General features: G+C 57.6%; 49 protein-coding genes and 4 pseudogenes (2 of these 53 running past the window's edge). 17 read left to right on the top strand and 36 right to left on the bottom strand.

Annotated features, from left to right (window positions below; translation table 11 throughout):
• The 3 genes from HMI59_RS01060 to HMI59_RS01050 all read right to left on the bottom strand — a co-directional run.
• Positions 1 to 201, bottom strand: the 5' end (the start) of a protein-coding gene (locus tag HMI59_RS01060; RefSeq protein WP_016359423.1) for an NADPH-dependent FMN reductase. 414 nt of this gene lie to the left of the window's left edge; the window shows 201 of its 615 coding nt (coding positions 1–201); its start codon is at positions 199 to 201; the stop codon falls past the left edge of the window.
• A 381-nt stretch (positions 202 to 582) separates the two neighbouring features.
• A complete protein-coding gene (locus HMI59_RS01055) occupies positions 583 to 927 on the bottom strand; it encodes a cupin domain-containing protein (RefSeq protein ID WP_082038920.1) in 345 nt (114 codons plus the stop codon).
• On the bottom strand, positions 924 to 2,189 hold the full coding sequence (locus HMI59_RS01050) for an NAD(P)/FAD-dependent oxidoreductase (protein WP_071416795.1): 1,266 nt from the start codon (positions 2,187 to 2,189) through the stop codon (positions 924 to 926). The genes HMI59_RS01055 and HMI59_RS01050 overlap by 4 nt, the downstream gene beginning before the upstream one ends.
• A gap of 926 nt (positions 2,190 to 3,115) precedes the next feature.
• Here HMI59_RS01050 and HMI59_RS01045 point away from each other — a divergent pair.
• Both HMI59_RS01045 and HMI59_RS01040 read left to right on the top strand, forming a co-directional pair.
• Complete coding sequence (locus HMI59_RS01045) at positions 3,116 to 4,621, top strand: NAD-dependent succinate-semialdehyde dehydrogenase (protein ID WP_017200533.1); 1,506 nt, start codon at positions 3,116 to 3,118, stop codon at positions 4,619 to 4,621.
• Between the two features lie 41 nt (positions 4,622 to 4,662).
• Positions 4,663 to 5,400, top strand: a complete 738-nt coding sequence (locus HMI59_RS01040) for a fumarylacetoacetate hydrolase family protein (RefSeq protein ID WP_031217301.1) — start codon at positions 4,663 to 4,665, stop codon at positions 5,398 to 5,400.
• 199 nt (positions 5,401 to 5,599) lie between these two features.
• Here the strand turns inward: HMI59_RS01040 and HMI59_RS26055 are convergent, their stop codons facing one another.
• The 6 genes from HMI59_RS26055 to HMI59_RS01010 all read right to left on the bottom strand — a co-directional run bounded on the left by HMI59_RS26055 (position 5,600) and on the right by HMI59_RS01010 (position 13,212).
• Positions 5,600 to 6,100 carry a multidrug efflux SMR transporter gene (locus HMI59_RS26055; protein WP_016359429.1) on the bottom strand — a complete coding sequence of 167 codons (501 nt, stop codon included), beginning with the start codon at positions 6,098 to 6,100 and terminating at the stop codon, positions 5,600 to 5,602.
• 50 nt (positions 6,101 to 6,150) lie between these two features.
• Complete coding sequence (locus HMI59_RS01030) at positions 6,151 to 6,501, bottom strand: multidrug efflux SMR transporter (RefSeq protein ID WP_016359430.1); 351 nt, start codon at positions 6,499 to 6,501, stop codon at positions 6,151 to 6,153.
• Positions 6,502 to 6,528: 27 nt separating this feature from the next.
• The gene (locus tag HMI59_RS01025) at positions 6,529 to 7,455 is read right to left on the bottom strand and encodes a bifunctional methylenetetrahydrofolate dehydrogenase/methenyltetrahydrofolate cyclohydrolase (RefSeq protein WP_193592527.1); all 927 of its coding nucleotides are present in this window, start codon (positions 7,453 to 7,455) and stop codon (positions 6,529 to 6,531) included.
• Positions 7,456 to 7,551: 96 nt separating this feature from the next.
• Positions 7,552 to 10,026 (bottom strand): FAD-dependent oxidoreductase, encoded by a 2,475-nt coding sequence (locus HMI59_RS01020; RefSeq protein ID WP_016359432.1) that lies wholly within the window; start codon positions 10,024 to 10,026, stop codon positions 7,552 to 7,554.
• Positions 10,027 to 10,081: 55 nt separating this feature from the next.
• Positions 10,082 to 10,945 (bottom strand): formyltetrahydrofolate deformylase, encoded by an 864-nt coding sequence (gene purU, locus HMI59_RS01015; RefSeq protein WP_016359433.1) that lies wholly within the window; start codon positions 10,943 to 10,945, stop codon positions 10,082 to 10,084.
• Between the two features lie 821 nt (positions 10,946 to 11,766).
• Positions 11,767 to 13,212, bottom strand: coding sequence for an APC family permease (locus tag HMI59_RS01010; protein WP_225740119.1), 1,446 nt, complete (start codon positions 13,210 to 13,212; stop codon positions 11,767 to 11,769).
• Positions 13,213 to 13,693: 481 nt separating this feature from the next.
• On the opposite strand from HMI59_RS01010, the gene pmfR reads away from it, so the two are divergent.
• From pmfR to HMI59_RS00995, 3 genes and pseudogenes are all read left to right on the top strand, one after another.
• On the top strand, positions 13,694 to 15,106 hold the full coding sequence (pmfR, locus tag HMI59_RS01005) for a transcciptional activator PmfR (protein ID WP_020372852.1): 1,413 nt from the start codon (positions 13,694 to 13,696) through the stop codon (positions 15,104 to 15,106).
• A gap of 1,243 nt (positions 15,107 to 16,349) precedes the next feature.
• Positions 16,350 to 17,036 (top strand): hypothetical protein, encoded by a 687-nt coding sequence (locus tag HMI59_RS01000; RefSeq protein ID WP_193592526.1) that lies wholly within the window; start codon positions 16,350 to 16,352, stop codon positions 17,034 to 17,036.
• A 167-nt stretch (positions 17,037 to 17,203) separates the two neighbouring features.
• Positions 17,204 to 17,407: pseudogene (locus tag HMI59_RS00995) on the top strand (DUF4193 domain-containing protein); the annotation flags it as partial.
• 807 nt (positions 17,408 to 18,214) lie between these two features.
• On the opposite strand, the gene nboR reads toward HMI59_RS00995, so the two are convergent.
• The 11 genes from nboR to kdhC form a co-directional block, all read right to left on the bottom strand.
• Positions 18,215 to 18,829 (bottom strand): nicotine blue oxidoreductase, encoded by a 615-nt coding sequence (nboR, locus tag HMI59_RS00990; protein ID WP_017200526.1) that lies wholly within the window; start codon positions 18,827 to 18,829, stop codon positions 18,215 to 18,217.
• A complete protein-coding gene (locus HMI59_RS00985; protein WP_016359442.1) occupies positions 18,822 to 19,175 on the bottom strand; it encodes a hypothetical protein in 354 nt (117 codons plus the stop codon). The genes nboR and HMI59_RS00985 overlap by 8 nt, the downstream gene beginning before the upstream one ends.
• A gap of 27 nt (positions 19,176 to 19,202) precedes the next feature.
• Positions 19,203 to 20,336, bottom strand: a complete 1,134-nt coding sequence (locus HMI59_RS00980; protein WP_193592525.1) for an XdhC family protein — start codon at positions 20,334 to 20,336, stop codon at positions 19,203 to 19,205.
• Positions 20,329 to 21,420, bottom strand: coding sequence for a VWA domain-containing protein (locus HMI59_RS00975; protein ID WP_193592524.1), 1,092 nt, complete (start codon positions 21,418 to 21,420; stop codon positions 20,329 to 20,331). The genes HMI59_RS00980 and HMI59_RS00975 overlap by 8 nt, the downstream gene beginning before the upstream one ends.
• 17 nt (positions 21,421 to 21,437) lie before the next feature.
• Positions 21,438 to 22,331: a MoxR family ATPase gene (locus HMI59_RS00970; protein ID WP_016359445.1), complete on the bottom strand. Its 894-nt coding sequence runs from the start codon at positions 22,329 to 22,331 to the stop codon at positions 21,438 to 21,440.
• Between the two features lie 202 nt (positions 22,332 to 22,533).
• On the bottom strand, positions 22,534 to 23,409 hold the full coding sequence (locus tag HMI59_RS00965) for a carbon-nitrogen family hydrolase (protein WP_021474599.1): 876 nt from the start codon (positions 23,407 to 23,409) through the stop codon (positions 22,534 to 22,536).
• A 5-nt stretch (positions 23,410 to 23,414) separates the two neighbouring features.
• Positions 23,415 to 24,122 (bottom strand): SRPBCC family protein, encoded by a 708-nt coding sequence (locus tag HMI59_RS00960; protein ID WP_016359447.1) that lies wholly within the window; start codon positions 24,120 to 24,122, stop codon positions 23,415 to 23,417.
• A 15-nt stretch (positions 24,123 to 24,137) separates the two neighbouring features.
• Complete coding sequence (dhpH, locus tag HMI59_RS00955) at positions 24,138 to 25,331, bottom strand: 2,6-dihydroxypyridine 3-monooxygenase (protein ID WP_016359448.1); 1,194 nt, start codon at positions 25,329 to 25,331, stop codon at positions 24,138 to 24,140.
• Positions 25,328 to 26,260 (bottom strand): cyclase family protein, encoded by a 933-nt coding sequence (locus tag HMI59_RS00950; RefSeq protein ID WP_193592523.1) that lies wholly within the window; start codon positions 26,258 to 26,260, stop codon positions 25,328 to 25,330. Before HMI59_RS00950 ends, dhpH begins: the two co-directional genes overlap by 4 nt.
• Complete coding sequence (locus HMI59_RS00945; RefSeq protein WP_017200523.1) at positions 26,260 to 26,565, bottom strand: Dabb family protein; 306 nt, start codon at positions 26,563 to 26,565, stop codon at positions 26,260 to 26,262. Before HMI59_RS00945 ends, HMI59_RS00950 begins: the two co-directional genes overlap by 1 nt.
• Before the next feature lie 97 nt (positions 26,566 to 26,662).
• Positions 26,663 to 29,047 carry a 6-hydroxypseudooxynicotine dehydrogenase complex subunit gamma gene (gene kdhC / locus HMI59_RS00940; RefSeq protein ID WP_017200522.1) on the bottom strand — a complete coding sequence of 795 codons (2,385 nt, stop codon included), beginning with the start codon at positions 29,045 to 29,047 and terminating at the stop codon, positions 26,663 to 26,665.
• A gap of 167 nt (positions 29,048 to 29,214) precedes the next feature.
• On the opposite strand from kdhC, the gene HMI59_RS00935 reads away from it, so the two are divergent.
• On the top strand, positions 29,215 to 30,318 hold the full coding sequence (locus HMI59_RS00935; protein WP_193592522.1) for a 2,6-dihydropseudooxynicotine hydrolase: 1,104 nt from the start codon (positions 29,215 to 29,217) through the stop codon (positions 30,316 to 30,318).
• Entirely contained in the window at positions 30,311 to 30,661 is a 351-nt protein-coding gene (locus HMI59_RS00930) for a cupin domain-containing protein (RefSeq protein ID WP_016359453.1), read from the top strand. Before HMI59_RS00935 ends, HMI59_RS00930 begins: the two co-directional genes overlap by 8 nt.
• A 34-nt stretch (positions 30,662 to 30,695) precedes the next feature.
• On the opposite strand, the gene HMI59_RS00925 is transcribed toward HMI59_RS00930, so the two are convergent.
• Positions 30,696 to 31,919 carry a CdaR family transcriptional regulator gene (locus HMI59_RS00925; RefSeq protein WP_016359454.1) on the bottom strand — a complete coding sequence of 408 codons (1,224 nt, stop codon included), beginning with the start codon at positions 31,917 to 31,919 and terminating at the stop codon, positions 30,696 to 30,698.
• Positions 31,920 to 31,982: 63 nt separating this feature from the next.
• Between HMI59_RS00925 and HMI59_RS00920 the strand changes: the two genes are divergently transcribed.
• The 3 genes from HMI59_RS00920 to kdhB all read left to right on the top strand — a co-directional run bounded on the left by HMI59_RS00920 (position 31,983) and on the right by kdhB (position 34,688).
• Complete coding sequence (locus tag HMI59_RS00920) at positions 31,983 to 33,167, top strand: CdaR family transcriptional regulator (RefSeq protein ID WP_166842587.1); 1,185 nt, start codon at positions 31,983 to 31,985, stop codon at positions 33,165 to 33,167.
• Between the two features lie 148 nt (positions 33,168 to 33,315).
• Complete coding sequence (gene kdhA / locus HMI59_RS00915) at positions 33,316 to 34,206, top strand: 6-hydroxypseudooxynicotine dehydrogenase complex subunit alpha (protein WP_016359456.1); 891 nt, start codon at positions 33,316 to 33,318, stop codon at positions 34,204 to 34,206.
• On the top strand, positions 34,206 to 34,688 hold the full coding sequence (kdhB, locus tag HMI59_RS00910; RefSeq protein ID WP_016359457.1) for a 6-hydroxypseudooxynicotine dehydrogenase complex subunit beta: 483 nt from the start codon (positions 34,206 to 34,208) through the stop codon (positions 34,686 to 34,688). The genes kdhA and kdhB overlap by 1 nt, the downstream gene beginning before the upstream one ends.
• A 1,367-nt stretch (positions 34,689 to 36,055) precedes the next feature.
• Here kdhB and HMI59_RS25590 read toward each other — a convergent pair.
• The 10 genes and pseudogenes from HMI59_RS25590 to moaA all read right to left on the bottom strand — a co-directional run bounded on the left by HMI59_RS25590 (position 36,056) and on the right by moaA (position 44,815).
• Positions 36,056 to 36,292, bottom strand: a complete 237-nt coding sequence (locus HMI59_RS25590; RefSeq protein WP_016359460.1) for a hypothetical protein — start codon at positions 36,290 to 36,292, stop codon at positions 36,056 to 36,058.
• Positions 36,293 to 36,307: 15 nt separating this feature from the next.
• Positions 36,308 to 36,682 (bottom strand): DUF948 domain-containing protein, encoded by a 375-nt coding sequence (locus HMI59_RS00905; protein WP_166842586.1) that lies wholly within the window; start codon positions 36,680 to 36,682, stop codon positions 36,308 to 36,310.
• Between the two features lie 553 nt (positions 36,683 to 37,235).
• Positions 37,236 to 38,513 (bottom strand): (S)-6-hydroxynicotine oxidase, encoded by a 1,278-nt coding sequence (locus HMI59_RS00900; RefSeq protein ID WP_193592521.1) that lies wholly within the window; start codon positions 38,511 to 38,513, stop codon positions 37,236 to 37,238.
• Positions 38,514 to 38,580: 67 nt separating this feature from the next.
• Positions 38,581 to 41,031, bottom strand: a complete 2,451-nt coding sequence (ndhC, locus tag HMI59_RS00895) for a 2,6-dihydroxypyridine 3-hydroxylase subunit NdhC (RefSeq protein ID WP_071416792.1) — start codon at positions 41,029 to 41,031, stop codon at positions 38,581 to 38,583.
• Positions 41,024 to 41,521: a 2,6-dihydroxypyridine 3-hydroxylase subunit NdhB gene (ndhB, locus tag HMI59_RS00890; RefSeq protein WP_026005772.1), complete on the bottom strand. Its 498-nt coding sequence runs from the start codon at positions 41,519 to 41,521 to the stop codon at positions 41,024 to 41,026. The genes ndhC and ndhB overlap by 8 nt, the downstream gene beginning before the upstream one ends.
• Complete coding sequence (ndhA, locus tag HMI59_RS00885; RefSeq protein ID WP_016359465.1) at positions 41,518 to 42,369, bottom strand: 2,6-dihydroxypyridine 3-hydroxylase subunit NdhA; 852 nt, start codon at positions 42,367 to 42,369, stop codon at positions 41,518 to 41,520. Before ndhA ends, ndhB begins: the two co-directional genes overlap by 4 nt.
• 443 nt (positions 42,370 to 42,812) lie before the next feature.
• A pseudogene (locus tag HMI59_RS00880) lies at positions 42,813 to 42,986 on the bottom strand (integrase core domain-containing protein); the annotation flags it as partial.
• Positions 42,973 to 43,146, bottom strand: a pseudogene (locus HMI59_RS00875) (leucine zipper domain-containing protein); the annotation flags it as partial. The pseudogenes HMI59_RS00880 and HMI59_RS00875, both read right to left, overlap by 14 nt.
• A gap of 277 nt (positions 43,147 to 43,423) precedes the next feature.
• Positions 43,424 to 43,690, bottom strand: a complete 267-nt coding sequence (locus HMI59_RS00870) for a MoaD/ThiS family protein (RefSeq protein WP_017200510.1) — start codon at positions 43,688 to 43,690, stop codon at positions 43,424 to 43,426.
• A 6-nt stretch (positions 43,691 to 43,696) separates the two neighbouring features.
• Positions 43,697 to 44,815: pseudogene (moaA, locus tag HMI59_RS00865) on the bottom strand (GTP 3',8-cyclase MoaA).
• Between the two features lie 223 nt (positions 44,816 to 45,038).
• Here moaA and glp point away from each other — a divergent pair.
• The 6 genes from glp (at position 45,039) to HMI59_RS00835 (ending at position 50,160) form a co-directional block, all read left to right on the top strand.
• Positions 45,039 to 46,394, top strand: coding sequence for a gephyrin-like molybdotransferase Glp (gene glp, locus HMI59_RS00860; RefSeq protein WP_082038922.1), 1,356 nt, complete (start codon positions 45,039 to 45,041; stop codon positions 46,392 to 46,394).
• On the top strand, positions 46,391 to 46,897 hold the full coding sequence (gene moaC, locus HMI59_RS00855; protein ID WP_017200507.1) for a cyclic pyranopterin monophosphate synthase MoaC: 507 nt from the start codon (positions 46,391 to 46,393) through the stop codon (positions 46,895 to 46,897). The genes glp and moaC overlap by 4 nt, the downstream gene beginning before the upstream one ends.
• Positions 46,898 to 47,009: 112 nt before the next feature.
• Positions 47,010 to 47,477 carry a molybdenum cofactor biosynthesis protein MoaE gene (locus HMI59_RS00850; protein WP_017200506.1) on the top strand — a complete coding sequence of 156 codons (468 nt, stop codon included), beginning with the start codon at positions 47,010 to 47,012 and terminating at the stop codon, positions 47,475 to 47,477.
• Positions 47,458 to 48,276 (top strand): molybdate ABC transporter substrate-binding protein, encoded by an 819-nt coding sequence (gene modA / locus HMI59_RS00845; RefSeq protein WP_193592520.1) that lies wholly within the window; start codon positions 47,458 to 47,460, stop codon positions 48,274 to 48,276. Before HMI59_RS00850 ends, modA begins: the two co-directional genes overlap by 20 nt.
• The gene (locus HMI59_RS00840; RefSeq protein WP_017200504.1) at positions 48,251 to 49,114 is read left to right on the top strand and encodes an ABC transporter permease; all 864 of its coding nucleotides are present in this window, start codon (positions 48,251 to 48,253) and stop codon (positions 49,112 to 49,114) included. Before modA ends, HMI59_RS00840 begins: the two co-directional genes overlap by 26 nt.
• A complete protein-coding gene (locus HMI59_RS00835; protein ID WP_017200503.1) occupies positions 49,111 to 50,160 on the top strand; it encodes a sulfate/molybdate ABC transporter ATP-binding protein in 1,050 nt (349 codons plus the stop codon). The genes HMI59_RS00840 and HMI59_RS00835 overlap by 4 nt, the downstream gene beginning before the upstream one ends.
• A 1,145-nt stretch (positions 50,161 to 51,305) precedes the next feature.
• Here HMI59_RS00835 and HMI59_RS00830 read toward each other — a convergent pair.
• The 3 genes from HMI59_RS00830 to HMI59_RS00820 form a co-directional block, all read right to left on the bottom strand.
• Positions 51,306 to 51,605, bottom strand: coding sequence for a hypothetical protein (locus tag HMI59_RS00830; RefSeq protein ID WP_193592519.1), 300 nt, complete (start codon positions 51,603 to 51,605; stop codon positions 51,306 to 51,308).
• Positions 51,606 to 51,718: 113 nt separating this feature from the next.
• Entirely contained in the window at positions 51,719 to 53,470 is a 1,752-nt protein-coding gene (locus HMI59_RS00825) for a glycoside hydrolase family 3 protein (protein WP_193592518.1), read from the bottom strand.
• 11 nt (positions 53,471 to 53,481) lie between these two features.
• The gene (locus HMI59_RS00820; protein ID WP_193592517.1) at positions 53,482 to 54,756 is read right to left on the bottom strand and encodes an MFS transporter; all 1,275 of its coding nucleotides are present in this window, start codon (positions 54,754 to 54,756) and stop codon (positions 53,482 to 53,484) included.
• Positions 54,757 to 54,889: 133 nt separating this feature from the next.
• Between HMI59_RS00820 and HMI59_RS00815 the strand changes: the two genes are divergently transcribed.
• Positions 54,890 to 55,960, top strand: coding sequence for a LacI family DNA-binding transcriptional regulator (locus HMI59_RS00815; protein ID WP_017200498.1), 1,071 nt, complete (start codon positions 54,890 to 54,892; stop codon positions 55,958 to 55,960).
• 321 nt (positions 55,961 to 56,281) lie between these two features.
• On the opposite strand, the gene HMI59_RS00810 is transcribed toward HMI59_RS00815, so the two are convergent.
• Both HMI59_RS00810 and HMI59_RS00805 read right to left on the bottom strand, forming a co-directional pair.
• Entirely contained in the window at positions 56,282 to 56,587 is a 306-nt protein-coding gene (locus HMI59_RS00810) for an antibiotic biosynthesis monooxygenase (protein ID WP_017200497.1), read from the bottom strand.
• A gap of 265 nt (positions 56,588 to 56,852) precedes the next feature.
• On the bottom strand, positions 56,853 to 57,671 hold the 3' portion of the coding sequence (locus HMI59_RS00805) for an APC family permease (RefSeq protein WP_227471491.1). It continues 675 nt past the right edge of the window; the window shows 819 of its 1,494 coding nt (coding positions 676–1,494); its start codon lies beyond the right edge, outside the window — the gene reads right to left on this strand; the stop codon is at positions 56,853 to 56,855.

Here is a 57,671-nt window from a genome sequence, read left to right as displayed (position 1 = left end):
AATGGCACGCTTGAGCGCCCGGCCTTCCGGCGGGAAATCCGCGTCGTAGTCATAGCTATAAAGCGGGAGATCCCTAATCGGAATTTCGCTGAACTCGAGGTCCTCTGGTGCAAGATTTATCAAAGCTTGCGAGAGAACCCGGTTGATAGAGCCGGTTGCCAAGCTCCCCACGAAATATCCGATCCTGTATTTTGCTGCCAAAGTTTCAATCCTTTCTTTTCCGATTTACGGCGGCCGCAGGCTAACTTGTGCGTTGCTGCCGGTTTATGTGGTCAGCCAGCCGAGCCAGGGAAGAAGATCCTGTACTTCGGGATTGCGATTTTCAACGGGAGTCCTCAATGCCTGAGAAGGAAGGGCAGCCTTGCTAAATTTTTCGACGAACGTGCAGTTACCGAGTGGTGTCCGATCTTGGAGGTGGCGCGCACCATGGTTAGTTGACCGCACATGGCAAAAACCGGGGCGGAACAGGTGGAACGAGTGCTTGTTCACGTCTAGACCTTTTGTAGAGCTATGGATACAGCGACTTTCGCTACGATGAAGGGTAGAAAACTTTTACGGCACAGGTGCTTGTCCCGTTTCAGTTCAAAGGCGAACTATTGCGTAGGACTTAACGAGGGTGCTTTTGATACTCCACCGACCGCTCCAGCCGTTCTCAAGGATTAGGACTGTTCCGGGCTTGAGGGTGATGCGTGAGCCGTCATCATGAATCAGTTCACCTTCTCCTTCTAACACGCTAATAAATTCCTCGTATCCCTGATGGACTGTACTAAATTCACCAGGACTCACCCGCCACAGACCAAGCTCCGTTTTGCCGTCCGTAAAAAGCACGTGGGTACTCGCGGCGGGTGTGCCCTGAATGACTCGTTCGGAAGTAATCGAAACCGGTTTTGGCCAGTGTATGGAAGATGCGTGAAGTACGGTGCTCATGCTTTGCTTCTTTCAGAGTCAGAGTTACCAGACTTAGTTTCAAGGCGCTGCATTACACGTCCGGCGGCTCGCTCGCCGCTGCGTATAGCTCCTTCCATTAGGCCTACAAATTCGGGTTCGCTGTATTCGCCGGCCCAGAAAACATCTCCTACCGGCTTTTCCAAAAGAGCTGTCCCCGCTGCCGTTACGCCTGGGGCATGGGCGGCGTAAGCGCCACCTGCCAGTTGGTCCTCGGACCATACAGTGGTCAGCGCGGCAGCGTCCTGTGGGATGGCGAGATCCGTGCGAAGTGCTCGTGCTTTGGCAACCCATTCCGCTGGGCGCTGTTTAAGGCTGGCACGGGTAATGGCTGATGGTGAGCCCATGAAGGCGTTCAGCACCGGGGCCACGGCCCCGGATTCGTCCGTGGCTGTCCAGGTCCAGTAGCGGCCTTCGACGGACATGACAGCACTTGTGGCGGGCTGGGTTTCCAATGGGAGGTGTAGTTTTGCCGCATGTCCTTGAAGAACGTGCTTTAGGGCTGCGTCACGTGCCTCGGTTGTCGGAAGGTTCAGTTGCGAGTCACGGATTACAGCCAACGGAAGAGCAACAACGACGGTGTCGAAAACGGACGTGTCGGTGTCGGTGGTAACAAGAACACCGCCGTCACTAATGTTTTCAACCGCCCTCACGGTTTCGCCGTAACGAACAGCAGAACCAAGTGCAGCTGCCATCGCGTCGGGCAGCCGCTGATTGCCGCCAGCCACCCGCCAGCTGGGTTTGGGTTCGAACGAGGCGATATGTTGTAAGGATCTCGCCGTGACCTCTGATGCGCTCACAGCCGTAGAGATTTCGATTCGGGCACGAAGGGCGTCGACCAGTTCCGGTTCGTCGGGCAACTTGGCAAGCAACTCTTCGGCGGTCCCCTGAAGGCCACTGCCACTGGCTAATTCCAGTGCTTCCCGTCCGGTACGGATAATGTCATCACAAGTGATTCCAGTCGTGTCGCCGGGTTCCCGAACGTAATAGCTCATGCCAGTGTCAACCAAGCTAAGCCCAAACTGGGAAAGCAGCCGCCGCATGGAGGTGTAGCCATCTAGAACGAATTCTGCACCTCGTTCTATCACATAGCTGCCTTTTGGTGTGTCAAGCGTTTCGGACCACACACGACCACCGGGGCGGTTGCGGGCTTCGAATACCGTGACGTTTTCACCGGCTTCGGCGAGTTTTGTAGCAGCTGCAAGGCCAGCCAAGCCGGCACCAAGAATTCCTATGCGGCCCACACAGCCACCTCCGTTTCGTTTTGTTCAGGGGCGAAGACAGTAGAAGACGCTGTTCCCACCCCAGATTAGGTCGCTAGGAGTGCTAACAAAATCATACGAGTATGATAAATCTCTCCTCGTTTTTGTACTTCTGAATAGTCGTTGCGGTGTCTGCCGGGTGGCGCGTGGCCGAGTGGATTGTTGCCCTAAAAGCCTCGGCGAGGGAAAGTTCCGGATGTGCTTACCCCCAAGCGACAGGCCGCTGGAGACGTCCAGCCTGACCTCGTGGAGGATTTTCCCGGTTTCATAGCCGGGTTCGTTTTCGGACTCAAGTACGGAATTAGTACAGAAATCATCCTCTAGAACTGTTTGGGACCACCGCGGGGCGCTTCATACTGACTGCTTAGACGTGAGACCGTAACCGCCTTTGCGTTCGCTTCGAAGCAACAGAGCACTTTTATGTCTGAAACATAGCGCGGTAGAGACTCGCGCACCGCCTCGGAAGGAGCCACCGGCATGCCACAGCACACGGGCATATTTAGCAAGGTCATCACAGTTGATCACCGCTGCGAGGTGGATGAACGACTCACCGCCGTGGTCACCGAGGCAATGGCGCATGCGTTACGGACGTCAACCCATGGAATTGTTGTCACGCGTCACGACCAAAGAACGTTCAGTGTCCGCCTTTCGCCGGACATATCCCCAGGGACGACAGTGGAGCGCGATCTCTGGAGAAGCAATGTTGGATGTCGACCGAATATCTAATGTTGGACTCCGTGCTCCTAACATAAGAGTCAATTTCGCCGGCACTCATGCGACGCCTACCGTCACAACTTTGTCTCACCATGGTCCGCGTCTTGCGCTTTCCTTAGCGGAAACTTACTCACCCCCAATGTGCCCACCCACCACAATCAGTCGCTTACAAAACAATCTTCTGAGGACTACAAATGACAGTTGAATCGGCTGTGTTCCCCGCCGCTCCCCTAGAGCGCGAGGCCCCTCTGCTCGCGTCTGTGCCCACCGGCTTGCTTGTTGGCGGCCAGTGGCGGGATGCATCAGACGGCGGAACGTTTGATGTGCGTGATCCTGCTACGGGGGAGGTGCTCGCTACTCTAGCTTCGGCCACTAGCGAAGATGCCGTCGCCGCTCTGGAGGCTGCTTGCGCGGCGCAGACCTCGTGGGCGCGGACCGCTCCGCGGGTGCGAGCCGAGATTTTGCGCCGTGCCTTCGACCTGGTAACAGCGCGATCGGAGGACTTCGCGCTTTTGATGACGTTGGAGATGGGCAAGCCATTGGCTGAAGCCCGGGGCGAGGTTGCCTACGGCGCCGAGTTTCTGCGTTGGTTCTCGGAAGAAACTGTTCGGGACTACGGCCGATACCTCACCACCCCCGAAGGTAAGAACAAGATCCTGGTCCAGCACAAACCCGTAGGTCCCTGCCTGCTGATAACGCCGTGGAATTTCCCGTTGGCCATGGCTACTCGCAAGGTTGCTCCCGCGGTCGCCGCTGGTTGCACGATGGTTCTTAAACCAGCAAAGCTGACGCCGCTAACTTCGCAGCTATTTGCCCAAACGATGATGGAGGCCGGCCTTCCTGCAGGAGTTCTCAATGTCGTTTCTTCCTCCTCGGCGTCGGGGATATCCGGGCCACTCCTGAAAGATTCCCGGCTGCGTAAGGTTTCCTTCACAGGGTCCACTCCGGTCGGCAAGCGCCTGATGTCAGACGCTTCCCGACATGTCCTGCGGACTTCCATGGAATTGGGTGGAAATGCTCCGTTCGTCGTGTTCGAAGATGCAGACCTGGACAAAGCTGTAGAAGGGGCAATGGCGGCCAAGATGCGGAACATGGGCGAGGCCTGCACAGCAGCCAACCGGTTCCTCGTTCAAGAATCCGTGGCGCAGGAATTCACCCGGAAGTTCGCAGCCGCGATGGGTGCCCTCTCCACCGGCCGAGGTACGGACCCTGCCAGTCAGGTCGGCCCGCTGATCAATAACGGTGCTCGCGACGACATCCATGCCCTAGTCACTGCTGCGGTGGACGCCGGCGCTGTCGCTGTCACCGGCGGGGCCCCCGTGGACGGACCAGGCTACTTCTATCAGCCCACCGTCCTCGCCGACGTTCCCAACAATGCGGCGATCCTCGGCCAGGAAATCTTCGGACCCGTCGCTCCTGTCACCACCTTCACTACTGAACAGGACGCAATCAAACTGGCTAACGCCTCGGAATACGGGCTCGCGGCCTACCTTTACAGCCGCGACCTTAACCGGCTCCTGCGGGTGGCGGAGCAGATCGAGTTTGGCATGGTTGGCTTCAACGCGGGCATCATCTCCAACGCCGCCGCCCCCTTTGGTGGCGTTAAACAATCAGGGCTAGGCCGCGAAGGCGGGTCCGAAGGTATCGCCGAATACACCACCACCCAATACATCGGCATCGCCGATCCCTACGAGAACTGAACGACTGGTAGGGGCTTACATGCCGTCTGAACCAGTGAATAATGCGACTTGCTAGGATACAAACGAGCGCAGGCCCACGGCATGCAGTATTTCGGAACGGTGAGTGGCACCATCTGGAAGACCCCTTTGCCGAAGTCATATCCTTCACTGGGCAAGTCACACCGGCGGATGGTGCGAAGCTACTCGCCCCGGTACGTCCGTCCGTCCTCATAGGAATGAGCCATAACCGCCCTACCAATAAGCATCCGCTTCCCGTACAGGCATGGCACAAATCCGTACATACCCTGGCCAACCCGGGTGATCAGATAAAGACGGCTCGGGACGCTGGGGCAGTCCACGTGGAGGGCGAGTTGGCAGTTGTTATTCGTAAACGCGCTGCCGGTCTCACCACGGAAGAGGCGATGGACCATGTGCTGGGGTACACGATCGCGAATGATGTCACGAACGCCGACCAAGGACTTATCGACGAAAAACTCTTCCAAGCCAAAGCCGGTATCAATTACACACCTCTTGGACCTTGGATTGAGACCGACATTAGGGATCCTGAAAAGGTCAACATCACCGTGCGAGTGAACGGCGAGGTTAGGGCCAATTCCGGGACATTCAATCTACCCACGAGCGTCGTGGACTGCCTGGTGTATGTCACTCGCTGGACGACTCTGAAGCCTGGTGACATCGTGATGACGGGGGCGCCGGGTACCTTCGCAGCTGTTAACCCCGGAGACTGCGTACAAATCAGTCTCGAGGGAATTGGTACGTTGACCAGCACAGTCGTCTAAATACTGCAAATAAAGGACCCCTTCCGAGAGGGGTCAGGCACAATCCTTCGCAAGTCCATGATCTGACCCTTGGCGCCGTTCTTCAAGCGGCCCGGATAGTCCGATGTGCTTCGTCACCTAGCCCGACTTCCTTGAGTTCGCCGAGCGCCGGCTCTCCCGAGCTATGAGAAGACGCGGAACATCGGCTGTACCCAACCTCTTAGACGTCTTTGCGTCGTGCCGAGTGTTGGCGCGTGGTGGCAAGGTTCAATATAACGATGCCCCCGATCACTGCAGTAATGGCTGTTATCCTTCCCAAAGTGACTGCCTCTCCGTGGATAATCGCGCCAGCAAAGGCAACGGCTACTGTGCCTAGACCAGACCACGTAGCATAAGCGACGCTTAGTGGTACTGCCCTAAGCGCGCGGGTTAGCAGAAAGAAGGAAAAGGCGTATAGTGCCATGGCCGCGGTTGTCTGTGCCGGGAGTTGAAAGCCTTCGGAAAAGTCGAGAATTACTGTGCCAGTCACCTCGGTGGTTATGGCACTTCCAAGATACAACCAAGCATGAAGGCGATGTCTATGAAGTAACGGCGCACGTTTCTGCCCCCTGTTACCTTTGTCAGCCGCCACGCTTCCTGCCTCTCCTGTGATGATCTGCCGAATCGCTGTGCAAAAGTTCAAGACCGTCCTGACTGGAGTTCGTCGTGCATAGCTACTCATGCCCCCGATTATCAGCCTTCATGGTCTGAACTCGGGAGGCAGAGTTTGAGTCATTGACCGGCTTGGAGGTTGAGGGTGACCACGCCCGTGACCACAAGAGCCAGTCCGATGGCATGTTTCCAGCTGAAGCGTTCATTTCTGAACAGGACGCCAATAACTGCTACAGACGCAGTTCCCAGGCCGGCCCAAAGTGCGTAAGCAATTCCGATGTCGGTGAACTTGAGGATCTGAGCCAAGAGGGCGAAGGCAACCGTGTATAGGCAGGCGACTGCCACAGTCGGCTTGAGTTTCCTGAATCCGTTTGTTTGAGGGAGCAGACTGGTAGCTGCTACTTCCGCAGCGATCGCCAGTAAAAGAAGGGGCCAGATGGTTAATGCCCTCCTTCCATACCTGGTCTGCAAACGAAGGGTGGTCCTGGCGGGGCGTTTCTACGCATAAGAAAGATCCCGTTCGGCCGCCTCAACGACGTTTACAAGAAGCATCGCCCGGGTCATAGGACCAACACCGCCGGGGTTGGGTGAGATCCAGGCGGCGACCTGCATAGTGTCGGCATCGACGTCTCCTTGGAGGGCGGCTTTGCCGGTGCTGGCGTCAAGGATCCGTGACACTCCTACGTCTAAGACTATTGACCCCGGCTTCAGGTGTTTACCTTGCACGATCCCCGGTACACCGGCAGCGGCCACGACAACATCTGCGCGCTTTAGCAGCTTGGGGAGATCAGCCGAACCGGTATGCGCTGAAGTGACGGTTGCGTTGATAGCGCGCCGTGTAAGCAGTAGCCCCAGGGGCCGGCCCACTGTCACTCCTCGACCGATGACAAGCACTTCCAAACCGTTGAGAGCGATCCCGTGTCGGGATAAGAGCTCCACGATGGCGTTTGGAGTGCAGGGTAGAGGAGAGGTGAGGTCGCCGCTAACGTTGAGTGCAAGCTTTCCAAGGTTGATCGGATGTAGTCCGTCTGCATCCTTTTGAGGGGAAATTTTTTCCAAGACAGCATTTTGGTCGATATGTGGGGGCAGTGGTAGCTGAACTATGTAGCCTGTGGTTCTGGCATCTTTATTCAGCTCATCAAGAACGCTCTCTAATTCCCTCTGAGAGATTGTCGACGGTAAGTCCCGACGAATGGATTCAATCCCCACTTCCGCACAGTCTCTATGCTTCCCCGCTACATAGGAATGGCTTGCAGGATCATCACCAACGAGGATCGTTCCCAAGCCAACCGTCTTGCCATGGTCCTTCAATGCTGCAATTCGACCCGCGAGTTCGGTTTTCACGGCACGAGCGGTTGCCCTGCCGTCCAGGATGTTGCCGACGTTCTCCAACGAGTTCGGTTCGTGCATGACGTTCTTGGCCATAGGCCTTCCTTTGTAGTGGTCCCGTGAGGCTTTCATCTGTCCAGAGGCCGAACCATGCGATATCTGGGCCAAGGGGGGTCGAGGGGGATGTCGCTCCTAACCGCGGAGCCGTTCGCCCTTTGGATCGTAGAACGGCCGCCGGGAGACCTTCGCGGGGTAAAGCCGTCCCTTGCACTGGACCTCGAAGTCACCGGAGAGATCTGCATCAGGTTCAAGAGCGGCAATTCCGACTGCGCGTCCCAGCGTGTGGCCATAGCTGCCGCTCGTCATGCGTCCGACTGGAAGGCCGTTACAGTATACGGTCTCGTCATGTACGAACACCGGATCGGGGTCTTCCAGTGCTACATACACCGTTCGATGATCGGGCGCTGTGGGGTCGAGCTTGAGGAGGGCGTCTTTGCCTAGGAAGCCTCCCGGTTTGTCCATCGAGATAGTGAAACGAAGGCCTGCCGAATAGGGATCGTCAATGGGCCCGATGTCGTGACCCAGGTGCCTGAATCCCTTCTCGCTGCGCAGTGAATCCAAGGCGTGGTATCCGGCCAATTTGAGTCCAAGATCCTGCCCTGCTTCCCACAGCGCGTCCAGGACGTTGACTGCCATGTCGGCACTTGGGTACAACTCGTAGCCCAATTCGCCTACGAAGCTCACGCGCAAACTGTACGCATAGCCGTCTGCAATTTCTACCATGCGTCCGTGGGTGTATCTCTGTGCTTCGTCGGACCAGTCTTCCGGCGAAATCCTGCTAAGAAGTTCTCGGCTTTTCGGTCCCATGACTCCGATTGTGGCCAGAGCCGCCGTGCAGTCAAATACCGCGGCCGCTTTACCCCGAGCGATTCGTTTGAGGTATGCTGCCGTCTTTTGCTGGGTAAATGACGGGGTAACGACCAAGAACCGGTCAAGGCCAAGACGAGTGATGGTTCCGTCTAGTTCGATCCCCGCTCGGTCATTTAAGAAGAGGGTATAGACCGCTTTATCGGTCTCGACGTCGATGTCTGCTGTTGCGGCCATCTGACACACCTCAAGAGCATCAGGACCAGCAACTTCGAATTTTGCAAAAGGACTCAGATCGAAAAGGACCACGCCCTCACGCGCCGCTTTATGTTCTTCGGCGACACGGTCGAACCAGTTCGGGCGTCCATAGCTGTAGTCGTAGGTGGGAGAGGTTCCCGGGGCCCCGTACCAGTTTGCCCGCTCCCCACCGTTAACTTCACCAAAGCAGGCCCCGAGCTCAGCGAGGCGCGCGTGAAGGGGCGTTCGACGGACGTTGCGGCCAGTTTCCATCTGCAAGTTCGGCCAGTGCATTGCATAAAGTCGACCGAGGCCCTCCTTAGTTCGGGCCTTGAGATAGTTTCGGTTGTTTTGGTGTCCCGAAAAGCGCTGCACGTCCACCGCGGATGAGTCAAAACCGGGCGTACCTGAAATGACCCACTCCGCCAGCTCCTTACCTATGCCGGGAGCAAAGATAATCCCCTGAGAATTGAAGCCTGCTGCCACGAAGAGATTGGAAAGTTCGGAGGTTTCACCCACGGCAAAGTTGGCGTCTGGGGTGAAGCTTTCGGGAGCGTTCAGGAATCGGTCGAATCCCGCCGAAGCAAGTGCCGGCACTACCCCTTCGGCCTTCGCTCTGATCGGAGCGAAGTGTTCCCACTCCGGTCCGAACTCGGCGAAGCCGTTGGAGGGAATCTCCTCAACGGGGCGTGGAAGCCCGTCAGGCTCGAATGCGCCAACCAAGAGCCTCCCGGCCTCGTGACGGATGTAGTAGCTGTTGTCTAGATCCCTATATACGGGCAGCTCAGGGACAGCCCCGTCAATTTCTGCAGATCGGACGTGGATGTGTTCGGCGGCGTACAAGGGGACCTTCACCCCGGCGGTGGCCGCGAGATCACGAGTCCACAAACCGCACGCCAAAATCACCCGATCGCAGTGCACGATTCCTTGATCCGTGAGTACGCCGACGACGAGATCGCCCTGACGAAGTACCTTGTGTACGGCAACGTTTTCGCGTATTTGGGTCCCAAGGCTATGGGCGAGTTTAGCGAGAGCCACTGTTGCGTGACCCGGGTTGATGTGACCATCGTCAGGCAGCAGGAGCGCTCCGGCAACCCCTGAGTAGGTTGCGAGAGGCCACAATTCCTTGTATCGGTCCTCAGTTAGCCATTCAGTTCTTACGCCCTGCTGGTCGGCCACGTCCTTTGCATAAAGAAGCTCGTCAACGCGACCGGCGGTTCGCGCAACACTGAGGGACCCGCAACGCTGAAATGAGACGTCCAGCCCGGACATCTGCTCGAGCCGGCTATAAAAGTCCAAGCCGTACTTGGCCAGCTTTGTCATAGTCGTGGTCCCGCGCGCTCCAGTGACCAAGCCTGCGGCGTGCCAAGAGGTGCCGCTGCCCAGGACGTTGCTCTCCAAAAGTAGGGTGTCGTTCTCACCCGCAGCTGAAAGGTGGTAGGCAATGCTGGCACCGATAATGCCGCCACCGACCACGACTGTACGGACGTGGGTCGGCAACGGGTCATGGGAAGTAGCTGTAAACATGCTGGCGCTTATGTCGCGGTCGACAAGCCTGTCCATCAGGGTCTCATTTCTACTCAGGTCGATGTACGACTCTGGGCAAGGGTAGTTGTGCTTAGTTGAAGACGACGGTGCGGTGGCCGTTCAGCAGGATCCGCTGTTCCGCGTGCCATTGAACGGCACGGGACAGTGCAAGTCGCTCAGCATCCTGCCCTGCCACTGCGAGTTGAGCTGGACTGTAGTCATGTCCAACTCGAAGAACTTCCTGTTCGATGATTGGTCCTTCGTCCAGTTCGGCGGTGACGTAGTGTGCTGTCGCCCCAACGAGTTTCACCCCGCGGTCAAATGCTTGGTGGTAGGGTTTGGCGCCCTTAAACCCTGGAAGGAATGAGTGGTGGATATTGATGGCCTTGCCAGCAAGTTCGCGGCAAAGATTGTCGCTAAGGACCTGCATATACCGGGCTAGAACGGTCAGTTCCACTTCATGTTCTGCAAGGAGAGCCAGCAGATGTTCCTCTGCTTCCTGCTTGGTTTCCGGCGTTACCGGAATGTGAAAGAAGGGGATTCCATGGGCATCTGCAACTGGCTGAAGAGTCGCATGGTTCGAGGCGATGAATGGAAAATCCACTTTGAGTTGTCCTGAGCGCCAACGGAAGAGCAGGTCGTTGAGGCAATGCTCGGCTTTGGAAACCAGCAGTGCAACCTTGGGTCGATCAGAGGCGTCGACCAAGGTCCACTCCATCTCGTATGTGGAGGCCACCGCTAGAAACGCGCTTTTCAGATCGCCAATGGATACAGTTGCTGGGCAGGAGATGTGCACGCGCATGAAGAATCTGCGTTCCGCGGCATCGTCGAACTGCTGACTGGCAAGAATATTGCAGCCATGGGATACCAAGAAGCCTGAGACAGCGTGAACGATTCCAATCCTGTCTCTGCAGCTGAGTGAAAGAATTACTTGGCGGAATTGGGCGTTTTCCATGGGGCTCCTAGGGGGGAGGTTCGTACGTGGGGTGCCCTTGCGAGGAGGGACGGTTCGGGCAGTGCCTATAGATAGGCCTACGCCTGCCAGCTGCACCTGCATCGTGTGTTGACCATACGCGCCAGAACGGGCCCCTTCCATGCGGTGTTTGTCTGAAAAGACCATGGTTTTGGTACTAAGGTCTAAACTGCGACTTTGATACGTCACAGTGGTGGGGCGGCTTGCGTTGCAGCCTGCCGAGCGGAGCGTGGCCTGGGCTGGGGACGCAAAACCTTCGAGCGAGTCGTTTTGCCACTGCCCCTCACCTTCGCGCCAGCGCCGGAAGAAATGCATGAAGCCAGCGACCGGAGGTGGCATCGCTGGCAGCTATACCCAGGTGATCAGCTCGGCAAAAAGGAGGCCTGGCCTCAAGCTCATGGACCGCCTACATCGTGCTGGTCTTAGACCCTCAACCGCTGTCACATGGCTTGCTCAATCAGTACCTGTCGACGTGCTGCTGCTTCCCGGGCCCAAACTCAGCGGGTACCACCCACCTTCAACGGCCCGTTGGATTCAGCCCCGGTGAAGTTCCCAATTTCACAATGGGTCCTTGTTGGATGTTCCCCGCATCTGTTCGGACAGATGCGGGGAACGAAGCATGGCTCCCTTCAGCTCACTGTCCTCGTGGGTCTCTTTTAGAAGGTTCATTGTGGTAGCAGGAGGCTCCCGGCCGGGGTTGGACGGGAGCCTCCTAATTGCGCGCTATTTGGGAGCGGGCGCTACTCGCCGGTGCAGTTTATGCAACCTGCGCCTTGACTCCTAGGGAGATCATGCAATGCGCCCTAGGCGGAAATCGAGGTCCTCCTTTTGCTGCGGACAGATGCCACAAAGCCGACGAGGAACACCGCGACTGTTCCGATCATTACATAGGGTAATGCGCTCAGGGGCCCCGGCGCTGGGTACAAGATTCCGTTTACATAGAGCCACAGAACAGTTGCCGACGCCAGAGCAGCGCCTATGTTTACCAGAACCGATTTCCGCGGACTGAGGCGATTTAGCAACACCGCACCGCCGATGCAGATGAGGAAGTATGGAATTACCCAGAAGTAGACCAACAGGGTGGCAATGTATCCGTAAATTTCCAGGGGGGTGGATGATGTCAGCCAGAGCATTACAGGGGGGCCAACGAGCGAGGGAACTCCAAGGAAGGCAATGGCTGCCAGCGGACTCTTGTAACGCTTGCTGACTTTGGTTAAGGCAGAAGGCAGGAGGCCGTCAGAAGCCGCGCTGACAACGACTCGCGACCCGTAGTTGAAGAATCCAATCAGGCTGGCAAAGACGGCAGCAGCCAGAACCAGGTCGCTGATGTTCGATAGAAAACCTACCCCTGCTGCTTCAGCAAGCACCGCATTCGGTGAGACACCAAGGGCAAGCTGGTCAGCAGAATCGACAAGAGTCGGCACCTGGATAACTGTGGCAGCAAGGAAGGCCATACCGAGGACGACGGGGATCACCATGATTGCCCGAGGAATCGCGCGGGTAGGGTTTCTGGTTTCTGCGCCAAGGGCCGCGCTGCTTTCGAAACCGATGAAGAACGTCGAGCCTATTGCTAGACCTTGCAGGAAACTGTTGAAGGTGAAGTCGCTGAGACTAAGCTGGCTCGCCAGGTCAACATTTCCGCCGAATGCCGTTGCCACGGTAATGACCAACATAACGGGCACAGAAACGACCGTGAGGATGACGCTGGAACGGACTGATACGTCCAATCCTCGATAGGCGATCCCCATAGCTACCAGCGCCGCTAAGACGTAAATTACCAGTTGTATCTCTGGTCCTGCTGCGCTAGAAACGCCCACGGACATGAGGAAACTTCCGACATAGAGACCCAGTGAGACGACTAGGACCATGACTACAACGATGTAACCTGGGACCATCGCCGCCGCGATGACGAGCGGGCTCCACGAGCCAAACACGTGCCGAATATAGGAGTAGAGCGACCCAGTTCCTATAAACCGTCGGGCGAACGCAGTAACGAATAACCCAATGATGGTGAATGCCACAACGGAGGCAGCCATAGCCAGCCACGACGAACGCCCTGTGTAGGCGGCGAGGAAAGCGGGGACTGCTGAAAGACCGACGGCGGGAATAAAAGAAGATATTGAAAGCCCCATCACCTGCGGGCCGGTGAGGTGTCCCAACTGTAGATCTGCATGGGCTATATCTTGAGGAGGTGGTGCTTGGCCACCGTCCGCCGATGTTCCTGTGATATCAGAAGAAGAAGATTGCAAAGGTGTACGCCTTTCAGGTGAGTCGCGGTCACACGACCACGACGCTTAAGCGGCTTCTTCGAACCTGTCGAAGAAGTCGGTTGGGAAGATGCGCCCTTGCACCTACCAGATGGCGACTTGGGTTCGGATTGTGGTTGCGACCAATTCAGTCTTGTATGCTCACCGAGCCAGTTCGCCAGCAATGTTTTCGGCTGTTCAAGCTGTTTAGCCTTCTAACAGCGTTCGATACCAGCGGGAGGGGTTGAGTCGAGCTGGTCTCACAAATGACGGCCACGCTCCGATGCTGTGGGAATACTTGTGTGGCCGGTGTCAGGTCAGTGCACGGTGCCTACAAAGCTCCCTAAGGGTCATGGCTGCCTGCGTGTGACACACCTTACGCATCCGTTCCGTGAGCCAAAACTCGACAAAAGACCAAAGTTTGCGAAATATTCGTGTTGGCGTACTAGAGAGTTACCTCATACACGAGTACTAAGATGCCCGTATGGAACAGCAAGTGCTGACGGTCAGGGACCTCGTTACCGCTCAAAGCCTGGGTATGAAGGTACTTTCTGGCGCCGGCGGCCTTGACCGGCAGGTTCTATGGGCGCACAGCTGCGAGTTGAGTGATCCCGACCGCTGGCTTGGTCCGCACGAGTTACTCATGACAGTGGGCCTGTGTGTTCCGCATAGTGCCGTGGAACAACGGAACTTCATTGTCAAACTCGACGAGGCCGGCCTTTCCGGTGTTGCCTTGGGGGATCACAACAGCCTCCCCCCACTCACTCGGGAACTATACGAAGAAGCAGACAGACGTTCTTTTCCTGTACTTCTCACGAACCAGGCCACTCCCTTCGCAGCAATTGGGAGAACAGTTGCCGCTGCTACCGCAACCACCCAAACCATGCAAGTACTCAAGCTGAGCAAGCTCTATCAGTTGTCCACGTACGCCCGTACTGACCCGTTACGGATGATGAACGACTTACAGGCTCTTCTAAGGGCGGGTCTCAGCGTCTTCGATGTGCAAACCGGCCTAACGATTGTAGAAGGGGCACCGCTAGAATTTATGCCCACGTCCGTCCGGGAACGTACCTATGCGCTCCCGGGGGACAGCGACTCCAGGCTCATGATTTCCGAATATCCCGGCGAAGAGGTGAGCAGCTTCCTGCTAATCCATGTCCTGCAGGTGATAGATGTCGCGTTGAGCCAACTTCTACGGTCACTTCGCCGCCGTTCCGAACGGTCGACTCAAATGCTTGCGTCCATTTTTGAAGGGCGTAGCCCTGATGGGTTGGGGAGCATTCTGGGTCCGAGCGGTACTTCGTCAGGCTATCAATTCGTTGCAGTGGCATTGGAAGATAGCGAAAAGGTAGCCCGGGCCGCGTCCATCAAGTCACTGCCAGTTCTGGCCGGGCCCGGAAGCAGCTCGTTTTTTATCCTGATGCCTGAGCAGAGTCGAAATGACGTCCGGAACTTGCTCCACGGCCTCGACGTCCGGGCCGGGGTATCGTCAACCTACCTCGACTTGCGGGATGCTAAAGCTGCTGCGGATGAAGCCGCAAAGATCTTTTCATCTGGTGGGACGAACGGTCTATGGACGGACTTCACCGGGGTCCCGGTATCGCTACTAACCCGCTCTAGAAAGGAAGCCTCGGCCATAGTCCAACAGGTATTAGGTAGACTCGCGGGTACGGATCCTAAAATAGCTGTTCTGCGTGAAACGCTGTTTGCTTTCCTTGCCAATGACCGTCGCTGGAATGAAACGGCAGCCGCTCTTGGCATCCACCGGCAGACCTTGTCCTATAGACTCACCCGGATCAAAGAGATCACCGGGCGGGATATCGCGTCGTCAGCGGATCTGTCTGCCTTCTGGCTTGCGTTTCAAGCCTGGCCCTCCTTCTCGGACAGATCCGACTGAAGACTTCCGTCATTCACGAGTTCCTCGTTCCAGGCTGTCGTAGTGACGGACATTGTCAAGGGCACCGCTCATACACCCTGCGAAGGGCGTCTTCCAAAGAGCAGGTTCTACTTGCGATCCAAGGAATCAGACAAAAGGGTTTCTTGTTTTTGGCTTTCCCTATCATGACTGCCGCTTCCCGAACGTCTAATGTCGAAGAACAGGGCTTGTTGTTGAGTGCACCTGTGAGCAGCAAAATCGGCTGACGCGACTCGCCCCGGTTCCTGCTCCGGTTATCCCTGCTCTTACATAGGAGCCTTCCGTATCAGCAGTCGAGCTCCCTTTGTCCCTCAACACCCTCGTCCACCAACGCGTGGCCTCGAGGAACAGAAAGGTTACCCCATGATGACAGCCGCCGTTCCGGACGGGCACACTTTAGATCCCCGCTTACGCACCCTCACCCCAGGACAGCACCCGCGTCTTGCCCTTGAACCTGCCGGTTCTGGTTGCGAAGAGCACCCCTGCAGATTCTGCAACTTGCCGGAAACGGATTGAGCAGCCAACGAAAGCAAGTTAGCGGTGCTGCTGTCACGGACAATGGCTTCCCCAGAACCCGCCTCATCCCGTCGGTGTTCTTAGGACTACTTGTGCAAGCGAAATCGAGAAGTGAGGGTGTGCAATTAGGCGGTCTTGTTTTTCGCTGGTCGTCGATGTGTCAAACGTGTCGGCGCCGCCGCACAAAAATCGGTTTTGACCGCGGTGGATGTCGCGGACGCTGCGGACGTTCTTGGCGTCGGAGGTGACGCCCTTCCCACAGTTTTACCGCTCAGATGTTCCCTTCTTCGCCTTACCACCAGTGACGGCAGCCCGCTGCTCCGGCCCACAGCAACAGGTGTACCATCTTGGGCCGTTGGGACGTGGAGAGAAAGCTGGCGAAAGCACCATCGGCCTCTGATGCGAGATGGGGGCATATCGCAGGCCTTCAAGCTGTGTGGAGTCAGTGGGCTGGTTGTTTGTTTGGTTCGGGAAGGTTGATTCCTACGTAGGTTTGCGGTGCTGGTGTGGTGGGTCGGTCTCGGAATCTGTGCGGGTACTGGTCGTAGTAGCGTTGCAGGGTTTGGTCGCGTTCCTTCCGAATGCTTTTCCATGTGCCGTCGTGGACTTGCGCTGAGGAGAACAGGGCGATGCCGGAGTGTTCGTGCTTGGTGTTGTACCAAACCCAATTCCCATTTACAGGCGCCCTCGTGTGGTTCATCGTCGAGGTATGCGAGTGGCCGGAATTCTCCCCTCAGACGCTCCTGACCCGCGGGCCGGATGGGCCGAGCGCCTGAAGCTGATGCCCATTCCGGTGATGGGGCTCGCGCCTCAACCATCGTTGGAGGACACCGACAGCGTTGGTGTGACCTATGGCCAAGATGATCGTGGGTACAACGAGATGACGGCGAGCATCACCTATACGCTCTGGCGAAACCCGGATGACCACTCAGACCCGGTAAACCTCGCGGACCTCAACGAGAAGACACGCAGATCGATCGAGGAAGTTCCGCCATGGCCGCGGCCCCCTTGGCTGATCGAGTACGTGGAGCGCCTGCGTTACCCGCAACTTGAGGAGGCCGTGCGAACCACCTGGCGTCGTGATCCATCCGAGCGTTCTTCGGTTCGAAGCCTGTTGGTTGACCATGTCAACCACATCCTCATGAACCAATATCGGCAAGAGCTCTGGCCGGGCAGCAACCCGTGGGACCAGCACGCCCCCACAGTTACCGGCCGGATGGTCAACAGCCAGGCCAGGACCGTCATCAACGGAGTCGATATGCCCGGTGCAGAGGTCGATACGGACCCGTTCGTCTACGGTATCGGAGCCCAACTGGCAGGCGGCGGCGTGGTGACCGCTGTGCTTCCCCGCACTGAGCTCAAGCACATCCAAGTCCAATTCATGCCCCGGACCTAACGGTTCCATTCCAAACACAGCAACACCAAGCTTGACGTCGCCCCCTAGGGGAACCTCGTCCGTAAGCCGATCCCCAACCGGGTCAGCGATCCAGTCCATTGGCGGGGCCGGGACGAAGGATGCATGGTCGTTGGCGGTAACGGGTGGCCAGTGTCGCCCCGAAAGGGGCCGTCATCGACATCGATGAGACCGATCTCGCCGAGGCTTTCTAACTGCCCGGCGCTGACCTTTCCAACGAAGAACTGCTGGTCCAGGTCATTCCGATCCAGTCTGACGAATTCACGTTTATGTCCTGTTTCCTTGTCCACCACCGCAGCCAGCTCGCCAAGGAAAGGGACGGAAACAAGTATTGCACCGAATGCGAAGGCTGAACCATTTCACCTGCTCGAAGGGCGACGGCTGACCCTGGGAAATATGTGGACAGGGCTGCAGCGCAACAGCAGTCCCAGCGTCTCCTCGACCTCACGAACCCGACGCGCCGGCCCCGGACTAAGCTTCACCACCTGGATGGGAAACAACGCATTCCGCAGCTTCCAAACCTGTCACAGTCAGCCCTTTCTAACGCGGACCACTCGCCATTCGTGCGGGCCATGTTCCCATGCTCTCGTGGAATCAGATTCGGTCGAGGTCACCCTCCTGGATCATCCGCCGCCACTTCCGGAACGTCCACCGTGTCCCGTAGCGCCACACATTGCCCGATATATGGCTGATGTCCACAACCGGCACGCTGCGCGATTGCCATGCACAGTTTCACCAACTGCTCATATCGAGCATCGGAGGCACTGGACTTCCTAGACACATATTAGGTCTACCGATGAAACTCCTAAGTCGCTGAGGTTAACTCCAAGCCGTAGGAAAGGTTCAATTTTGGCCCGTCACCGACAATGGCTTTTATTCACGCAAAGACACCTTCCGCCCTTTGTGTCCGCTGCCTGGCAGAGACCAAGACCGGAAGGCGGCAGGTCGGTCATTCTTCCCAGCCAAGTCCATTGGTCGTCGCGAGAGGGGTGCTTGCATTCGGCACATTCTGTCTGTCCGCTGCCAAATAGTGCCGTACGTAGTCGATCCATCCGGAATAGGAAAGCCATAGTGGAACGTCCTTCTGTTCAGAGAATCAACCTAAACGTGCTTTTGAGACCCACGAGAAATAGGTGGGGTGCAGGCTGCGGGGCATCGTCCTACAGGAGGCGATACATCTGCTCCACGGTGTCTACGTCCTCACCGGTAGATTCATCACTGCAATCGATAAGATCTACGAGCCACGGTTTCTGGCGTAAGAAAACCCTGGCTCCGGCATCACCGGAAACGGTACTGGCCACTGCTGGCCGAAGTCCTGCATCGATGACCATTGGATGACCTCTTCGGAGCACCCGAGGGCTGTCTAACGATGAGTACGCAGCCGAACTGATGCGCCCCGGCCGGTGGGAGACGAGTAGCCGGCCAACAGTGGTGACGCTGAGCCCTGGTTGATCTACCAGAGCCACGAGGATGTGGTTCTTTGTATGTGCAGCAGCATCACCGGCAAGGTAGGAACTTCCCATACCTGAGGACCAGTCATGGTTCACCACTATCCGATAGGGCTCAAGGTTTGCACGGGCGCACACCGCTTGTGCATTCGCTCCAAGAACAATTACTACCTCATGACAGCCGCCGACAAGCATTGTCTCGGCGGCGTCCTCAACGAGGTTTCGTCCGCGGTATGGCAGGAGCGCCTTCGGACCACGCCCAAGACGTTTTCCGGCGCCGGCGGCCAGCAACACTCCCGTCACACACGGCAAATCCGTGTCACCCACCGTGAGGTTCCTGTTCGCAAGATGGAAGGACTGTCAGATCCCATTGCTTGGTGCGATCCCGACGCAGTCGATAGTCAGTACAAAAGATTAGCCTTCTCTCCCCAAGCCCTTCTAGGCGAATCCAGATGATGCCAAGGGAAGGAGCGCTCGTGTCCACGACGCCGGAGTAGGGTAACGTGCCATCTTCACACACCTGGATCTGGTCACCCTGCCCCAACATTTGCAGATCAAATAGCTGGCTTTCGTCGAAGTTGCCGGGTGCGGGATTTTCTACTGACTTTGAAACTGCCATGGTCTTGTTGTCCACCGGGTTTTGCCAACTTCGGCTGTCTTCAGAAGGTTGCATTGCTAGCTCTTTAAAGGTTGGACATTGCTAGGCCGGGTCCGAGTGCACAGCGCCAGTGGAGTCGCGCAGAGGGCGGCCACTCCCCTGCCAACGCTTGGCTATTATTTCGGCCACAACTGACACTGCTGTTTCCTCCGGTGTCCGGCCGCCGAGATCAAGTCCGATGGGACTATGAAGCTCGGCAATTTGCCGCTCTATCACTCCAGCCTCCAGAAGGCGGTTTAGCCGATCTTCATGGGTCTTTCGGGAGCCCATAGCGCCTATGTAGGAGGGCCTGCATGCCCCCTCCAGCCGCAGGGCGATTTCCAAGACAGGGACGTCGAACTTGGGATCATGGGTAAGAACGCAGATGACCGTGCGGTTGTCCACCTTTCCCTGTGTCACTTCCTGCTGAAGGTAAACGTGAGGCCAAGATACGATCACCTCGTCCGCACCAGGAAAGCGCGCGGTGGTCGCAAATACAGGGCGAGCATCGCAGACGGTCACATGAAAGCCCACCATTGACCCAGCCCGCGCGACTGCTGCTGCAAAATCGATGGCACCAAAAATAATCATTCTGGGCTTGGGCTGATAGGAAGAAACAAAGACCTTTGTTCCGGTTTCCATCCGTTCCCCGCTGGGACCGTACGTGAGCACCTTGGATTCACCCGAAGCCAGCAGGCCTCTCGCATCGTCGGCAATCGCATGGTCCAGCATGTTATTGCCGAGGGTCCCGCCAGTATGGGCTGGCCAGACTATTAGCCGCTTACCCAGCATTTCTGGATGGTCATGTTCGACCACGGTAGCAGTGGCAACGGGGTTGCCCTTCTGAACGTCCTGAATGATCGTTCGTAATTCTGGGTAACTTTCTTTGGTGACTCGTTCAACGAAGACGTCGATTGTTCCGCCACAGGTCAGTCCTACGGCTACAGCGTCATCGTCGCTATATCCAAACCGTTGCAGAACAGGAGTACCGTCTTCAATGACCTCCTGCGCAATTTGGTAAACAGCTCCTTCGACGCAACCCCCGGAGACTGAGCCGACGGCCTCCCCCGGGGTGCTTACGGCCATCGCAGCGCCCGCTGGCCGGGGGGCCGATTTAGACGTGCTGACGACTGTGGCGAGGGCGAAGGTTTCTCCGTGCGTCGTCCATTCTGCCAGTGCTTCAATAACGTCACGCATGTGCTATCCGATCTGCTAGGTCCCTAAAAGCTGCCATGGTGTGGCCAGCGACCAGGGCATCAACGTGCGGGAGAACGGCCTTAATGCCGCTCTGTATAGGTTCGTATCCAGACTTTCCGCGGTGGGGGTTGGCCCAGATAACACGATGAGCCAAACCATGGAGGCGGGAAACCTGACGGGCAAGATCCCTGGGATCCCCACGTTCCCATCCGTCACTGGCGATCACCAGCACAGAACCTCTGAGCATTGCGTGTTGTCCCCACAGGGTAATGAAGGCCGCTAGGGCTTCGCCCAGTCGCGTGCCTCCGGACCAATCGGGAACGACGAGTCCAGCGTCCAACAGTGCGACCTCCGGATCCGGGTGCTGCAATGCCGAGGTCACTCTGGTTAGGCGTGTGCCGATAGAAAATACTTCTGTTGTGTCGGACGCGCCAGCTAAAAGGCGGTGACCGAAGCGGAAAAAGCTGTCAGCATAGGCTTCCATAGATCCTGAAACATCTACGATCAAGACGACTCGTCGGGGCTTTTTCGTTCGGAAGCGATATTGCAGGCGCCCTGGTTCGCCGCCTCTCCTCAGATTGTCTCGGACAGTGTGTGCCGGATCGATGCGCTTGTGGCGATGGGTCCGCTTGTAACGCGCCCTTCTCAGCGGTTCTCTAACAGGTAGAGCAGCAAAGGCCTCCGCAAGATAACTCTTTTCCTCCGCTGACATGAGTGCCACATCTCGGTGTTGCAGGGATTCATCTTTGCTAGCCAGTGCAATCTGCTGCTCCAATTCCGGCTGAGGGCTGTCGCCGTCTGTTGCGTCGGGAAGGCTTGCTTCCTGTCTCTCCGAAAGGGGCACAGGAATCGGCGATTCCGATGAAAACCACAGGCGGAACGTCCGGTCGTAGGGCCCGAAGTCAGACCTGCTCCTACATAACGTCGCGCGTCCGGCCCAGAAGACCTCGTCGCGACGCTGAAGATCCAAAACGCTCAGAGCCTCGAGGTAAAGCTGGGCCTGTTCGGCCCCTATGGTCATCCCCTCATCTCTGAGAGCACCTACGAAACCATAAAAAATTTTCAGACCTACTTGTGAAGACATCGCCAGTACCGTTCACGTTAGGTAGGAAAGACGGTTCTTAGGGCGTTCAAGATAAGCTCCTGGTCGTCTTGGTCTTTGCAGAGGGCGCCAATTGTCAGGCTGGCACTGTCGGCGTCGATGTCACTTCCGCCAAGGCGGTTCAAAGCCTGGGCCCAGTCAAGCGCTTCGGCTACCCCAGGGGAGCGTCGCAACCGTCCCTGATTGCGCAAGGACTGGACTACGTCCACCACCTGCTGCGCTAGCTTCTCATCCACGCCGGGCAGCCGTGTCTTGATGATCTCCAACTCACGGGCCGGTTCTGGGTGGTCTATCCAATGAAAGTAGCATCGCCGTTTCAGAGCCTCGTGTAACTCTCGGGTCCGGTTGGAGGTCAGGATCACGATGGGTGGAACTTTGGCGGTGATAGTACCCAACTCGGGTATAGATATTTGGTTTGATGCGAGCACTTCCAGGAGGAACGCTTCAAATTCATCGTCAGCTCGGTCAACCTCGTCGATGAGGAGAACGGCCGGTCCACTTTGCAAGGCCCGAAGAATCGGACGAGGCAGCAGGAAACGTTCGGTATAAAGGGACTGCTCTAGTTCCTCCGCACTCGTTGTCGAATTTGCTGCCTCCAGTGAGCGTAAGTAAAGAATCTGACGTGAGAAATCCCAGTCATAGAGCGCTTGGGTGGACTCGATGCCCTCGTAGCACTGCAGTCGGATCAACGGGATTGCCAGCATCTTAGCTATTGCTTCGGCCAAGGACGTTTTTCCCGTGCCTGGAGCACCTTCAACAAGCAGCGGCTTGTTCATCGCAACAGATAGAAAGACGGTGGTGGATAGACCCTCGTCAGCCAAATAGTTGACAGCCTTGAGCCGCGCAGCCATCTCACCGGGACTTTCCGGTTTGGTCACTTTGTCGTTACTCATTGTCTCGCCTTGCTAGTCGGTTTTCGAGGTGTGGCATTGCGGCTTTTTGCGGTGTCTACTTATGCAGGTGCTGAATACCGCCAGTAGAAGGGCGTCCACCGGCCGTACCAACCGTAAGAACAGCCGATTCCGGGATGCCCCGCCCTACCCGAATCGGCAGGACATCCCGGCCGAGTCTGCTCGGATTAGACCCTTACTATTCCTACAAGTGGCTTGCGATCACGGTCTTGCCCTTAGCAGCCCAGATATCTGCCCGCCGGTCGTTCAGCACCGGGAACGAACTTCGCAGCTCGTTCAGTGAATCGAAATTGAGAGTTGCACGGAGAACGGCTTCCTCTTTGTCTGCCTGAGCGAGGATATCTCCGTTGCCATCCACAATCTGACTGTGACCACCCAGCTCCACCTCCTGGTCAACCCCCGTCATGTTGCATTGCACGACAAAGGATTGGTTTTCGATTGCTCGAGCGCGACCCAGAGTCTGCCAATGCTGAATTCGCGTAAGTGGCCAGCATGCTGGTATCACATTGAGCGCCGTACCTTCTGCTGAGATGTGTCGATATAGTTCGGGGAAGCGAAGATCGTAGCATGTGCTGAGCCCAGTGATGGCAGTGGCTCGTTCTGTCTGCAGCTCCACCACCCTGGGTTCATCTCCCGCTGCTATCAGCTTTGGCTCTCCGTCGGAAAAGCCGAAGCGGTGGATCTTTTTATAGGTCGCCCGGAGGGATCCGGTCGGGTCAAAAAGAACCGATGTATTCCACATGTCAGAAGCAGCGCTGCTTGGTTCCGTGACCATGAAAGAGCCGGCGTGAAACCAGGCCTTCTTGTCCCTGGCCACTTCGGACAGGAAAGTGAACACTTCACTTTCCAGCGAAATGGCGTTCTTTCGCCAGCTGTCGTAGGAGAACCCGCCATGAAGCCAGAGTTCAGGCAGGACGATCAGGTCCGCTTTGCCGACGCCAGAAACCAAGTCCTGGATACGCGAAATCCTGTCCTCGAGCAGCTCTGTTGAGTCAAATTTCACCTGAACAGCTGCTACGTCAAGTTGCCCTCTACTTGGTGCTAGTTCGCGCACTTCCATCAGGTTCAAGACCTTCGGTTGCTTCCTGCGGCAACACCGGCCGAGAAGACCGCAATCAGCGCAGCTACGATGGAAACGATTGCGGGCAGCCACTGTCCAACTGCGGGAACTTCGACCTGAGTGCCAGGGCCCTTTTTGGCGGCCCGCGTGTCTTTTGCCAGCTTGATGAGGTCCAGTACTTCGGATTCTGCCTGAAGAGGTTGCTTTACTTCTCTTCCGAGGGCTGCTTCAGTTTTTGAGAGCTCAGATGCTTCGCTGCTGCTCTCGCTTCCTGAAGTCATCTCTACAGCCAACCGTTGGGCGAATACTCCGAGGATGGCCGTGGCCGCTTCATTGATTACACCTCGCCCGAACTGAGCGATTTTACCTGTCATGTCCAGCTCGGTCTGAACAATGACGGTGGCGCCGTTTGCTTCCGGCTCAAGTCGGGCGGTGATAGTTGCGGACATATTTCCTTGCCCGCGAGCATCCTTCGCACGGGCCTGAATTACCGCGCGGCGGCCCTTTTCATCGACCTCAATGAATCGGGCAACGCCGACATACTCGGCCGTGATGGGCCCAACCTTGATTTTTGCCTTGCCCTCGTACTCGTCACCGTCAACACTGGTGATGGATGCTCCGGGAAGCATGGGGGCGATGCGCTGCAAGTCCAGCAAAACCGGCCACGCCTCGTCCGGGGGTACGGGCACGGTAAAAGTGTTGGTCATCTCCATGATGGTTTTTCCTTATTAAGAATTAGTGACGACGGATGGTTCATCCACTTTAGGGAGCCCAAAAGCAAACGCGGGGTTTCCGGGCTCAAAGCTTCCCCCGTGCTGCAGACGGGACGCCATCTTTTTCACTTTGTTGAGATAAGCGTGTCCCTGCTGCAGCTGTCTGGTTTCCCAACTCTGCAGGGACCCCCGCAGATCATGGTTCTTTGTGAAGACTTCGGCAAGGGTTCGTGCGTCATCACAAGCTTTAGCACCCCCCGCAGCGGCGTGGGGCCTTGGAGTCACCGCCGCGTCTCCGATCAACAGGACACGGCCATGAACCATGCGGTCGACGGTAGCATCTGCAACAACAGTCACGAATGGGGAGGAGGCGTTGAGTACGAGGTCCCTGAAGGGCTTGAAGAGGCTCTCGCCCTTACTGTGGAACTGACGGAGATTGTGGGGATTCAGCGAGTTGTTGTGCACCGATGTCGGGAGCCTGATGCCGCGAACGTCTGTCATAAGTTCGTCGAGGTCCGGTCCTTCAGCGACGTTCCAGTACCACTGAAAATTCAGACGCGGGGACTCGGCGTTTTCCCGTCCTGGAATCGGGTAAGCGATGAGGTGGCCATCGTCCAGAAGTCCATACGTGAACTTGTCGTTAAAGTAGTTCCACACGTCGTCGGCAACTTCGCCCGGCTGAAGCACGCCTCGCCAGGTGACGTAGCCCGCGTATGTGGGCTCAATACCCAGCAGGCGCTTGCGAACTACCGAGGCTCCGCCGTCCGCGCCGATCACCCAGTTCGCTTCGGCCTTTGTGCCATCTGAGAAGCGCATCTGCACTGTTTCGGAATCTTGGCTTAGGCCGACCAGGCATTTACTGGTGTGGTATCGCTCGGGTCCGAACAGCTCGTAGAGCCCCCCGTATATCGAGTCGTAGCTAGTGAAGCGCCAGTCTGCAGGAACGGATCCGACTCTTTCTCCAGTCAGTGCGTCCACATATTCCATGGATGATGACGGCACGCTGATGGAGTCCAGCTCAACGCCTTGCTCCAGCAAGTAATGAACAAGCTCCGGCTGGACGACAATGCCTGTGCCGAAGCCTGAGAGGGGCTGAGGTGATCGCTCATAGACATCGACGTCAACGCCAGCATCTCGAAGCATCAGCGCTGCTGTCAGCCCAGATATCGAACCTCCAACTACCGCGATGCGGTCGGTCGTGGGACTCATGCGTTATTCCTTAGTGCCATGGCGAGCGGGCGCATCGGGGCACCGCTCGCTCCCCGAAGACGGATAGGAGCAGCGATTAGGCAAAATTCCTTTACTCCATCCGCTGCCAGTTCCTCCAGATTCAACAGTTCCACCATGGGCACACCGGCTTCGGCAAGGAAGTGGGTATGCCCGGGAAGCCAGTTGTCCTCATGCTCCGACGGACCTACCTCTACGCACTCCTGGTCAGCACCGATTGCGGAAATGTTTTGGCTGGTGAGCCATCGGGCAGCATCCAGGCTTAGGCCTGGAGGGTTTCCAAGAGTCTTGGTTCCGTCCGGCCAGTAACGCATACGTCCGGTACGGACCAAGGGCACATCCCCCGCCTGCAGTACGAGGCCTGCTTTATCCAGTGCCTCTTCGATGTCTGCAACAGTGATCGCGTAGGAATCAGGGAGGCAGTCAACGTTCTTGAGACCAGCAATATCCAACAATACGCCGCGGGTGATGATTGGCGGGATCGTCTCCGCCCCGCCCTTGGTCCAGGTCCGGCTGCCCAGATTCTCTTCCGGCTTATACCCATTGTAGATCTGTCCGTCGACACCGAAGTGGTTCAACGAGTCAATATGCGTCCCGGTGTGGGTATACATGAAGACGACGTCACCCGAGTAGCACACGTGCCTGTTGACATCCTCGCCGACGCCGTTGAGGTTATCCACCACCGTGCCTTGAGGGGTGTGGCTCATGAAAATTTGGTAGCTAGGGTCACCGGCTCCCTGAAAGCTGGGCATGCCTACGAAGTAGTCAACACTGAGGTCATAGACCCGAGACGGGTCGGCCCGGTGAAGGACGTCGGCGCGTACAGACTCGTCAAGGAGGTTTAGTGCGCCCCGCTCGTCATCGGCGCCCCACGGGCTCATCCCGACCTTTACGTCTGCAGTCTGGCTCATCAGACGGCCTCGACTTCGTAATCAACCACAGCCCTGTCCGCGAACATCGGCATAAGTGTGGCGACTACCTCGAGGTGGAAGGGATCCGTGGAGTACTTGTCCAGATCAGCCCAGCTTGCAAAGTCAGAAATCAGAACTCCGTCCCACGGCGCACCGTTATCCCCGGGGTCGCCAGAGTGAGTGCCAATCTCCCAGCCCTGAATGAAACCTAGGCGCGGGGGAAGAGTGTTGAGAATTTCAACAATTTCCTCCTGGCTGCTGCCTTCAGCTACGCGCCATGCAAATACGTGTCGAACCTTAGTCATCAGTAGACCTCTCATGTGTGTCTTGGATTACCCGCCGGGTTGTGTCTGTTCAGTTTGGTAAGAGCAGCGAAGTTGTCCCACTGGCGGATTGCACAAGTTACCGTTCTGCTTTGTTCAAACCTTGACAGCGGCTGAAGATCTGCTCGGGGGTGACTGGCAAACGGTCAGTATGTACGCCATCGGCGATGGCATCATCGATAGCTGAAGCGATTGCCGCGCCGGCCGCAATGATGCCAATTTCCCCAAGGCCCTTGGCGCCAAAGGGGTTGTCCGGTGACTTGGCATCTTCAGTTACAAAACAGTCGACGTTCGGCATCTCCTGAGCGCTTGGCAACAAGTAGTCCATGAACGACGTCGTAATCGGCTGTCCATCCTCTTCGTAGAGGAACTCCTCGTACAGGGCGCCTCCAATGCCTTGAACCGCCGCACCTATGATCTGGCCCCTCGTGGTCAGGGGGTTGATTACCCTTCCTGCTTCCGTGGAAGTGGAAAAGCGAAGAATCCTATGACCGCCTGTGTCAGGATCTAGTTCGATTTGTACGAGTGTTACCCCGTATGGATAGTTCATGGCGTTGTTCATGTAGACCGCGTCCGCTGCTAGGCCGGGTTCATCATTGTCGGCCCTCGCCGTGAAGGGGTCCCTCGCCGCTGCGATCTCGTACAGCGAGATTTGCTGATCAGTGCCCTTGACCTTAAAACTGCCTGCAGTTAATTCGAGGTCGTCCGGATCAGCTTCCAGCATCTCACTGGCCAAGCGTCTGGCTTTTTCCACAACTGCAAGCGCAGCTTTGCGGGCAGCACCTCCAGCAAGAACAGTTGAACGGCTGGACCAGGAACCCACACCGTCCGGAATAAGCTCTGTATCGCTATGGACGATGTCAATGTTTTCGGGAGCGATCTGTAGCTCTTCGGCGACAATCTGGGCCAGAACCGTTTCGATTCCCTGCCCGACCGAGGAACCTCCGGTTTTGACCGTAACGCGGCCGGCACGGCTGACTTCAACGCCGCCGGTTTCGAAAAGCCCCAGACCTGCCTTATCCATCAGCACGCCGAGGCCTACGCCGACTTTTCGGCCATCCGCCCGTAGTCGTTTGGATTCCTCAAGCCACTCCGAGAAGTTTGCTGCCTCCAGAGCTTCGTTGAAATGCTTAACTACGTCTCCCGAGTCGAAGTGGTAGGGCTCGTGGACGATGTCAAGACCCGGTGTCCAAGGGAGGTCTTCAGCCGTAAGAAGGTTTCGTCGGCGAAATTCCGTCTTGCTGAGACCGATTTCTTCACACGCCAGATCAAAGATCCGCTCTCGAGCGAAAGTGGACTCGTAGCGTCCAGGCGCGCGGTAAGCTCCGACAGGTGTTTTGTTGGTGAAGACGGCGTGCAGAGTAGCATCGTAGGCAGGGACCCGATAGGGGCCGAACACAATGCCGGCAGTAATGTCGCTGACTAGCGGCTCCGCCTGCCTGAAATAGGCACCATGGTTGTGGAAAATTTCGTCCTTCATACCCAGGATTCTGCCCTCAGCATCGAGCGCGAGTTCGAGCTTATGCACCATTTCCCGGGCATGGGACGTGGAAGTCATGTGCTCGACTCGGTCCTCAGTCCATTTGATCGGGACTCCCAACGTACGGGCTGCCCATGCTGCAACAACGTTTTCTGGGAAGACTCCGCCCTTCACGCCAAAACTGCCGCCGATCTCTACGTGTTTCATCCGTACGTTGACCTCGGGAAGATTCAGCATCTTGGCGATGATCCTCCGGTTGTCATGCACATGCACGGTGCCCCAGATGAACAGCGTGTCCCTTGCTGGGTCGGGCTGTACCACTACGGCCCGCGGTTCCATAGGTACACCGGAATGGCGGTTCGTGACGTACTTGTGGCGAATGACGTGCTCTGCTTCGGCGAAGGCGCGATCAATATCGCCGTAGGCCTTTTTGATGCGCGCACCTTCATTGCCGCGCCCCGGAAAGAGCTCGACCTTACCGGTCAATGCTTCTTCCGGATCCAAGAGGACCGGGAGCGGCTCATACTCGATAGAGACAAGCTCAGCTGCGTCTTCGGCAAGATAAGGATCAACAGCAAGTACAGCAACCACCGGCTGCCCCACATATAGCACCTTGTCTACTGCTAGGACGGGGTGACTGAAGTCCTCAATGTTTTCATAAATTTCGTGATATCCCAGCTCTTCCAAGAGAACCGAACCCAGGTGCCGCGTGTGCTCAGACGTGATAACCATTCGTACGCCTGGAGTCTTTTCAGCTTCAGTGGCGTCTATGGACACGATCCGGGCATGAGCCTGTGTTGAACGGACAATGCGCATATGCAATTGCCCGGGCACTCCCAGATCGCCAGCAAATGTTGCTGTTCCAGTGAGTAGCCGGCGGTCCTCCCGCCGCAGAACCTCCTGGCCTATCCATGCCTGTCTGTTGCCCTCGTCCGCGCCGGCTCTACCGTTGTCAGGGATGAGCGCTTTAGCCTTTGCCATCATGCGCTCAGTATGTCATCGGGCCGTCCAGCCTGGATGTTCAGGCATTGACAAAAACGCGGCCTAAGTCTCCGCAGTTAGTAGGCGCCCTCGCGCAGCTTCCATAGCATGATCATTTCGCAGACCCCTTGCGCGGGGTCACGGAAGTCTGACTATAGGGAGATAACGGTATGACTGTAACTTCGCAGGTGAAACCTGAAGATGAAATGCTGAACTGGGGGCGTCTTATCCTTGACGGCGTTTCCTACTCAGACATGGTGGGTGCTCGCGATAGGCCCAAGGAAATCACCTGGTTTGACTACTGGATGAGTCTCGCAAATGAGTATGAGCAGGAAGCGGAAAGGAAAGTGGCACTGGGCCATGACCTGTCCGCCGGTGAACTCCTGATGTCAGCCGCACTCTGTGCCCAGTACGCTCAGTTCCTCTGGTTCGACGAGCGCCGGCGGAAGGGCCAAGCTCGGAAAGTTGAGCTGTATCAGAAGGCAGCTCCACTGTTGTCCCCGCCTGCAGAGCGTCACGAGCTAGTCGTCGACGGTATCCCGATGCCCGTCTATGTGCGCATTCCGGAGGGACCGGGACCACACCCCGCTGTGATCATGCTTGGTGGTCTTGAGAGCACAAAAGAGGAAAGTTTCCAGATGGAAAATCTTGTGCTCGATCGGGGAATGGCTACTGCCACATTTGACGGTCCCGGCCAGGGCGAGATGTTTGAGTACAAGCGGATTGCGGGTGATTACGAAAAGTACACGTCCGCGGTAGTGGATCTGCTCACCAAACTTGAAGCGATTCGGAATGATGCTATCGGAGTGCTGGGGCGGAGCCTGGGCGGTAATTACGCTCTCAAATCTGCCGCCTGTGAACCGCGTTTGGCCGCATGCATTTCTTGGGGCGGATTCTCAGACCTGGACTACTGGGACCTCGAAACTCCCCTGACAAAGGAAAGCTGGAAGTACGTCTCCAAGGTTGACACTTTGGAGGAAGCAAGGCTGCACGTCCATGCGGCTTTGGAGACCCGGGACGTCCTTTCCCAGATCGCATGCCCGACGTACATCCTGCACGGGGTGCACGACGAGGTTCCACTGTCCTTCGTGGATACCGTCCTCGAATTGGTGCCGGCAGAACACCTGAACCTAGTGGTTGAAAAGGACGGTGATCACTGCTGCCACAACCTTGGAATCCGTCCCCGGCTTGAAATGGCAGACTGGCTCTATGATGTTCTGGTTGCCGGAAAGAAGGTCGCCCCAACAATGAAAGGGTGGCCCCTCAATGGATAAGATCAGGAAGATCAGTACCGCGACCGCGCCGCTTGAATCCTGGCAGCCGGACGGTGTAACCGTCCATGAGGGAAATCCCAATGGTCATGGGTTCACGCTTTTCGAACGCACTTCCTCTCCCCAGTTCGGCACGGGTATCTTCACTTCGCAGCCGAGCACAACAACCTATGAACTCACTGACAACGAGATTATCTACGTTGTCGAAGGCTCAGCAACGCTCACACTTGCATCCCAAGAGCCGGTTTCCGTGACTGCCGGCGATTTGGTATTTCTGCCGAAGGGGCACACATCTACCTGGGAGTTTCACGAGCCATTCAAGGAAATCTGGTTCTTGGTGGAATAGGAGATGTTAGCAGCGACGCCGTGAGCAGGTTCATTTACGGTGCAGGTTGCGGGAGGCCGGGAGATTCCTCCAACCCAGTAAGCTCGAGCTTCATGGCCTCGACCATCCGCGAAAGTCTGATGGCAACGGGCAATTCATCTCGCAGCACTCCCCTTGCACCAATTTTGCCCTCGATGAGTTTCAGTCGATAGGCGATAGTTCGGCTGTGCACTCCGAGGCGCTGTGCCGCAGACGCCGCATTCTGACCCGAAGCAAAATAGGCTTCGAGGGTTTCCACTAACCTGCTTGGGGGGTCTTGGTGCAATCCGAGACCCCCCAGTTCGTCGGAGATGAATGTGGTTACGGCAGCGAGATCGCGCATAGCCAACGCCTCGAGCATGACATCTTCATACCAAGTGACCTGAGTGCCCAGTTTTTGGGCAACCGAATCGGCCTCCAACGCCCGTCTATGGGAAACTATAAATCCGTCCACACCTTCGCTCAGAGTCCCAAACGAAATTCTGGTGTCCTTCGGCAAGGCGTTTGCGAGGACAACTTGCGGTGAGGGCAGCCGATTCGACCACTCCGCCCAAATATAGCCGGTCTCATCCTCGGCCGTGATAACAAGGGGGCGGATCCGAGAGGCAGTGCCCAGTGTCCGAGCAACAGCCTCCGTGCTTTCGCCAGGTACCACGGCTGCCAGGTGCCGGCCGGAAAGGTTATAAGAAAAAACCGTCGAATCGATTGGGAGCCCAGCGAGGAGAGCCCTCAGCGTCGATAGCTTCCTCCGGTTCTGGCTCTGCCTTGAAAATGCGGTGCTCTCCATTTGGTACGTCTCAATAATGGAAGCGGAAACTTTATCGTTCCAAGCGAAATGGCTTGCACTGGCGTGCCGCAGAACCTTTGACCGTCGGACGGGATCGGCGATGATTCGATGCGCCTCTTCCAAGACAAACTCCCACAAAGTGGCTTGGGCCGCCCTAGATCCCCTGAGCAGATGATGAAGGTCGACGCCCGCCCGCGCAGCCAGCCTCACCTCGCGAAGAGTTTCGTTGGAAGCCCTAGTGGCTCCTACGCGCCCCTGACCGATGTATTCGAGGACATCGCGCAAGGAAGCCGTGATGGTTTCCGATTCCGCCTCGGTAAGAGAGGCGTTACGTGTCGCGGTCGAATAGTCTTCGTACGCATACTGCAGTCTCGCCCGTATACAGTCATAGATTTCGGGAATCCTTGCCTTCACGGCAACGGAAAGTTCATCCAGTCCTTCCTCAATGGTCATACACTGAGACTATCAACAGAGCTCGCCTGCGCCGAGACTCAGGCGGCGCATGAATTTAGGAACATGATCCAGACACAACATCTATCGGCAATATCGGTCGCCATTACATCGGACATAAATCAACTGTCCGACTCTATGGTCCGTCGACTCCATGATGATGTTCAGGCTGGTGTGGGCTTAGACCCTGCACTGGCGCAGCGGAGATCTGAGCGGCTGGCCGCGGCCCTGCTATCTATCAGCAGGGCCTTGTCCGGGTCAGAGGAACCAGACGACAAGTTTCTTGCCGAGGCCACCTTGGAGGCTCGCGAGACAGCCCAGGCCGGCGTGGATCTACTCGAGCTCATCCATACCTATCGAGTGCTGCAGTCTGCGACCTGGGATGTGCTCCTGGACCTTACAACTACTCTTATCCCGGATGCATCACAGCAATTGGAAATTCAAAAATGGGTCTCTCAGTTGCAGCATCGGTGGCATGACGTTGTAGTTGCCAACGTCATCGACGCGTATCGTTCAGAACAGCATCGGTTCTTTTACAAGTCGGAGGATCACCGGCTTAGAAATGAGTTGCGGGATTTCATTGCAGGACGGCGCACTGCCCGACCAAACACGGGGTACCCCTTTGAAGGACAACATTTATCCGTGGTGGCCTGGGGAAATGATCCAAAGGGTACCATCGACCTCGCCGCCACGCTGATCAACAGCGAAGTACCTTTGGTACTCGAAAGCACCGGCGGAGCCTTTCTGGGCTGGTTGGCGGTAAAGGATGGACAGAATGCCGACGCGCAAGTCATTGAAGGGGACTTTCCCGACGGTGCACATTTGGCTCTAGGGTCCATTGATAAGGGGTTCTCCGGTTTCCGGCGCAGTCACCAGCGTGCTTGGAGGGCTTATAAAGTTGGCCGCTTGACCGGCGCACGGATAACCCGGTACACGGACGTGGCTCTCGAAGCTGTCTTCGCTACAAATATGCAGGCGGTGCGTGACTTGGTCTTGCAGCAGTTGGGCCCTTTGCTTGCTGACCCCCGCAAAGACATACTTTGCGACACTCTCCGGGCCTATTTCTCTGCTGGTTGCAATGCCGTAGCGGCTGCAGCAGCACTCCAGGTTCATGAGCGCACCGTTGCCTACCGGCTCAGATCCATTGAAGAACGGCTTGGCATAAGCGTTGCAGAACGTCATGTCGAGCTCCTCGTAGCCCTAAGACTTTATGGCTTGCTGAAGTCAATCGCCGAGACCGAAATCCTGTAGCGAACGGGAGCGTCAGGGCTGGTTCGTCGCGGGATTGTCTGTTCTAGATAGGTCGGGGTGTTGATTTGTCCCATGACGCAGAGCGCAAAGTCATACCAAAGGGGCAAAGTGGTGACATGAACAATGAGCGCGGCCGGCGGTACTGCCCGTGAAGCCACCTTCCTTCGATTACGTTGTTGCCGATTCGGTTGAGCATGCGCTCCGCCTGCTGGCGGACGGGGGCGATGACGCTAAAATCATTGCCGGCGGTCAGAGTTTAGTCCCGCTCCTAAATTTCCGGATGTCCCGCCCGTCCCTTTTGGTTGATATAAACCGCGTTCCCGGTTTGGCAAACATCAGGAAATCAGATCAAACCATTGCGATTGGCGCGCTGACACGTCATGCGAAGCTAACAACCTCCAAAACCATTTCGCAAAACCTTCCAATCCTGTCGGAAGCGGCGGCGTGGATCGCGCACCCTCAAATTCGTAACCGAGGAACGATCGGTGGCTCCCTTGCACACGCTGATGCTGCCGCAGAGCTGCCCGTAGTCCTGCTAGCCCTTGACGCCTACGTCACCGCACAGTCTTTGCAAGGTGAGCGGAAGATTCCTCTCAAGGAACTATTGGTCTCACATTTCGTCTCAAGCATCCTTCCCGGCGAGCTCATTGTGGAGGTAAACGTACCTCAATTGCCTCACGGGAGCGGTGCTGCATTTGATGAATTTTCTCGTCGGCATGGGGACTACGCCATAGGTGGCGCTGCGTCCATCGTTACCTTGGATGAGCAGGGCAAGTGTTCGCGGGCGAGGATTACTGTCCTGGGTGGAGGGTCCACCGCCATCCGCTGCCAGGAGGCGGAAAACATCCTAATTGATAGCACTCTCTCCAGCCATGATATTGCCGCAGCTGCGCACGCCGCGGTACAGGGGCTTGACCCCGTGCCCACGGTGCATGGAAGTGCCCAATATCGCGCGCAAGTTATTCGGACAATGGTCGAACGAACCCTCGCCAAAGCACTGCACCGGGCGAGACCGACAAAGGAAAGCATGGATCACTGATGAACGCCTTTCGCCTCACGGTTGAAGTAAACGGAGTCACCCACGCAACGGACGTCGAGCCTCGTAGGCTCCTTGCGGACTTCCTACGAGACGACCTGCACCTCAGGGGTACACGAGTAGGCTGCGAACACGGCGTATGCGGTTCCTGTACTGTCCTATTGGATGGTCAGCCCGTTCGATCCTGCACCGTGCTGGCCGTACAGGCCAATAATTCCAGGATTGAAACGGTCGAAAGCCTGCAGAAGGACGGACAGCTTCACCCGCTGCAGAGGTCGTTTTCTAAGTGCCATGCCCTGCAGTGCGGATTTTGCACGTCAGGGTTCTTGATGACGCTCAAGCCTCTTTACGATGACGAAGACGTCACCCTCGATGCGACATCTGCTCGTGAAGCTATCTCGGGAAATATTTGCCGATGTACCGGATACCAGCAAATTGTGGAAGCGACAGTCGATGCCTTCCATTGCAGAGATCACAACGACTGACGAGGATCTGGGCCCCTTCGCTGCTCTACTTGTAGACCGCCAGCCTTAACCATGGCAATTCCCGCGCCGATCGCGCGAGTATTTTGCGATTGACCTTCAGAAATCCCATGGGGGGTCTGTAGGAATACAGAATTTCGAAAGTGATGATGCAACAGCACTTGATGAAGCGCGATGACGACACGGCCGGACCGAACCAACCGAGCGAGGGGCGCTGGCAAGCAGCTTCTTTGCAGAAGAAACTTGTCAGCGCGGCGTCCGCATATCGAGATCCTGAGCGTGTCTCGATGTGGGAATCCTGGCCTCATGGCTGAGTGTCTATAGAAGGGTACAAGAACGAAAATGAGCTGAAGCTGGTTATCCGGCACCCGCCAACACGAGCGCCAGGCTAAACAGCACTATTTGGCCTTCATGTTTCCGGGCCAGACACGACTCCTCCTGGCTCGGAATTCACCGTCCATGAAAGGCTGCGGGGAATGCAGCATCTGCATTCCCCGCAGCCTTCTTACAGTGACACTACTCCGGACAGATTGGATGTCTGCCGCGCGCCCTCACCGGTCAAGCGAACTTGGCCCCGGGGGGACTCTATCGCGTGATGATTCTCGTCTTGAGCCCGATGACCGCATAACGCGGTTTGCAGGGTGTAATCCTGCGCACTGTCGACAAAACCACGTACCGCTGTGCAGGTAGGTCAAGACGGGCCTGCAAGATATTCTTTGATGCTTGAGCTCACATATCCTCGCCGGGTTGCATCCGTAGGCCGCCACCGTGGACGAAACCTGCAGCGGCGCCGTAGAGATCGTCCGAAACTGTCAGTCAACAAGGCGAGAAACATTTCCGCGGTCGCCTGCCGGCATTATGGGTGGCGCAGCAAGACAGTTGAACGAAGTTGTGAAGCCTGCGGTCTGCCTTGTCGCAGGTACTCATGCGTTCCAGAGGGCGGGAGTGGTGGAGCTGACCCTGCTCCCAGAGGGCGGGGGATGAGTCCAATGGGCAAACCAGTTCCCGTAGACCTCGTTCCTGCGGCGTAGTGTTTTATTCCAGCGGAGATTTAACGCCAGGTAGGGCACTGGATTCCGACGGCCAATGTCCGGCCAGTCATCCGGTGAGGCATACGGCCGACGATTTGAGCAAGATGCTGTCAGGTGCGCTATACCGAGGCTGTCGCCCCAGTTCCACTCCACCACAGTGTCAGTCCAGGGCTTCTGTTCGAAGAACGGACTAATCCCGAATAAGAGCCATGGTCAGCACCCTAGGCGAGGTACCGGTCACTTCCCGAAAGATGGTCCTTGAAACGGCCCAGATATTTGCTTGTGTCCAACGAGCTCTGGAAGAGACAGTTGCGCTGTCCCTACAGCCGGCTTCGATGGTCATAGGTCGCTTGGCACTTGGACCGCGCTACTTGCCTTAAGCGCGACGCGAAGCTCCGTGTCCCGTTCGCGCATTCCTGCGCGGACGGCGTCGGCAAAATCGTAAATTCCCTGAGTAATGCCGGCTACTGCCCGCTCTAGGCCTTCATGCCCCAATCCGGACTTTTTTTCATCCACCTTCCGAAGGGCAATGATTCCAATAGCCACACCGATTCCCATCCAAACAAGTCGTTTCATGCTTCTCTCCGGAACTCAGCGGCTTCGGCGGCCGGTGGCGGGTTTGGAGTGATTCACCAAGGCCGTTCTGACACCGTGACTAAAAGCCAATACCTTGATCAACGGTGACCCTATACTGGCAGCGACGAGAGAGGACAGGGCGGAGACGTTGGCGCTGGCGTCAGAAACGTTAGTCGCTATGGTGTCCACCTTCTTGAGTTGGTGGTGTGTGGTGGTCACAATAGCTGTCACCTCATCCAACATCGGTGCGGTGCCGTCACTTAATGATCTGACTGCCATTCGCACCTCGTCGAGTACCTGGCCTAGCTTCATAATGGGCACCGCCAACAGCAGGACAAGGAGTGCAAAGACCCCAGCGGCAATCAGCCCGGCGATAGCACCAACAGACATAGATTCATCTCCAACAAGATTGATGTGTGAGCACAAAGGTGCCCGCAATGACGGGGAAAGAGTGGCACTGAAAGCGCTGGCCTTGGTGCCGGCGAATCCTAAGGCAACAAGGCGAGACAGCAGCCTTTTACGCACCAAAGCCACCTGGTTAGCCTGAAACCTGATGGCAGCGTGCCACGAGAGAATCGGCCGATACTTATGGCTCCTGCCAGACACCCGCTGGAGCAGGAGAAACAGGCGTTGGGCACCGTAGCGGCACCAAGTTATGCGAAATACCCTGTATCAAGTCCTTGAACCAAAATCCGATGACCACGAAGCCCAAGCGGGGCGACCCTTGACAACCAGAAGGCCACCGGCCGCCATTCCTAACGGCCGGTGACGTTCATCAGACTCAGTGCAACTGCTTGCTGTCGTGGTTGCAGCAGGCGCCGGCGTCAACCCGTACGCTGCAGACGGTCACCTGTATCTGGGAGGTACCGCTTGCCTTAGTAATGCTGTCTTGGGCCGAAGTCATCCGAGAGCGCCGAGGAATGCATAAGTGAGGCTGCAGGTTCTACGAATGCAGAATTGCGTTCACCGCGCATTCAGCGGTTTCCAGTGCGCCTTCAATATATCCGGGGAACTCTAACGAAACATCGGAACCTACGAAATGAATCCGGCCAGCGGGCTCTCCAAGTTCCTTATGCACTCGACTAAATTGTCCCACGCGCGGTGCTACCCAGGGCCCCTCGAAAAGCGGGTCTGCGATCCAGTCGTGGTAGTCGATACCCAGAACTTCAACCTCCGGCAAGTAGTAAAGCACCGCGTCCTTGACTGCGCCGATATCGGTCGGATCGAAGGATCCTGAGTCCGTGAAAGCCACCAACAGTCGTTCGCTTTCCGACACCTCGCAATAATCGTAGAGAGTGGGAAATATTCCGTCTCCGACGCATTCAATTCCTGCCTCGGCTCCACGCACGTGGATAAGAATTTTCAGACCCTGACCACCATGCCCTTCCTCGATTACTGACCTGCGCCGTTCAGGAAGTGCAGGGGTGAAAACGATCCTTCGCCAAGTGTTCATTGGAGTAGCAACAATCACGGAATGAGCCTGGAAGGCATGCCCATCCTTGACCGTCACGTTCACTACATCGCTAGACTGGTCTATTCCGGTCACGACAGTCTGCAGTCTGATTTCAGGAATTTCTTGGCTCATTGCATCGACAAGGTCAGCGGAACCATTGGAAAAAACTTCGTCCAGCGAGAGAACAACACCTAGGATGCTGTAGTGATGCGCTGCAACAAGTTGCAGCATCCAAAGCGCGGATGCTTGGTCAGCCGGCTGGCCAAGCATGTTCCATGCCCAAGCGAGCAAGAACTGCCTAGAAACAGGGGGCAAATCGAGTTTGTCAACATACTCGTTCAGTGGGATGTCCAGGTCCTCAAGGTCCTGGTTTTCCAATCCCTTTTCCAGATCTATCCTGTGCGCATCACGCAGCAATGTGTAGGTGGCTGCTTCCACCGCAACTGCTTCTGAGCCAGGAATAGGAAATGCCTGGTCTACTGCGGTCGGTCCAAGGCGATGCCTAAACGAGGTGAACTCGCTTGCAGCTGCAGTGGGAATTCCATACCGGTCCAATTCAGCTGCCAAACGCGGGTGGTGCTTCCGGTGAAGGTATGCTCCACCGATCTCGACCCGCAGGCCAGGTACATTCCGGGACTCCCGGGAATACGCCCGTCCTCCCAGACGTTCACCGCCTTCAAGCAGAAGTACCTTCTTGCCGGCGTTGGTAAGATCGCGTGCTGCTTTCAGCCCGCTGAAACCCCCACCAACCACAATCGCGTCATACAAAGTTTTCCTTCTTTCAAGTTTCTAGCTCGGGCGCTTTGAGCTGCATCAAAGATGCAGGAGCAATGCGTTACTCCCTGTCCATAGGGCCGCGATCAAGCGCGGGTACCCCTGCCCGTTCCCATAGCTCTGACCAGTCCTGGGGGCCCTGCAGGTCAATGATGCCTTTCGTTGCACGAACAACCTTCTCCGGAGTGGCAGGGAGTTCATAGAGGACAGAACCAAACGGAGATAGCGCATCATTTACGGCGTTCAGCACCGCAGCCGGCGCCGAAATCAGACCCGACTCCCCCATGCCCTTCACCCCAGATGCTGTCATCACGGACGGTGTTTCAATGTGCCTGATTTCAAATGGCGGAGAAACATCCATAGTCGGCGTCTGGTAATCCAGGAAAGATGTCGTAGACAAGTTTCCTGCGTTGTCATAAGCCAGCTGTTCGAAGAGGCCCATACCAATTCCTTGTACGACCCCACCTCGAATTTGACCTTCAACAATTGTGGGGTTGATAATAACGCCGCAGTCCTCTACAGAATAAACCTTTTCGACTTTCACAAATCCGGTGACAGGATCCAGTTCAACAATAAGGGCATGGCCGCCGTTCGAAAACATCGGCCGGGATGTGTCCCACGCCTTCGTGAACTCCAAACCAGGTTCAAAACCGGCGGGCCACTTGGATGAGTCCCAGTAGACTGCCATGGCCACGTCGGCGATGCTCACTCGTGATTCCGCAGCGCCTATGACGGACGCGAAGCCGTCTTCCAAAACGATATCTTCCTCAGAAGATTCGAGCATGTTCGCAGCTACGGCCACCAGTTTCTGTCGAATGGCATAAGCTGCACGGTTGACGCACCCGCCCGCGATGACAGCCGCTCGGCTTCCAATGGTACCGCTGCCATAGGCCCCCTTAGTGGAGGTCCCCGCATCGACACTGATCGATTCAAAAGGAATACCCAACACGTCCGCCGCTACCTGAGCGAGCGTGGTTTGATGGCCCTGACCCTGTGAGTTCAATCCCGATGTTATAGTGACCGACCCGGTTGAATCCATCTTGACGGTAGCCGTGTCATGAAATACATCCGTTGCGCCGTGAGCCTGCATCATGCCGGTGCTCTCGCCGCTACTTTCGACGAAAACGCTGATTCCCAGCCCTAGGTACTTTCCGGCTTTGCGGGCTTCATCCTGTCGCTTAAGAAAGGCCGGGTAATCGACCATTTCTTCCAACGCATCGATTACTTCAAGAAAGGATCCCTCCTCATAAACGACGCCCTGGGGATTTGTCCAGGGGAACTCCCTGACAACATTCCGTCTCCTGATTTCAAAAGGAGACACCTTCATCTTTCGCGCCAAATCATCCATGAGGGATTCTCTGGCAAGAGTTCCCGCCGTGTAACCAACGCCACGGAAGGCACCCATGGGGCACTTGTTGGTAACGGCCCCCTCGTAGACGTACTCAGCGGCCGGGATATCGTATACACCAGTTGGCGTGACTGCGGCGGTCGCCCAGCATTCCACAGCCATGGTCTGCGGGGGCATGTGGTAGGCGCCTCCATCAACTAAGGCATGCGTACGAACGCCGGTTATTCGTCCTTCAGCGTTGGCCGCATATTGGATCGTGACGAACTGTTCGTGGGCGTGTGAGCCCGCCAGAAGATTTTCCCGGCGATCCTCTACCCATTTCACCGGCGTCTTCAGGTGCTTCGAGGCCAAGGGCATGAGCATTTCCTCAGGAAATACGTGCGCCTTCTGACCAAAGCCTCCACCCGTATCGGGAGAAATGACCTCACTTCGGGACTCATCGAAACCAAGAAAGAGGCTGAGGCACATTTTTACGTAATGGGGCATCTGCGTCGACACCCAAAGTTTAAGCCGGTCCTCAGTCCATTCGTAGTCCGCTAGGCACCCCCTTGTCTCCATCGGTGCGGCGGCCACCCGACCAGGGTGATACAGGGCGGAAACCACATGCTCAGCATTGCTAAAAGCCTCATCCACGTCCCCAAAAGAAGCCCGCCCGCGAATGCCTACATTGTCGGGGCGTTCGCCATTCGCTACGGGGCCCCCTTGAATCGACTTGCGCGGGTCAAGCACTACCTCGAGGTGCTCAAGCTCAAGGCCTACAAGATCACAGGCATCTTCTGCAGCCGCTCGCGACTCGGCGACTACCAATACAACCGGTTCTCCAACGTAACGTACGACGTCCTTGGCCAAGAGCGGCATGGTCATAGCTTCGCATCCCTCAGCGGTGTACTGCGCTTCGATGCCGGCGCAGTATTGCTCAATGTCGGCGGATGTCCAGACAAGGTGAACGCCAGGCATTTCTGAGGCGGCCGACGTATCAATGCCGGTTATTTGAGCATGAGCAGCAGGGCTGCGCACGAAACAAGCATGCAGTTGGCCGTCGACGTTGATGTCGTTCAGGTACTTCCCGCGCCCGGTCAGAAGTCTTGCGTCCTCAGTTCGCGGAACTCGCTTACCGATGACGTTTCTTGTTATGGGAGGAGAGTAATAGTGTGGGTTATCCATTTTTGTTTCCAATCTGGCCCGCTGCGTCCAGGACGGCCTCAACAATTGTCTGGTAGCCGGTGCAACGGCATAAGTTACCGGAAAGAGCCTCGATAACTTCCTCTTTTGTCGGGCTTGGGTTTGCCTCGAGCAACTCCGTAGCCGACATGAGGAAGCCTGCAGTGCAAAAACCGCACTGGAGGGCGTGGTGCCTTTTGAAAGCTTCCTGAAGCGGGCTGAGGGCTCCGTCCGATAGGTCCTCGACGGTCCGTATGCTCCTCCCATCGCCCTGAGCGGCAAGAGTCAGACAAGATCGTACGGCTGCCCCGTCCATGAGTATCGTGCACGCACCGCAAACCCCGTGTTCACATCCGAGCTTAATACCCGTAAGTTTTTGGTCATTCCTCAGGTGGTCGGCCAGAGTTTCCCGCGCGTCCACTGCAACAGTGCGGCGACGTCCGTTTACTTCCACGTCTATTTCGACGCGATCTGATGGCGATGGTGTTGTCACGTACGTGCTCCTGCTTCAACTATGGTGCGGCGGATCAGCTCCTGCACCAGGCCATGCCGATATTCGGCCGATCCGTGGATGTCTGAGATATACGAGAGCGATTTCGCTCCAGCTTCTGAAGCGGCTTCAGCCCTTTCCGGTGACAGTTCGGATCCGTTGAGGACGTCTTCTGCATCGGGCACTCGTTGTATTTTGCCGACAGCGCCTCCTACGGCAATCCGGACATCAGAAATTCGCGAATCCGCAGTCGATAGAACGACTGCGACATTGGCGAGCCCATAGTCCCCGGATCGCCTGGCGAACTCCCCGTAGCCCCAGCCATTGGGCCGTGACGGTATCCAGACATCAGTGATGATCTCATCAGCGGCCAGGCTTGTCATGTACGGACCGACGAACAAGTCATCGGCCTCAATGGTGCGACGTCCTCTTACGCTTTGGACTTCCACCATTCCGTTGAGGGCAAGCAACACGAGCGGCCATTCCCCGGCTGCATCGCCATGGGCCAAGGAACCACCCAGGGTCCCCCGATTCCTGATCTGGGGATGGGCTATGTGGCGACCAGCTGCCGCCATCATTGGCAGGTGCTTGGCAACGGCAGGCGAATTTACGATTGTTGCATGGGTGACCATAGGCCCGAAGCGGACGTAGTCTCCGACTTCTTCCAGTCTAGTCAAGCCAGGAACGTTCCCGAGGTCTATAACGACGGACGGTTGGGCTAGTCGCATAGCCATGACAGGTAAAAGACTTTGGCCTCCGGCAATGATCTTGGAGTCCTCGTCGGTTGACAGTAGATCGCAGGCATCTTCAATAGATGCAGGTGATGCGTATCTGATAGCAGGTAGTTTCATCCTTCACTCCCTCGAATGACCTTCATCTTCCCCTACTCGCCGGGGCTTCTTGCATGACATGGAAGAACAACTCCATCGCACCATTTGTCGAAGTGCGCATAAGGAGCACCACGTCCGACATTCGGGGATAGACCGGGCAGAGGTGCGCAGGACAATGGTTCCATTTGAACGTCGTGAACCGTTTCATTAGGCACGTCTGGACGGGCATTCCTGGGTCCCTTGGGTTCTTTCCCGGCACAGCCTGTTAGAGCGCCGGTTAATTCACCAGCCGGAAGCCGCGGTGCGGCTTTGTCGCATGCCATTTGCGCCCGTCACCGGAGGAAGTAGCTTTCTACCCAGCACCCTCTGAGGAAGGTACGAGTACTGATACTCCTGAGGTAGACACCAAGCGAGCCTCTCTTGTTGGGCAACCATTGGAAGTCCACAAAAAGCCCCGGCAGCAACTAGTTGTATTGACCTGAGAGGTTGGTGACGCGGCTGGCTGGCGTCTGACCTTTGAGCGCAGTGGCGGCTCGATGGTGATTGTAGGCATGGAGCCAGTCGGGGAAAGCAGCAACCCGCTCGGCTTCTGAGCGGTAGGGGCGGATATAGGCCCATTCCTCGAGCATGGTGCGGTTCGGGTCCCTCCTCGAGGTAGCGCTTCGCCCAACGTTCAGCGGTCGGGACCGAGACCGGAAACCGCTCCGCGGCACGGCGCAGGCTCCAGCACTGATCAACAACGCACTGCGCGAGCTGCAACCGGCCACGAGGAGTGAGGAAAGCGTTAGGGTGGGACACGAAGACCTCCGTGTGTGGAAAAGGACTCTAGACAAGCCCCACTCCACCCGGAGGTCTTCTTCATGTCACCAAACCACGCCGAGCGTCACTAACGTCCGTGGTCAATACAACTCCAAAGATCCACAGGCTGCCTCTTCATCAGGGCTAGGGTCCAAGTAGCTATCGACGATCCTTAACTACGGCGTCGTGCGTAAAGCAGGCCTTCAGTGGAGTTCACTCAGACAGTTACTCTCGGTAACAGCGAGGTGTCGGCCGGATGCACGAGGACAGAACCCGCTTATCCCCCAGCGAAGGGGGGCAGTACGTCAACCACGTCGTCCGGCCCCAGCACCGTCGCCTGGTTGCGGACGGCAACCTCATTGAGAAGGAAGCTGCACCGCGCCAGGATCCGGGGGAGCGGAGGAGTGCCAGCCGGAGGTTCCGGCCGCTGCACAGACTGGATGGCCTCCAAAAGCCCGGCCACGGTTGTTCCCTCCGGCAGGTCGAACTTCTCTTCCTCAAGTCCCGCAGCAGCGCGAGCGGCAGCGAAGTAACGTACGTTCATAACAGGTCAGCCTCCGATGGCGCTCATGCTGCGGTCCGGTTGGACGAAGTCCGGAGCGTCAAGTCCCACGTGGTCCATGCCGTGGGCCTTTGGCTTGAGCCACATCGCATCCTGCCACCGGCGAGCCAGATCATCATCGGAGGCGCCCGAACGCAGGAGCCCCAGCAGGTCGAACTCCTCCCGGGAGAACAGGCAGCTCATGATCTTGCCCTCGGCAGTAATCCTGGTACGGCGGCAATCGGAGCAGAACGGCTCCGTAACAGACGCGATGATGCCAACCGTCCCAAGCACGGGACCGAGCCCGGCACCGGACCCCGCCACCCGGCGTCGTACCTCAAACCGCTCGGCCGGGGCACCGTCCCGTGCCCGCGGGTCCGGGGTGAGGACAAAATCAGTGGACAACAGATCGCGGATCTCCGCCGCGGTAATCATGTTGCGCCGGGTCCAGCCATGGTCGGCGTCCAGCGGCATCTGCTAAATGAACCGCAACTCGTAGCCGCGCTCCACTGCCCACGTCAGCAGCGAAGGAGCTTCAGCGTCGTTGATCCCCCGCATCAGCACCGCATTCAGCTTGACCGGGCCCAGCCCGGCTGCCCACGCCGCATCCACCCCTGCCAGGACCTGGTCCAGGAACGGCCGACGGGTCAGCTTGGTGAAGGTCTCCTCATGAAGCGAATCCAGCGACACGTTGATCCGGGTCAGCCCGGCAGCCTTGAGCGGCGCAGCCTTCTTGGCGAGCCCCACGCCATTGGTGGTCATGGAAATCGGCAGCTCAGGATGGTTGCGGCGCAACTCCGCGATGATGTCCACCAGGTCGTGCCGCACCAGCGGCTCGCCGCCGGTAAGCCGCAATTCCCGGACCCCCAGGCGCCCCACGCCAATCCCGACAATCCGGACGATCTCCGAAGCCGACATCACCGCCTGCTTGGACAACCACTCAAGCCCCTCGGCCGGCATGCAGTACGTGCAGCGGAGGTTGCATTTATCCGTCAAGGACAGCCGCATGTCCGTGGCACGGCGGCCGTAACGGTCCACCAGCCCGACACCCGCGTCTGCAGACCGAGCGGCGGGCACGGACAAGCCTGCGCCCTCCCGGGGTTGCGGTATGCCTAGCTGGACAGTCATGAATTCAGGCTACGCGAAAGCAGGCCAGGTGCGTTTGTGCTGGAACTGACAATTGCGGCAGCCAGTTGTGGCAAGTAGCTATAGCCCGAAGCGCCGCTTTCCTGCTGGAATCATTTTGCACTCAGGAGAACACGTTTGCGCGGTGCGGCGGACGGAAGGCGCACACGAAAACAACAGAGTTTGCTTATCGTCAATAGCTTTGTCGGAAATAAATCAGGTTGGCATGGCCGAGCAGGACCGACAAAATCTCCCGAAGGCAGGACATGCAAAGGCAACCCGAAAGCAGGACATGCAAAGGCAAGAAGAGCAGCTGACCGGACTGGCTGGCAAGCGGCCCGGCGTGGGGACCATTGGAAAGTCACTGCCGGAACATGAACACCGAAGCGTTTCAGTACACAGGCAGGCAATCAGGGATGTTCTCTTTCCGCTGTTGACCCCACCGCGGGTGGAGCGAATACCTCTAATGCAAGCAATGGGACGCGGCCTGGCCGAAACCATACATGCACCGACAAACTTGCCGCCCTTTACTAACTCCCAAATGGATGGCTATGCGGTTAGATCCCGCGACACAGGAGACGGCCAAGGAGGTTTGCGTGTGGCAGCGCCCATCCCGGCGGGCGCAGTACCGGCCCCATTGGCTGGAGGGACGGCTGCTCCAATCATGACGGGGGCTTTAATACCCGATGGAGCCGATGCTGTCGTCCCCGTTGAGCGCGCAGAGCCAAACCATTTCCCTCCTCCCGGTTTGGATGTGACAGTGCGGCTTCCTGAGATAGCCGCCGGAACGTACATCCGCAGCGCCGGCAGCGATATAGCTACAGGCGAATGCGCGCTGTCCGCTGGAACCGTTCTAGGCCCGCGTCAGCTTGGTCTGCTCGCCGCGTTGGGCATCACTGAAGTAGTTGTTAATCAGAAGTTGACGGTGCTGCTGGCTACCACTGGGGACGAGGTCCTTGAGCCCGGAGAGAAACTCGCCCTGGGCAAGATTTTCGATGCAAATAACACGCTCTTGCAGTCCTCTATGCTTCAGGCGGGGCTCAACGTCATCAGGGCCGGGATAGTCAAGGATGAACCGGGGGCTCTCTCGAAACTCTTGAGAAGCCATACCGCGCATGTCGACCTGATTGTGACCAGTGGCGGCGTGAGCGCTGGTGCCTACGAGCCCGTTAGACAGGCCATGATAGATCATGACGTTGAGTTTTCGCATGTAGCCATTCAACCTGGCGGTCCTCAAGGAGTCGGCACCTTCGAGGGGATTCCAGTCCTCGCATTCCCCGGGAACCCGGTGAGCTGCTTTGTCTCGTTTGAGATGTTCCTGCGTCCCCTCCTCAGCGAAATGTTTGCAGCGCCCACACCTCGACTCTCCTTCCGCGCCCCCCTTTCGCATCCCCTGACGTCACCCCCAAAAAAGCACCAGGTCAGAAGGGGCGTCCTCTCAGCGGACGGCACTATACGACTGGAGGGCGGCGAAGGTTCCCATTTGCTGGGAGCACTTGCACGCTCGAACGTTCTGGTGCACATCCCAGAGGGAATTTCGGAACTGGCCAAGGGATCGGAAGTGGAGGTATGGGCGGTATGAGGCTGGAAAGTTGGTCTCCAGGCCTCACCCACCTGCGAACGGACGGCACTGCCCACATGGTCGATGTATCAGAAAAAGTTGAGTCCACCCGGGAGGCGACAGCTACGGGAACAGTTCGTACAACTCGTGAAGTTCTGCTGCTGCTCACATCAGACGGATTGCCCAAGGGTGACGCCCTGGCCGTGGCCCGGATCTCGGGCATCCTGGCGACTAAGAAGACGTCCGAATTGATTCCGCTGTGCCACCCCCTGCCTGTTTCTCAGGCGACTGTCGACTTCGTGCTCGGGTCTGACAGGGTGCAGCTCTTTGCAACCGTGAAAACACGCGGTGTGACAGGTGTAGAGATGGAAGCACTGACTGCAGTGAGCGTCGCCGCTTTGAACCTTTACGACATGTTCAAGGCTATTGATAAGCACGCTGTTCTCACCGACATTCGAGTACTGGCTAAGAGTGGCGGCAAGAGTGGGGATTGGGACCTGGGAACCTATGAGGAGAGAGCGTGACTGCAAACACCAGTGGACTTATCGGACGAGGGGACTGCCATCTATTGAGAGGACGGAAATGAGCGCTGTCCAGCCTAGGGGTACCGGGGAATCCGCCACCGGAGGGCAGTCAATGAGGCAAGCCTTTGCCGTCGTCCATTCCGCGCTCAGCGATCAGCCAATTTCCGTCGACGTGGCCATTGCGGCTGTGGATTCACGTACGTCTGGAGCAGTGGTGAGTTTTTGTGGAGTGGTGCGCGATCACGACGGCGGCAAAGCAGTCGACCGACTTAGCTACACCGCTCACCCCACGGCACACCAGGCCCTAAGCGACGTCTTGGAAGCGGTTGCTGCCAAGTACTCGTTCAGTGACGAGGCGGAGGAAGGCGTTCCCGTGCGAATCTGGGCGGCGCATCGTGTGGGCGCACTCCAAATTGGGCAAGCGGCACTCGTTTGTGCTGTAGCCGCCGGACACCGGGGACAGGCATTCGCCGTGTGTTCGGAACTGGTTGACCGCATCAAGGAAGAGGTACCCATTTGGAAGGAACAGTTCTTTTCCGATGGAACCGTGGAATGGGTCGGTGCCGGTGTCGCAGGTTGATTTATTCCGCTTGTGCACCGGCGCGCTGCTGGCCGCAGGCGTCGTTGCAGCAGGACTGGCTGCTTGCGTTAACTCCACCCCGGACAAAGCCCCGAGCGCGAGCACGGACGGACGCAAAGCGGCCGCCAGCTCCGTGACGGTTTACGCTGCCGCGTCGTTGAAGTCGCCCTTCACCGAGATCGCTTCCAAGTTCGAGGCCGCCAACCCGGGCACGAAGGTTACGCTGAACTTCGCTGGGTCCTCAGCCCTGGTCTCGCAGATCACCCAAGGCGCTCCGGCCGACGTATTCGCCTCCGCCGACAGTAGGAACATGGACGAGCTTTCCGCCGCCGGCCTCATTGACGGAACGCCGACCAACTTCGCCACGAACGTCCTGACGATAGCAGTTTCGTCAGCGGACCCGGCATCGATTTCATCCTTCGCGGACCTGGCGAAGCCGGGCATCAAAGTTGTTGTCTGCGCACCGCAGGTTCCTTGCGGCGCCGCCACACGGAAGGTGGAAAAGGCTGCCGGAACGACATTGATGCCTGTCAGCGAGGAATCCTCCGTTGCCGATGTCCTAGGCAAGGTCACCTCCGGGGAAGCCGATGCCGGCTTGGTCTATGTCACCGATGTCAAGACCGCGGGCGATAGGGTCAAGGGCATCACGTTCCGCGAGGCGGACCAGGCCGTGAACACATATCCGATCGCCGCTATGGGCAGCAGCAAGAACAAGGAACTGGCCAATGCCTTCATCGCCATGGTCACCGGCAGCGAAGGCAAGAGGGTCCTCGGTGACGCCGGTTTCGGTGCCCTGTAGGAAACGCTGGACAGCCAGCAAGACAAACGGGCAGAACACCGGCTACACCGGTTTCCCGCCGTGGGTTTTCGCCCTCGCGGCAGCAGGAGGGCTGTTTGTCCTGCTGCCGCTGGCCGCGATGGTGGCCAGGATCAACTGGGGGCAGTTCATCCCGCTCATCACGTCGGAATCCTCGCTGACGGCGCTCGGCCTTAGCCTGCGGACGTCGGCTGCTGGCACGGTGCTGTGCATCGTCTTCGGGGTACCGCTGGCGTTCGTCCTGGCCCGTGCCAGCTTCCCCGGCCAGCGCCTGCTCCGGGCGTTCGTGTTGCTGCCCCTGGTCCTGCCCCCCGTCGTCGGCGGCATCGCGCTGCTTTATACTTTTGGCCGCCAGGGCCTGCTCGGGCGAACCCTGGAACTAGCGGGGATGCAGATCGCGTTCTCGACCACCGCCGTCGTCCTCGCGCAAACGTTCGTGGCGTTGCCGTTCCTGGTGGTCAGCCTCGAGGGTGCTCTGCGCACCGCCGGCATCAAGTACGAGGCGGTCGCGGCGACCCTCGGCGCCCATCCCACGACGGTGCTGCGTCGCGTCAGTATCCCGCTGGTCTTGCCCGGTATCGCCTCCGGATCCGTGCTGTCCTTCGCACGCTGTCTGGGCGAATTCGGCGCCACCCTCACCTTTGCCGGCAGCCTGCAGGGTGTCACCCGCACCCTGCCGTTAGAGATTTATCTTCAGCGCGAAACGGACGCCGATGCCGCTGTCGCGCTTTCCCTGCTGCTGGTGGCGGTGGCGGTAGCCGTCGTCGGGCTTTCCCGCCCCCGGCCCCGGCCGCTGGCGGAAGAGGCGGAATCAGAATGACCCTGGACTTCAACGCCTCGCTGCGCGCGCGCAACTTCAACGTTGCCTTCACAATGGAGGCCACGGAAACAGTCGCCGTGCTGGGTCCCAACGGGGCAGGCAAGTCGACGCTTCTCGGGATCCTCGCCGGGCTCATCCGCCCGGATAGCGGGAACGCCATGCTCGGCCGGAAACGGCTGTTCAAGCTCGACGGAGGCACTAACCACTTCCTGCCGCCTCATACCCGGGGAACGGCACTGCTCGCCCAGGAACCGCTGCTGTTTCCGCACATGAGCGTGCTGGAGAACGTAGCCTTCGGGCCGCGGGCGGCCGGCGCGAACCGGTCCAAAGCTCTGCAGACGGCACGGCACTGGCTTACAGAAGTGGAAGCCGCGGGGTTCGCCGATCGGCGGCCCGGCCAGCTCTCAGGGGGCCAGGCGCAGCGCGTCGCCATCGCGCGTGCCCTGGCTACGGACCCCGAGCTGCTGCTGCTCGATGAACCCATGGCGGCCCTCGATATTCACGCCGCTCCTATGCTGCGTCGCCTTCTGAAGCGTGTCCTAAGCAACCGCCGTGCCATCATCATCACGCACGATGTCCTGGACGCGCTCGTGCTCGCCGACCGGGCCATCGTCCTCGAAGGCGGGAGGATCACCGAGGAAGGCCCCACCCGCCGGGTTCTGGAAAAACCGCGCAGCAAGTTCGCTGCCGGACTCGCGGGCATGAACCTGCTCCCCGGAACCATCACCGGCTATGGGCTCACATCCGACGGCGGACTGGACATTACCGCGCATCCCGAGGACGGGGCCGTCCCCGGCCAGAACGGCGTCGCCGTCTTTTCGCCGACCGCAGTTTCGGTCTTCCCGAGCGCCAAGCACGGAAGCCCTCGGAACTCGTTCGCCGTGAACATCACAGAGCTGGAACCCCAAGGCGACCAGATCCGCGTCCACGCAGGCGGCCTGTCCGCAGACATCACCCCGGCGGCCTCGGCAGACCTAGGGCTCATGCCCGGGATGACCGTCTACTTCGTCATCAAGGCCACGGCCATAGCCGTCTATCCGGCGTAGCACACAAGACATGCAAAAGCCCCGTCTTCTCCCCGCCACAGTGCTGCTCCTATGCGATGGCGACACGCTCCCAGAGAGTACGCCTGCGGTGAGTAATGGCGCACAACACCGGCACTAAGCGCGGCAAGGTACGGCTATATCTTGGCTGCTGGTCCTTCCGTTTCAGACAACTGCCTTCAGAGAACGGAGTCGATCACTTCATGGTCTGCCTTCGCGGTCGCCGCAGGACCCGTTACTCCGCCGCATGAAAGCCCCACCTGCATGACCCTTAGCCTGTTAACGATCTCTCGGCTCCCTGACGGAGGCTTTGATGTCAGCTGACGGTGATAGTGCCCTTTTGCCGTAAAGAAATATTGATGGCCGCTATGAGAGGAAGGAGGCGCCGCGGACCTCTTCAAGTCGCACGGCTCGATTCCGACGTTCGGCGGAAAAACCTCAGGTGTCTCCGAATCCATCGAATTGAACGGCGCTCTCTCCGCTCCCCTTCAGCGGGGATGTAGAAGTCCGGATCTGTGCCCCCGCGAGGAAGATAGACCTCCTCACACGGCGCTGGAAACGACGTTGCTGGTTTCGTATCGTTAGAAGTCATCTAATCCTCCTTCGGCCCTCCCTGAAGGGCGTTCTTGATGAACCTGCGTTTCACAGGGAAATTCTGGTTGGCAATGCTCAACCTATGAACGCGCCCCCTCGACCAGTGATGGATTCACGATAGCCTCAGCGTGGCTGAGCGTCTTTAGACGCGTCCGTCATATTTGTCGTTCTGGCAGGGTCGAGGAACCCTTTACTTCCCGCCAGGTGCATGATATGCATCATTGCGGCAGGCGAAGAAAGCACCCTGTGCCGTGGCAAGAGCTCGTCACATCTGCCTTTTACGTGAGCTATTTATGGATTCTTGCGAGTCACCGGTTGGGTGAATAGGGGCTTCTCTCCCTGCCTTTGCCACTTGTTAACGCTTGGTTCCACTCCGGAGGCGAACTTCCCTGGACCCTTTTGGATACATCGGTGACCAGCTAGTTCGAACAGTGACTATCCAAGCGGACGACTTCCGCTACGAGAGAAGAATAATCATTGCAGGCACTCGACCGAACTCCTGGGTCTGACGACATTTCCAGCACCGTACCCGTGGAGTCAGCAGGCTGGAAAGATCACGCCCCACATCCCTGATGGCGCACGAGGTCAACGGGGACTGCTGGATGTGCCCTTACTACGTACTGACCCATTCCAAGATCAGTGACCAAGATCCCCATGTCGTTGCGTTGTGCGGCCTGAGCCACCAGATTGATGGCGGCATCAACTGCTCGCCCCTTTTCGGCACCCTCGGTTACCGTTACCTCAAGCATTCCTGGAGACCTTGAATCTTCGTTCCGGACAGTTGGGGCATCCTGCCTTCTCGGATCAGAAGCCCTGCTTTGAAGGTAAAGACCGTTGTTCGTGGCCTCCGGCATGGTAGATCCTTCTTGTCGTTGTGAGGTCGGCGGGTAATCAAACTTGCGTGATTCCTTTCGCGAGGGCCGTGCTGCCGTCAACGCCTAGCGGGCATTAGACGGGTTGGGAGAGGCTAACTGAGTGACGTGGGGGTTAGGCCCGCATTTAGCTTCAGTCCAAAGCCGGCGCGGAAGAGCGGAACCGCCATGTCGAACGGCACATCTTCCCGTGAGGCCTCGATATCGGCCATGGACGACGGAAGGTCAAAAGGAAGGCTTCCCCTGAACGCGGTACGTCCAGTAAGTGCATCCAGCAAAACCTCGTCGCTACAGCCAAACTCACCGATAATGGCTGACGCAACGCCGATAAATTGGGTGAGCACTGCCGGGCGTTCCAGGTATACCGCGAGGTAGACCGGGGCTTTTTTGGCATACGCGTCAATGCGCTCCACCGTCTCCTGGGAAAATTCGAGGGTCCCGCCATGGAAGAAGTCGCCGAGCGAGCCGCGACCGGGTTCGAAGGGCGCGTCAAGCCTCACCACAATGGCCTCAGCGTCCACGTCATTGTCAACGACAATTAGCTCGTTGCCTACATTTTGGGCTGACAACCCGTCAAGATACACACGGCTTCCGTGCCTAATGGGCAGTAAGGCCTCGTCTGCAGTGAGCAGCACCAGCGAATCTTTTTGAGCTACAACTCCTCTCTCGACGAAGACTGGCGAACCACACACTTCCAGGGTCCTTTCCAGATCCACACGCCGGTGTTCGAAGGCTCCCAGCCGAAATTTCTCACGCAGGAGCCGCAGCACTGATTGGTCGATGCGTTCTTCCGTTATGCGGCCGGAGTCGATGAGCTCCTCGATAAGGGCTGGGTTGCGGTCGCCACCAAACTGGTCCACGCCGACGTCTATTGCGATGGCAGCGCGTTCCTTCGGGTCGAGATGCTCAAGTCCCCAGCCATTTGGACCGAACGACAGCCCGCCGATCTGCTCTGCCTCAAGTAAATTCCAGTCTGTTAGAACGACGCCGTCGAAACCTAGTTCCTTTCGCAGGATGTTCTGTACAACAGGGGCATTGAATGCAAAGCCGACTTCTTCCCAGGATGTTCCCATCGGCTTCCCGTAGTACGTCATAACCTGCGATGCCCCTGCCGCAAATGCGCGCCGGAACGGGGCCAGATGCAGGTCCTGCATTCCCCCGGGGTACACCTGTTCCGGATATCGCGGATCGTGGGCGTCGTCCCCTTTGAGCTGAGGGCCTGCACCCGGGAAGTGTTTCACGACGGCAGCCACCGACTGCGGGCCCAGATGGGGCCCTCCCCGCAAGGCCTCAATGAACGCTGCGGTGAGCTCGGAGACGCGTTCGGGGTTCTCGCCAAAAGTCCCCGAACCGCGTGACCACCGTGGTTCACTGAAAATATCTGCCATAGGCCCGAGGAAGACGCGGATTCCCATGGCCAGCAATTCTTGGCGCATAGTGTCGGCGTAACTGCGGACGGTGGTAAGTTCTCCAGTCGCGGCGATTCCGGTGGTCTCCGGCCAGCGCGAAAGACTTCCTAGCGCCTGCCCGGTAAACGGATTACTACGGAAGCCATGCCGGGGGTCTGTCGAGAGGGTGACTGGGATAGCTAGCCGGGTTCCCTCGGCAATCTCCTGTAGAGTATTGTGCCATTCCGCAACGGAGAGACTGTCTTCGCCGGCGAGCACATTGAAGTGGGTGATGCCGATGTTGCCAACGTAAAGTTCCGCAGCAGCGAGTAGGCCACCATCACCTGGCGTGGTTGATGGGTGAAACATCAAGGCCGCTTTTTCAGCGACTGTCATGCGGCTGAGCAGGTCTTCTGCCCGGCGTTCTACGGGCAGGGATGGGTCACGATAATCATTCACAACGGCTCCGATCAGCGGGTCGAGCGTATGAAGAAGAGGGGCACAATGCCGAGCAACGTCAGAGCAGCGCCCACGGAGAGTAGCAGGGGGTAGTTTGGAGCTCCCCCGCCGACACGTAACAGCAGCGGCGCGATAAAGGGCATGACCGAGAAGGGCAACGTGAAGGCGATGTTGGTGACACCGAGGTCACGCGCCGCTGTGTTGGGGTCATTCATGGTGGCTACGGCCAGACCGATGTAGCCGCCATAGAGCATTCCGCCGGCGATGCCGCTCACGATGCAAACACCGATTAGGAAAGGCACGATGCCTTCCGCGAACGCGATTTGGATGGTCCCGGCTGCCATAAGCACAGCCGTCGCCGCCAGGACCAACTTCCGGCGGCCCGTGCGGTCATTGAGCCAGCCTGCTATCGGCGCGAAGATCACCGCGAGGATGCCGGGGATGACGTAGGCCAAGGTGATGACACTCGGCAGTTCCTCTTCCGGCACTGCAATCCGGTCCTGCAGGAGATAGACAGTGTATGTCGAAACAACGCCCCAGGCGCACGTAACGAGGAACATTGCTACGAGAAAGGCGCTGAAGTCAGGGGACTTCCGCGGATTCACGTAGAAGCTTCCCAGAAACTCGCGGAAGCCGAAAGGACTGATGTCCCCCCTTGCTGGCTTGTCGTCGCGCAACAGTACGAGCAGCAGCCCGCAGAACACCACTGCGACCGCAACCGGCAAACCGAACTGGGCCAGCACATTTGACGGGAACCACTGCACGAAAAAGACGCCGACGGGTATCGCCGCAGAAGCGGCCATACCCGAAAGCGCTCCAACAAAACCCTGCTGTTTCTCGGGAATGCGGTCAGCGACGATGGCCAGGGAGGCAGCAATGGCGGCGTTTACGAACGCCTGCATCATGATCCATCCGAGCAGCAGCAGCGGCATTGAGTTGCTGAATCCGATGACACCGGCCCCGGCAAAGGTGCCGCTGAGCCCCACAACTATCCAGGGTCGTCTACGGCCAAACCTGCTTCGGGTCCGGTCGCTGAGTCGTCCGAAAAGGGGGTTTGCGAGCAAAGCGGTCAACGTGCCAATGCCGGCAGCCATCGAATAGCTCGTCGCTTTGCCTTCAGGGTCGAGCTCGTCGATACGCAATGCGAGGGTGACGGAGGCGGGCAAATTAATCGACATCCAGATGCCGAACAGCGCGAGTACGTAGATTGCTATGAAGATGGGGCTGACGCGCTGCGGTGCGCTCGTAGTAGCCCCCGTTTCGGTAGCGCTAACTGGTCCTGACATGAATAATCCTCAACATTGAGAGTAGTAGCTTGATCGGAAACGATACCGGAAACGTTACCGGAAACGCTCCCGATAGACTAGAAAGGGTCGTTTGCAGCGATCCTTGCACCATAGGTTTTAAGATCGGGAGTACATGCCTCGTAAAGTCACATTGGCTGACGTCTCACGTGCGGCAGAGGTCGGGGTAGCCACCGTGTCCAGGGCCCTCGGGGACCATCCGGATGTCAGCGAGGCGACACGCCAGCGCGTACGGGCAGTGGCGCGGAGTCTTGGTTATCGTCCTTCCGCCACAGCGCGCGCGCTCCGCACCGGCGAGTACCGGGCGATAAGTGTCATCGTGCCCGATGCAGGGTGGGGATGGTGGGAGCCGGTCGTTCGTGCTGCATTCAAAGCCGCCGCCGAAGTGGGCTACTACCTCATGGCCCATCCCGTCGCCGGCACTAAAGGTGGAGCCGCCGCGATTGTCGAGGCACTTGCCAACGTACCCACCGACGGCGTAATCGTAATCGGGGTGCCGGATCAAGATGGCGTGTGCGAAGCATGTGACCGCATCGCACTACCTGCTATCGCAATTGATGATACAAGTCGCACTGTCCGGTTTCCGACGATTTCTGCACAGAACCGGGAGGGTGCCCGACTTGCGGTCGAGCATCTGATTTCTCTTGGCAGACGGTCGATCGCGCTGCTGCGACCAAACATCGGAGTGGAGACGGACAACTGGGGTGACGGGCTGTTCATTGACCACCGCACCCTGGGTTACCGGGACGCCCTGGATTCGGCCGGAATTGCCTTCGACGAATCGCTGATTATCGACTGCACTGATCCCTTCAACGAAACACGAAAGCACTGGAGGGAACTGGAAGCCGAACTTTCGACAGGCGTCAGAATCGACGCCATGTTCTGCGCTGCAGACTCTATGGCGGGTGCCGCCCTACGGACCCTTCGTGCCCACGGGTTGAAAGTGCCAGAAGACGTATCGATCGTAGGTTTTGACGATGAGCGCGCCGCCATCCTGGTCGATCCGCAATTAACCACAATCCGGCAGCCCTACGAAGAGATGGGTTGCTACGCGGTTGAGTTACTACTGCGTAAAATTCAAGGCGAACACGTCGATATCCGCCGCTACGAGTTCGTCACGGAACTCGTCCGACGATCATCAACTGACGAGCCCGAGAGATTAGCAAAACCTGACGGCACAACGTAATGACCCGAAACCCGTCGGGGTTCGGCAGGCACAGCCGGAGGGTATGACTGAGCGCCTCGCGGCGGTAGACGTCGGTCGTCGTGACACGTCGGACGAGTGCGCAGGGTGTTGCGGCAGGCTTTTAGCTTCTTTAGGACAAGCGCGAACTCAGATATATTGCAGTCTCGGTACGCGCAAAGTGGCCTATGGTTAGCCCCCTGTCGACTCTTTGAACCCAAACGATCACAGGCACGTCGAAATCCTGTTTCTGAACCGATTCCCGCCCGACAATGCTCGGCCCGATTTGAGGGGAAAATACGGCTGGGGTCTTGGTTGGCCAAACTAGTTGCTGGCCTGGGCGCCCTCTATTACGTCGTACAGTGCGGTCTGATGGTCTATATGCTGTAGTTTGTCAAGCCTTCTCCGCGACGTGAGAAAGGCAGGATCCTCATGCCAAGCCTCCCAGTCCTGTCGGCTTTTCCAAGTCCCGATGATGACACGAGTGTTAGGTGCGTCAGAGGGGGCGAGCAACTGACCGGAGATCCACCCCACCCTATCCCGGGCTGATCTGAAGCGCTCTCGGATTAGTTGGTCCCACTCTTTCTCTGAGTTCGATTCAAGCTGCATAGTGCTAACGACGGTTATCATGCGACCTCCTCATAAGGATCCACCTCTACCACGAACGGTTAGTAGGTTCTTAAGGTTAGTTGCAGGCCTGTAAACGAAACAAGAGTGGCGCAGAAGGGAGTCGGTTTCGTAAGACCCGCTAAGGGATTCGGAATTTTCCCTTTTGCTGCGCCACAACTTTGGTCGTCCACCAGCCATAAAAATGCATCTACCGAGGGGACCCGCTCGACTTTGGAGCAGGTCCCCTCGATCATTGCCGAAAGAGCGGGTGCCTTACCGAAGTTTCTTACCGCTGTGCCAGCACTCGTTTCTTCTCTTTGGAACGGATAGATACTACTAAAGCGATGAGAAAGACCACGAACGTGCCGATCATGACGTACGGCAGTGCGTTCAGAGGTGCAGGACCGGGATTTATTATGCCGTTGAGGTATAGCCACAAAACAGTTGCTGAGGCTAATGCTGCTCCGACGTTGACGATGAAAGATCTACTGCCCTTGGTCCGGTTCAGTAGAATGGCGCCGCCAATACAAATGAGGAAGTAAGGGATCACCCAGAAATAAACGAGCAATGTCGCGATGTAGCCGTTGATTTCCAATGGGCTCGCTGGAGTAAGCCAAAGCAGCAAGGCTGGTCCGATCAATGAGGGAACCCCGATGAAAGCGATGGCAGCGCCGGGGCTTTTGTGTAGCTTGTTGACCTTGACTAGTGAAGATGGCAGGAGTCCATCGGATGCGGCGCTGACAACTACGCGGGATCCGTAGTTGAAGAATCCGATAAGGCTGGCGAAGATGGCTACTGCCAGAACGAGGTCGCTGACGTTGGACAGAAATCCAACGCCTGCTGCTTCTGCAAGTACTGCGTTGGGGGAGATGCCCAGGGCGAGTTTGTCGGCTGCACTAACAAGGGTCGGTACCTGAATCACCGTGCCGGCCAGATAGAAGAGACCTATGCCGACGGGAATGACTATGATCGCGCGGGGGATGTTGCGGTTGGGGTTTTTGGTTTCGGCGCCGAGCGCGGCGCTGCCCTCGAAGCCGATGAAGTATGCCGAACCGATCGCCAGGCCCTGGAGGAAACTGTTGAGCGTGAAGTCGTTGAGGCTGAA

This window comes from Paenarthrobacter sp. YJN-5, assembly GCF_015040095.1.
Taxonomy (GTDB): domain Bacteria; phylum Actinomycetota; class Actinomycetes; order Actinomycetales; family Micrococcaceae; genus Arthrobacter; species Arthrobacter ureafaciens.
Note: the sequence above shows the minus strand (reverse complement) of the source record. Positions and strands in the feature narration are given on the sequence as shown.

Excerpts from the sequence above, each read along its gene's own strand:
- HMI59_RS01055 (WP_082038920.1), bottom strand. The coding sequence starts at position 927 with ATGAGCACCGTACTTCACGCATCTTCCATACACTGGCCAAAACCGGTT.
- HMI59_RS01045 (WP_017200533.1), top strand. The coding sequence starts at position 3,116 with ATGACAGTTGAATCGGCTGTGTTCCCCGCCGCTCCCCTAGAGCGCGAG.
- HMI59_RS01040 (WP_031217301.1), top strand. The coding sequence starts at position 4,663 with ATGCGACTTGCTAGGATACAAACGAGCGCAGGCCCACGGCATGCAGTA.
- HMI59_RS26055 (WP_016359429.1), bottom strand. The coding sequence starts at position 6,100 with ATGAGTAGCTATGCACGACGAACTCCAGTCAGGACGGTCTTGAACTTT.
- HMI59_RS01025 (WP_193592527.1), bottom strand. The coding sequence starts at position 7,455 with ATGGCCAAGAACGTCATGCACGAACCGAACTCGTTGGAGAACGTCGGC.
- HMI59_RS01020 (WP_016359432.1), bottom strand. The coding sequence starts at position 10,026 with ATGGACAGGCTTGTCGACCGCGACATAAGCGCCAGCATGTTTACAGCT.
- purU (WP_016359433.1), bottom strand. The coding sequence starts at position 10,945 with ATGGAAAACGCCCAATTCCGCCAAGTAATTCTTTCACTCAGCTGCAGA.
- pmfR (WP_020372852.1), top strand. The coding sequence starts at position 13,694 with ATGGAACAGCAAGTGCTGACGGTCAGGGACCTCGTTACCGCTCAAAGC.
- HMI59_RS01000 (WP_193592526.1), top strand. The coding sequence starts at position 16,350 with ATGCGAGTGGCCGGAATTCTCCCCTCAGACGCTCCTGACCCGCGGGCC.
- HMI59_RS00985 (WP_016359442.1), bottom strand. The coding sequence starts at position 19,175 with ATGCAACCTTCTGAAGACAGCCGAAGTTGGCAAAACCCGGTGGACAAC.
- HMI59_RS00980 (WP_193592525.1), bottom strand. The coding sequence starts at position 20,336 with ATGCGTGACGTTATTGAAGCACTGGCAGAATGGACGACGCACGGAGAA.
- HMI59_RS00975 (WP_193592524.1), bottom strand. The coding sequence starts at position 21,420 with ATGTCTTCACAAGTAGGTCTGAAAATTTTTTATGGTTTCGTAGGTGCT.
- HMI59_RS00970 (WP_016359445.1), bottom strand. The coding sequence starts at position 22,331 with ATGAGTAACGACAAAGTGACCAAACCGGAAAGTCCCGGTGAGATGGCT.
- HMI59_RS00965 (WP_021474599.1), bottom strand. The coding sequence starts at position 23,409 with ATGGAAGTGCGCGAACTAGCACCAAGTAGAGGGCAACTTGACGTAGCA.
- HMI59_RS00960 (WP_016359447.1), bottom strand. The coding sequence starts at position 24,122 with ATGGAGATGACCAACACTTTTACCGTGCCCGTACCCCCGGACGAGGCG.
- dhpH (WP_016359448.1), bottom strand. The coding sequence starts at position 25,331 with ATGAGTCCCACGACCGACCGCATCGCGGTAGTTGGAGGTTCGATATCT.
- HMI59_RS00950 (WP_193592523.1), bottom strand. The coding sequence starts at position 26,260 with ATGAGCCAGACTGCAGACGTAAAGGTCGGGATGAGCCCGTGGGGCGCC.
- HMI59_RS00945 (WP_017200523.1), bottom strand. The coding sequence starts at position 26,565 with ATGACTAAGGTTCGACACGTATTTGCATGGCGCGTAGCTGAAGGCAGC.
- kdhC (WP_017200522.1), bottom strand. The coding sequence starts at position 29,047 with ATGATGGCAAAGGCTAAAGCGCTCATCCCTGACAACGGTAGAGCCGGC.
- HMI59_RS00935 (WP_193592522.1), top strand. The coding sequence starts at position 29,215 with ATGACTGTAACTTCGCAGGTGAAACCTGAAGATGAAATGCTGAACTGG.
- HMI59_RS00930 (WP_016359453.1), top strand. The coding sequence starts at position 30,311 with ATGGATAAGATCAGGAAGATCAGTACCGCGACCGCGCCGCTTGAATCC.
- HMI59_RS00925 (WP_016359454.1), bottom strand. The coding sequence starts at position 31,919 with ATGACCATTGAGGAAGGACTGGATGAACTTTCCGTTGCCGTGAAGGCA.
- HMI59_RS00920 (WP_166842587.1), top strand. The coding sequence starts at position 31,983 with ATGATCCAGACACAACATCTATCGGCAATATCGGTCGCCATTACATCG.
- kdhB (WP_016359457.1), top strand. The coding sequence starts at position 34,206 with ATGAACGCCTTTCGCCTCACGGTTGAAGTAAACGGAGTCACCCACGCA.
- HMI59_RS25590 (WP_016359460.1), bottom strand. The coding sequence starts at position 36,292 with ATGAAACGACTTGTTTGGATGGGAATCGGTGTGGCTATTGGAATCATT.
- HMI59_RS00905 (WP_166842586.1), bottom strand. The coding sequence starts at position 36,682 with ATGTCTGTTGGTGCTATCGCCGGGCTGATTGCCGCTGGGGTCTTTGCA.
- ndhC (WP_071416792.1), bottom strand. The coding sequence starts at position 41,031 with ATGGATAACCCACACTATTACTCTCCTCCCATAACAAGAAACGTCATC.
- ndhA (WP_016359465.1), bottom strand. The coding sequence starts at position 42,369 with ATGAAACTACCTGCTATCAGATACGCATCACCTGCATCTATTGAAGAT.
- HMI59_RS00870 (WP_017200510.1), bottom strand. The coding sequence starts at position 43,690 with ATGAACGTACGTTACTTCGCTGCCGCTCGCGCTGCTGCGGGACTTGAG.
- glp (WP_082038922.1), top strand. The coding sequence starts at position 45,039 with ATGGCCGAGCAGGACCGACAAAATCTCCCGAAGGCAGGACATGCAAAG.
- moaC (WP_017200507.1), top strand. The coding sequence starts at position 46,391 with ATGAGGCTGGAAAGTTGGTCTCCAGGCCTCACCCACCTGCGAACGGAC.
- HMI59_RS00850 (WP_017200506.1), top strand. The coding sequence starts at position 47,010 with ATGAGGCAAGCCTTTGCCGTCGTCCATTCCGCGCTCAGCGATCAGCCA.
- HMI59_RS00835 (WP_017200503.1), top strand. The coding sequence starts at position 49,111 with ATGACCCTGGACTTCAACGCCTCGCTGCGCGCGCGCAACTTCAACGTT.
- HMI59_RS00830 (WP_193592519.1), bottom strand. The coding sequence starts at position 51,605 with ATGCCGGAGGCCACGAACAACGGTCTTTACCTTCAAAGCAGGGCTTCT.
- HMI59_RS00820 (WP_193592517.1), bottom strand. The coding sequence starts at position 54,756 with ATGTCAGGACCAGTTAGCGCTACCGAAACGGGGGCTACTACGAGCGCA.
- HMI59_RS00815 (WP_017200498.1), top strand. The coding sequence starts at position 54,890 with ATGCCTCGTAAAGTCACATTGGCTGACGTCTCACGTGCGGCAGAGGTC.
- HMI59_RS00810 (WP_017200497.1), bottom strand. The coding sequence starts at position 56,587 with ATGATAACCGTCGTTAGCACTATGCAGCTTGAATCGAACTCAGAGAAA.